General features: G+C 71.3%; 44 protein-coding genes and 1 pseudogene. 18 read left to right on the top strand and 27 right to left on the bottom strand.

Translation table 11 applies throughout. The features are described from left to right. Positions 1-191 (bottom strand): annotated as a pseudogene (locus tag AB0E94_RS32765) (cell surface protein); the annotation flags it as partial. Between AB0E94_RS32765 and AB0E94_RS32760 the strand changes: the two are divergent. Further along, complete coding sequence (locus AB0E94_RS32760; RefSeq protein WP_360334321.1) at positions 169-768, top strand: response regulator transcription factor; 600 nt, start codon at positions 169-171, stop codon at positions 766-768. The pseudogene AB0E94_RS32765 and the gene AB0E94_RS32760 overlap by 23 nt on opposite strands. A 1,262-nt stretch (positions 769-2,030) precedes the next feature. Here the strand turns inward: AB0E94_RS32760 and AB0E94_RS32755 are convergent. From AB0E94_RS32755 to AB0E94_RS32740, 4 genes are all read right to left on the bottom strand, one after another. After that, positions 2,031-2,825, bottom strand: a complete 795-nt coding sequence (locus AB0E94_RS32755) for a DUF4097 family beta strand repeat-containing protein (RefSeq protein ID WP_360334318.1) — start codon at positions 2,823-2,825, stop codon at positions 2,031-2,033. A gap of 42 nt (positions 2,826-2,867) precedes the next feature. Beyond that, positions 2,868-3,344 (bottom strand): toxin-antitoxin system HicB family antitoxin, encoded by a 477-nt coding sequence (locus tag AB0E94_RS32750; protein WP_360334315.1) that lies wholly within the window; start codon positions 3,342-3,344, stop codon positions 2,868-2,870. A 38-nt stretch (positions 3,345-3,382) separates the two neighbouring features. Beyond that, on the bottom strand, positions 3,383-4,024 hold the full coding sequence (locus AB0E94_RS32745; protein ID WP_360334449.1) for an HAD family phosphatase: 642 nt from the start codon (positions 4,022-4,024) through the stop codon (positions 3,383-3,385). A 70-nt stretch (positions 4,025-4,094) separates the two neighbouring features. After that, on the bottom strand, positions 4,095-4,799 hold the full coding sequence (locus AB0E94_RS32740; protein ID WP_360334312.1) for a neutral zinc metallopeptidase: 705 nt from the start codon (positions 4,797-4,799) through the stop codon (positions 4,095-4,097). A gap of 196 nt (positions 4,800-4,995) precedes the next feature. Between AB0E94_RS32740 and AB0E94_RS32735 the strand changes: the two genes are divergently transcribed. Beyond that, positions 4,996-5,763, top strand: a complete 768-nt coding sequence (locus AB0E94_RS32735; RefSeq protein ID WP_360334309.1) for an ABC transporter ATP-binding protein — start codon at positions 4,996-4,998, stop codon at positions 5,761-5,763. Further along, on the top strand, positions 5,763-8,297 hold the full coding sequence (locus tag AB0E94_RS32730; protein WP_360334306.1) for an ABC transporter permease: 2,535 nt from the start codon (positions 5,763-5,765) through the stop codon (positions 8,295-8,297). Before AB0E94_RS32735 ends, AB0E94_RS32730 begins: the two co-directional genes overlap by 1 nt. A gap of 491 nt (positions 8,298-8,788) precedes the next feature. Here AB0E94_RS32730 and AB0E94_RS32725 read toward each other — a convergent pair whose 3' ends face one another. The 3 genes from AB0E94_RS32725 to AB0E94_RS32715 all read right to left on the bottom strand — a co-directional run bounded on the left by AB0E94_RS32725 (position 8,789) and on the right by AB0E94_RS32715 (position 10,172). Then, entirely contained in the window at positions 8,789-9,229 is a 441-nt protein-coding gene (locus tag AB0E94_RS32725; RefSeq protein ID WP_360334303.1) for an SRPBCC domain-containing protein, read from the bottom strand. Beyond that, the gene (locus AB0E94_RS32720; protein WP_360334300.1) at positions 9,226-9,555 is read right to left on the bottom strand and encodes a metalloregulator ArsR/SmtB family transcription factor; all 330 of its coding nucleotides are present in this window, start codon (positions 9,553-9,555) and stop codon (positions 9,226-9,228) included. The genes AB0E94_RS32725 and AB0E94_RS32720 overlap by 4 nt, the downstream gene beginning before the upstream one ends. A gap of 62 nt (positions 9,556-9,617) precedes the next feature. After that, positions 9,618-10,172: a hypothetical protein gene (locus tag AB0E94_RS32715; protein ID WP_360334297.1), complete on the bottom strand. Its 555-nt coding sequence runs from the start codon at positions 10,170-10,172 to the stop codon at positions 9,618-9,620. Between the two features lie 124 nt (positions 10,173-10,296). Here AB0E94_RS32715 and AB0E94_RS32710 point away from each other — a divergent pair, with 124 nt between their 5' ends. Continuing rightward, the gene (locus tag AB0E94_RS32710; RefSeq protein ID WP_093611964.1) at positions 10,297-11,166 is read left to right on the top strand and encodes a PAC2 family protein; all 870 of its coding nucleotides are present in this window, start codon (positions 10,297-10,299) and stop codon (positions 11,164-11,166) included. Positions 11,167-11,212: 46 nt separating this feature from the next. On the opposite strand, the gene AB0E94_RS32705 is transcribed toward AB0E94_RS32710, so the two are convergent. The 3 genes from AB0E94_RS32705 to AB0E94_RS32695 form a co-directional block, all read right to left on the bottom strand. After that, positions 11,213-11,407 carry a DUF397 domain-containing protein gene (locus AB0E94_RS32705; RefSeq protein ID WP_360334294.1) on the bottom strand — a complete coding sequence of 65 codons (195 nt, stop codon included), beginning with the start codon at positions 11,405-11,407 and terminating at the stop codon, positions 11,213-11,215. A 22-nt stretch (positions 11,408-11,429) separates the two neighbouring features. Then, positions 11,430-12,353 carry a helix-turn-helix transcriptional regulator gene (locus AB0E94_RS32700; protein ID WP_360334286.1) on the bottom strand — a complete coding sequence of 308 codons (924 nt, stop codon included), beginning with the start codon at positions 12,351-12,353 and terminating at the stop codon, positions 11,430-11,432. A 114-nt stretch (positions 12,354-12,467) separates the two neighbouring features. After that, entirely contained in the window at positions 12,468-12,878 is a 411-nt protein-coding gene (locus AB0E94_RS32695; RefSeq protein WP_360334283.1) for a DUF6232 family protein, read from the bottom strand. A gap of 305 nt (positions 12,879-13,183) precedes the next feature. Between AB0E94_RS32695 and AB0E94_RS32690 the strand changes: the two genes are divergently transcribed. After that, complete coding sequence (locus tag AB0E94_RS32690) at positions 13,184-13,975, top strand: GntR family transcriptional regulator (RefSeq protein ID WP_360334280.1); 792 nt, start codon at positions 13,184-13,186, stop codon at positions 13,973-13,975. A gap of 101 nt (positions 13,976-14,076) precedes the next feature. Here AB0E94_RS32690 and AB0E94_RS32685 read toward each other — a convergent pair whose 3' ends face one another. Continuing rightward, positions 14,077-15,447: an alpha/beta hydrolase gene (locus AB0E94_RS32685; protein WP_360334277.1), complete on the bottom strand. Its 1,371-nt coding sequence runs from the start codon at positions 15,445-15,447 to the stop codon at positions 14,077-14,079. Positions 15,448-15,556: 109 nt separating this feature from the next. On the opposite strand from AB0E94_RS32685, the gene AB0E94_RS32680 reads away from it, so the two are divergent. Both AB0E94_RS32680 and AB0E94_RS32675 read left to right on the top strand, forming a co-directional pair. Beyond that, a complete protein-coding gene (locus AB0E94_RS32680) occupies positions 15,557-16,810 on the top strand; it encodes a histidine kinase (RefSeq protein ID WP_360334274.1) in 1,254 nt (417 codons plus the stop codon). 125 nt (positions 16,811-16,935) lie between these two features. After that, positions 16,936-17,610, top strand: coding sequence for a response regulator transcription factor (locus AB0E94_RS32675; protein ID WP_360334271.1), 675 nt, complete (start codon positions 16,936-16,938; stop codon positions 17,608-17,610). A 656-nt stretch (positions 17,611-18,266) separates the two neighbouring features. Here the strand turns inward: AB0E94_RS32675 and AB0E94_RS32670 are convergent. From AB0E94_RS32670 to AB0E94_RS32645, 6 genes are all read right to left on the bottom strand, one after another. Then, complete coding sequence (locus AB0E94_RS32670) at positions 18,267-18,560, bottom strand: hypothetical protein (protein ID WP_360334268.1); 294 nt, start codon at positions 18,558-18,560, stop codon at positions 18,267-18,269. Positions 18,561-18,772: 212 nt separating this feature from the next. Further along, positions 18,773-20,017 carry a cysteine--1-D-myo-inosityl 2-amino-2-deoxy-alpha-D-glucopyranoside ligase gene (gene mshC / locus AB0E94_RS32665; RefSeq protein ID WP_360334265.1) on the bottom strand — a complete coding sequence of 415 codons (1,245 nt, stop codon included), beginning with the start codon at positions 20,015-20,017 and terminating at the stop codon, positions 18,773-18,775. A 522-nt stretch (positions 20,018-20,539) separates the two neighbouring features. Further along, positions 20,540-21,334: an SCO1664 family protein gene (locus AB0E94_RS32660; protein ID WP_360334447.1), complete on the bottom strand. Its 795-nt coding sequence runs from the start codon at positions 21,332-21,334 to the stop codon at positions 20,540-20,542. 17 nt (positions 21,335-21,351) lie between these two features. Continuing rightward, on the bottom strand, positions 21,352-21,948 hold the full coding sequence (locus AB0E94_RS32655; protein ID WP_360334262.1) for a DUF3090 domain-containing protein: 597 nt from the start codon (positions 21,946-21,948) through the stop codon (positions 21,352-21,354). A 109-nt stretch (positions 21,949-22,057) separates the two neighbouring features. Then, on the bottom strand, positions 22,058-22,750 hold the full coding sequence (locus tag AB0E94_RS32650; protein ID WP_360334259.1) for a histidine phosphatase family protein: 693 nt from the start codon (positions 22,748-22,750) through the stop codon (positions 22,058-22,060). Beyond that, a complete protein-coding gene (locus AB0E94_RS32645; protein WP_360334444.1) occupies positions 22,750-23,802 on the bottom strand; it encodes an LLM class F420-dependent oxidoreductase in 1,053 nt (350 codons plus the stop codon). The genes AB0E94_RS32650 and AB0E94_RS32645 overlap by 1 nt, the downstream gene beginning before the upstream one ends. A 139-nt stretch (positions 23,803-23,941) precedes the next feature. Here AB0E94_RS32645 and AB0E94_RS32640 point away from each other — a divergent pair, with 139 nt between their 5' ends. Both AB0E94_RS32640 and AB0E94_RS32635 read left to right on the top strand, forming a co-directional pair. Beyond that, positions 23,942-24,940, top strand: coding sequence for an aldo/keto reductase (locus AB0E94_RS32640; protein ID WP_360334256.1), 999 nt, complete (start codon positions 23,942-23,944; stop codon positions 24,938-24,940). 51 nt (positions 24,941-24,991) lie between these two features. Further along, a complete protein-coding gene (locus AB0E94_RS32635) occupies positions 24,992-25,183 on the top strand; it encodes a DUF5703 family protein (RefSeq protein WP_109588786.1) in 192 nt (63 codons plus the stop codon). Positions 25,184-25,225: 42 nt separating this feature from the next. Here AB0E94_RS32635 and AB0E94_RS32630 read toward each other — a convergent pair whose 3' ends face one another. Together AB0E94_RS32630 and AB0E94_RS32625 are read right to left on the bottom strand one after the other, a co-directional pair. Beyond that, entirely contained in the window at positions 25,226-25,915 is a 690-nt protein-coding gene (locus AB0E94_RS32630; RefSeq protein WP_360334251.1) for a hypothetical protein, read from the bottom strand. A gap of 22 nt (positions 25,916-25,937) precedes the next feature. Then, positions 25,938-27,245 (bottom strand): M20/M25/M40 family metallo-hydrolase, encoded by a 1,308-nt coding sequence (locus AB0E94_RS32625; RefSeq protein WP_360334248.1) that lies wholly within the window; start codon positions 27,243-27,245, stop codon positions 25,938-25,940. 67 nt (positions 27,246-27,312) lie between these two features. On the opposite strand from AB0E94_RS32625, the gene AB0E94_RS32620 reads away from it, so the two are divergent. Beyond that, positions 27,313-27,894, top strand: a complete 582-nt coding sequence (locus tag AB0E94_RS32620) for a hemerythrin domain-containing protein (protein ID WP_360334245.1) — start codon at positions 27,313-27,315, stop codon at positions 27,892-27,894. A gap of 125 nt (positions 27,895-28,019) precedes the next feature. Continuing rightward, positions 28,020-29,000, top strand: coding sequence for a LysR family transcriptional regulator (locus tag AB0E94_RS32615; protein WP_360334242.1), 981 nt, complete (start codon positions 28,020-28,022; stop codon positions 28,998-29,000). A 40-nt stretch (positions 29,001-29,040) separates the two neighbouring features. On the opposite strand, the gene AB0E94_RS32610 is transcribed toward AB0E94_RS32615, so the two are convergent. After that, positions 29,041-31,584: an ATP-dependent Clp protease ATP-binding subunit gene (locus AB0E94_RS32610; RefSeq protein ID WP_360334239.1), complete on the bottom strand. Its 2,544-nt coding sequence runs from the start codon at positions 31,582-31,584 to the stop codon at positions 29,041-29,043. Between the two features lie 400 nt (positions 31,585-31,984). Here AB0E94_RS32610 and AB0E94_RS32605 point away from each other — a divergent pair, with 400 nt between their 5' ends. The 5 genes from AB0E94_RS32605 (at position 31,985) to AB0E94_RS32585 (ending at position 38,563) form a co-directional block, all read left to right on the top strand. Further along, a complete protein-coding gene (locus AB0E94_RS32605; protein WP_360334441.1) occupies positions 31,985-32,401 on the top strand; it encodes a hypothetical protein in 417 nt (138 codons plus the stop codon). A 1,338-nt stretch (positions 32,402-33,739) separates the two neighbouring features. Beyond that, entirely contained in the window at positions 33,740-34,000 is a 261-nt protein-coding gene (locus tag AB0E94_RS32600) for a hypothetical protein (RefSeq protein ID WP_106320458.1), read from the top strand. A gap of 4 nt (positions 34,001-34,004) precedes the next feature. Continuing rightward, positions 34,005-34,925, top strand: a complete 921-nt coding sequence (locus AB0E94_RS32595) for a hypothetical protein (protein ID WP_360334236.1) — start codon at positions 34,005-34,007, stop codon at positions 34,923-34,925. Between the two features lie 45 nt (positions 34,926-34,970). Continuing rightward, a complete protein-coding gene (locus AB0E94_RS32590; RefSeq protein ID WP_360334233.1) occupies positions 34,971-37,850 on the top strand; it encodes an FtsK/SpoIIIE domain-containing protein in 2,880 nt (959 codons plus the stop codon). Continuing rightward, positions 37,847-38,563, top strand: coding sequence for a hypothetical protein (locus tag AB0E94_RS32585; RefSeq protein WP_360334230.1), 717 nt, complete (start codon positions 37,847-37,849; stop codon positions 38,561-38,563). The genes AB0E94_RS32590 and AB0E94_RS32585 overlap by 4 nt, the downstream gene beginning before the upstream one ends. Here AB0E94_RS32585 and AB0E94_RS32580 read toward each other — a convergent pair. The 5 genes from AB0E94_RS32580 to secA2 form a co-directional block, all read right to left on the bottom strand. Further along, complete coding sequence (locus AB0E94_RS32580; RefSeq protein ID WP_360334227.1) at positions 38,532-38,717, bottom strand: hypothetical protein; 186 nt, start codon at positions 38,715-38,717, stop codon at positions 38,532-38,534. The genes AB0E94_RS32585 and AB0E94_RS32580 overlap by 32 nt on opposite strands. A gap of 213 nt (positions 38,718-38,930) precedes the next feature. Beyond that, the gene (locus tag AB0E94_RS32575) at positions 38,931-39,353 is read right to left on the bottom strand and encodes a TraR/DksA C4-type zinc finger protein (protein WP_360334224.1); all 423 of its coding nucleotides are present in this window, start codon (positions 39,351-39,353) and stop codon (positions 38,931-38,933) included. A 198-nt stretch (positions 39,354-39,551) separates the two neighbouring features. Beyond that, complete coding sequence (locus AB0E94_RS32570; RefSeq protein ID WP_360334221.1) at positions 39,552-40,184, bottom strand: uridine kinase; 633 nt, start codon at positions 40,182-40,184, stop codon at positions 39,552-39,554. 3 nt (positions 40,185-40,187) lie between these two features. After that, the gene (locus AB0E94_RS32565; protein ID WP_360334438.1) at positions 40,188-40,661 is read right to left on the bottom strand and encodes a winged helix-turn-helix domain-containing protein; all 474 of its coding nucleotides are present in this window, start codon (positions 40,659-40,661) and stop codon (positions 40,188-40,190) included. A gap of 368 nt (positions 40,662-41,029) precedes the next feature. Continuing rightward, the gene (gene secA2, locus AB0E94_RS32560; RefSeq protein ID WP_360334218.1) at positions 41,030-43,321 is read right to left on the bottom strand and encodes an accessory Sec system translocase SecA2; all 2,292 of its coding nucleotides are present in this window, start codon (positions 43,319-43,321) and stop codon (positions 41,030-41,032) included. A gap of 151 nt (positions 43,322-43,472) precedes the next feature. On the opposite strand from secA2, the gene AB0E94_RS32555 reads away from it, so the two are divergent. Continuing rightward, the gene (locus tag AB0E94_RS32555) at positions 43,473-44,225 is read left to right on the top strand and encodes an ATP-binding protein (RefSeq protein WP_360334215.1); all 753 of its coding nucleotides are present in this window, start codon (positions 43,473-43,475) and stop codon (positions 44,223-44,225) included. Between the two features lie 36 nt (positions 44,226-44,261). Further along, positions 44,262-44,990, top strand: a complete 729-nt coding sequence (locus AB0E94_RS32550) for an ATP-binding protein (RefSeq protein ID WP_360334212.1) — start codon at positions 44,262-44,264, stop codon at positions 44,988-44,990. A 29-nt stretch (positions 44,991-45,019) separates the two neighbouring features. On the opposite strand, the gene AB0E94_RS32545 is transcribed toward AB0E94_RS32550, so the two are convergent. Further along, positions 45,020-46,156 (bottom strand): SigB/SigF/SigG family RNA polymerase sigma factor, encoded by a 1,137-nt coding sequence (locus AB0E94_RS32545; protein WP_360334435.1) that lies wholly within the window; start codon positions 46,154-46,156, stop codon positions 45,020-45,022. Between the last annotated feature and the right edge of the window lie 870 nt (positions 46,157-47,026).

Raw genomic sequence — 47,026 nt, 5'->3', positions numbered from 1 at the left:
GGTTCGCTCGACAGGAACGGTTCGGCGGGCGGCTCCGGTTCGCTCGACAGGAACGGTTCGGCGGGCGGCTCCGGTTCGCTCGACAGGAACGGTTCGGCGGGCGGCTCCGGTTCGCTCGACAGGAACGGTTCGGTGGGTGGCTCCGGTTCGCTCGACAGGAACGGTTCGGTGGGTGCCCGGGAGATCGTCATCGCCGGGGAGGCCGGTGACGGCACCGAGGCTGTCGACCTGGCCCGGCGCCTGCTGCCGGACGTCCTGATCAGCGACGTGGCGCTGCCCCGGCTGGACGGTCTCGCCGTGGCCCGGGCAGTCTCCGAAGCTCGGCTCGCGGTGCGTGTCCTGCTCCTGACCGGCCACGACACCGACGAGGAGGTGCTCGCCGCGATCACCGCCGGCGCTGCCGGCTACCTCTGCAAGGACGCCCCGCAGGCGGAACTCGTCGCCGCGGTCCACGCCGTGGCCGCCGGCGGCGCCGTGATCACCCCGCCGGTCCTGGCCCGGATGCTGACCCGCCTCGCCGGAACCCTCCCCACCAGCACCGGCGACGACGCGGCCACCAGGCTGTCCCCACTGACCGGCCGTGAACGCGAAGTCCTGATCCACGTCGCCCGCGGCCGCAGCAACAGCGAGATCGCCGCAATCCTGGGTGTCAGCGACACCACCGTGAAAACCCATGTCGGCCACGTGCTCACCAAACTGCGCCTGCGCGACCGCACCCAGGCCGTGGTCCTCGCCTACGAGACGGGCCTGGTCCGCCCCGGCACCTGAACCCTCCAGATAGCCACCCACTGCCCGCCGACCCGATGAGCCCCAGACGGATGACATCTCCTCGGCCGCAACGCCTCCTCCGGCAACGCCTCCCATGGCTCGTCGCCCATGGCTTGTCAACCACGGCTCGCCGTTCGTCGTTTTGCTGCTCGTCGCTTTGTCGTCCGTCGCTTTGTCGCTCGGCGCCTTGTCGCTCGGCGCCCGTAGCTCGTCGCTTTGTCGCTCGGCGCCCGTAGCTCGGCGTTCGTCGCTCGGCACCCTTAGCTCGGCGTTCGTCGCTCGCCATTCGGCATTCGGCGCTCGTAGCTCGTAGCTCGGCGCTCGGCGCTCGGCGGATCTTGCACGAATCTCCACCCTCGCGCCGATCTTGCAGTCCTTTCCACCTCCCGACGGGAAGAAAGCTGCAAGGTCTCCCCGACGCAGTGGACCTTGCAGGACAAACCACACCCAAGCGTGAAGAACCATGCAAGATCGCTGACAAGGCGGAGAACCGTGCAAGATCTACAGGGCTGGCCGGGGACGAATCCCCGCGAGTAGGAAATTCATGCCCTCGCCCGACACCTCAGCTGCATGCTTTGACCGGGGCAACAGTCCGAAAATTGGTCGGGCAAACGTCGCACGACAGAGGGATCGACTGCGGACAGGGCGAAAGCCTCGAAGAAGCTTCATTCAGCAATGACAGGCGCACACATTCGCCGATCGAGTGCTCCCATCACCGCTGCCACGATGGCCAACGCTCACAGAACGCCGATCGTGCGCGCTCGCCCACGTCCCAGCAACGACGGACGCACACGCACCGCGATTGTGTGCTCTCAACGTCGCTACCAGCCCGCCTTCCCATCTCTCGCCGAAGATCACCACTGCCCGGCGCAAGAAGCCCTGCACCATGCCAGGCGCACCGGACGGCTGACGTCCCGGCCTTCGGACAATGCGAAGGAGACGGCCGGAACGAGTTCGGCGAGCACGACAGTCCGAGCACCATCTCCAGCGCCAGGAGATCAGGGCAGACCGCGGCGTCGGCTTGCGGTGCGTCCGCGACAAGCGCGACCGTCTGCCCGCGGGGCGATCGTCCGACCGCGGGGCGACCATCCGCGCACGGGGTGACCATCCGCCCGCGGCGCTACCGTCCGCCCGTGGGACGACCATCCGCGCACGGGGTGACCGTCCGCGCACGGCGCGACCATCCGCCCGCGGCGCGACCATCCGCCCGCGGCGCTGCTGTCCGCCCGCGGGGCGACTGGACCGCTGGGGGTTCGAGGTGGTCAGGCGGCGCGCTGGACGTGGATGTCGCCGGAGGCGGTTCGGATCTTCAGTTCGAGGGTGGCTCCGGTCGGTGCGATGTCGTCGCCCGGGGCGGCCAGGTTGTTGACGTTGCGGCCGGAGGACGTGTCGAGGTCGAGCCAGACTCCGGTGCCGGGGGCCACGCCCACGCGGACGTCACCGGAGGAGGTTCGGATCCGGGCCTGGCCGTGGTGCAGTCGGCCCACCTCGATCTCGCCGCTGGCGCTGGAGGCCTCGACGGAGGCGCCCGCCGAACCCAGACGGATGTCGCCGCTCGACGTGCCCGCTTTGACGTCACCAGTGACGTCACCAATGGTCAGATGACCCGAGCTGGTCTTGAGAGTGACCGCACCACCGGCCTGCCCGACGGTGAGGTGACCGCTGGCGGTGGTGATGCGCGCGTCACCGTCGACGCTCTCCACCTCCGAGTCGCCGGACGACAGGTCGAGGCTGACCTGCGCATACCGGCCGGTGGCACGGACCGGGGCGGCGGCGCTGCGGCCGGTCAGGGTGCTGCCTTCGGGGACTTTGATGCTGATGGCGAGGCTGTGCCCGCGCCGCCAGAGGGCGCCGCGCCGCTCCGGCACGCGCACCACGAGGGTGTCGCCGTCGAGAGCCACCTCGACCTCGGCGGCCAGGTCACGGGCGGCGCTGCTGTCACGGAGCGGTGTGACGTCGACCTGGATCGTGTCGCGGTGGCCGGCTTCGACGTCGACCCGGCCACTGAGGGCACGGAGCGAAACGGTCACGGGTTCGGTGCGCGCGTACTCGTACATCAGAGGCTCCTGAAAAGGATGAGTGGTGGAAACCGGGAGGGATCAGGCCTGGAAGAAGCCGGTCACGCGGCGGCTGCCGCCGCCGGAGGCGCCGGGCCGGCCGCCGCCGATCGCGGTGGTCACCGCCCGGACCAGCCAGGCGTTGACGGAGACGCCTTCGGCGGCCGCGGTCTGCTCGACGTGCGCCTTGAGGCTCTCCGGCATGCGCAGGGTGAGCCGCGCGAGGTCGCCGCCGGTGTCGGCGACAGCCGGCAGAGGGGTCGCGGGCACGTCGGGAGCGGCGCCGCTGACGACGAGGTCGGCCTCGCGGCCGCGGAGCCGGACCTCGACGACCGGGCCGCTGAGCCGGGTGGTGATCTCGGCGGCGGCGTCGGAGAGGGCTTCGAGCAGGGCCAGCCGGGCGGACGATTCGAGCGCGCCGCCGAGGAGTTCGGCGGCGCGGACGGTGTCCGGCCCGGCGGGCGCGGCGACGGCGGCGAGGTCGGCGCGGAGCCCGTCGAGGTACGGCGTCAGATCCATACCACCACTATGACGTCATAGTGACGTCACCGCAAGTGTCAGACTGCCGTCAACAGTGCCGCCAGGAATGCCGGATCCACTCCGGCCAGCGTCGACCGCAGATGCACCCCGTCGACCGGGGCCAGCTCCAGCTCGGCCGGCACCGCGAGCACCACCGCCCCGGCCGCGGCCGCGCTCGCCACCCCGCTGGGCGAATCCTCGATCGCCACGCACTCCGAGATCGGCACGCCGAGCAGGCCGGCCGCGGTCCGGTACGGCTCCGGATCCGGCTTGGGCCGCTCCACCTCGTCACCGCAGACGACGACGTCGAAATTCTCCGGCCCGAGCGTCTCCAGCGCGACCTCGACGAGCCGCCGCCCGGTCGACGTCACGAGCGCCGTCGGAATGCCGGCGGCCCGGACCGCGTGCAGCAGCTCCATGGCCCCGGGCCGCCACACCAGCCCGTCGGCGAACAGCCCCTGGACCCGCATGCTCAGCCACTCGACGTCGGGCGCCTCTGGTCGCCCGGGCTGCCCGAGGTCGTCACGGAACAGCTCCATGCTGCGGGCCATACTGGTCCCGACCATGGCCAGGCGGGCGGAGTCGGAGAGGACACCACCGGCGTGGACGGCGAGCTCGGTGAGGGCCACGCCCCAGATGCGCTCGCTGTCGACCAGCGTTCCATCCATGTCGAAGAGCACCGCGGCAGGATTCACGCGGCCCATTCTGGTCGACCGCCGAGCCGGAGGCTCAGTGGATGTGACGGTGCCCTCAGAGCCCGCAGGGTTGCAACGACTCCTCGTAGCCGTTGGCGAACGACTGGATGCGCTGCTCCGGCGAGCCGTGCGAGCCCGGGGCGAACCAGGGCTGGCCGGGATCGTCGCCGACCGACAGGAGCCCGTCGGCGAGTTCCTGGGTGTCGTTCTCCTCCATGGTCAGGTTCTTCTCCCGGACCTGGTCACCGATGTACGCCCCGGCCATGCAGTCGGCCTGTAGCTCCTGCTCGATGGTGAACTCCTTGCGGATGCCGAGCCGGGCCTGGACGGCGTGTGCGTACTCGTGGCCGAGCAGGTAGTACACGAACGCGTCGCCGAGCTGCTGGAACGAGGCGAACGCCCAGTTCACGTCATAGGCGATGAAGTCTCCGGCGGAACAGTAGACGGCGTTGTTGAGGGGCAGCGGCTGGCCCGCGCACGACACCTCGCCCTCCCGCTCGTACGCGATGATCTCGGCGACCGGCTGGAATCCGGCGCCGAGCCGCTGTGACCAGTAGTGCTCGGCCACGGCCTGGGCAGCCTGCATGTCGCGGGCGAACTCCTCGGGCGTGTCGGTGCCCTCGGGGCCGAGGTCGGCGCTGCCGGTGGCTTTTGGCGTGGGCGGCTGCCCGGACCGGGACAGCGGCTGCTGAACGGGCAGGCAGCCGGCGGTGAGCAGCACGGCGAGAAGGGCCAGGAGCGTTGCCGGTCGAGCGCGCATACGGTCCTCCAGGACGGGGTTACCACGTTAGACCGAATCCACCAACATCAACGTTCTCAGGGAACTCCCTGAGAAGTTCCTAAGTGCTCGCCTCAGGGATTTCTCCGCGTCGGCCTCACCCGCCGGGCGGACGCCGGCGGCCCGGTCCGCCGCAACACTGGGGCGGACGGAATTTGGGACCACAGGGGGAGACACGGTGGCAGCGACGAATGCCGGCGGGCCGGTGGCGGCGCGCGCGGACGGGATCTGGAAGGTGTACGGCTCGGGCGAGGCCCGGGTGGCGGCACTGCGGGGGGTCAGCGCCGAGTTCGGGCGGGGCCGGTTCACGGCCATCATGGGGCCGTCCGGCAGCGGCAAGTCGACACTGATGCACTGCCTCGCCGGCCTGGACACGGTGGACGAGGGCACCGTGCACATCGGCGGCACGGAGATCAGCACCCTCGGCGACAAGGCGCTGACCCGCCTGCGCCGGGACCGGATCGGGTTCATCTTCCAGCAGTTCAACCTGCTGCCGACGCTGAGCGCGGCGGAGAACATCAAGCTCCCGCTGGACATCGCCGGTCGCAAGGCCGACCCGCAGTGGTGGGACACGGTGATCGGCACGGTCGGTCTCGCCGACCGGCTCTCGCACCGGCCCAGCCAGCTCTCCGGCGGCCAGCAGCAGCGGGTGGCGTGCGCGCGGGCGCTGATGGGCCGCCCCGACGTGATCTTCGCGGACGAGCCAACCGGCAACCTGGACTCCCGGTCCGGCGCCGAGGTGCTGTCGTTCCTGCGGTCCAGCGTGCGCGAGCACGGCCAGACGATCGTGATGGTCACCCACGACCCGGTGGCGGCGAGCTACGCCGACCGGGTGGTGTTCCTGGCCGACGGCTCGATCGTCGACGAGCTGGCCGACCCGACCGCCGAGACGGTGCTCGACACCATGAAGCGGCTGGACGCCCCGTCCGACTCGGTGATGCTCTGATGTTTCGCGCGACCCTGAAGAGCCTGCTCGCCCGGAAACTGCGGCTGGTCCTGTCCGGCCTCGCGGTGATCCTCGGCGTGATGTTCGTGTCCGGCGCGCTCGTGCTCACCGACACGCTCAACCGCACCTTCGACTCGATCTTCAGCGACGTCTACGCGGCGACCGACGTCTCGGTCACCGCGAAACCCAAGGTCGAGGTCTCCGAGATGGATGGTGAAGAGGTCACCCCATCGCTTCCGGCCTCCGTCGTGGAGACGATCAAGACCCAGGCTGGGGTACGGTCGGCGACCGGCCGTGTCGATGCCGACGGGGCCCGCGTGATCGGAACCGACGGCAAGGTGCTCACCTCGTTCGGCCCGCCGCGGATCGGCTCGAACTGGACCGGCACGGACGACTTGATGGAGATCCGCTCCGGCCGTGGTCCCGAGTCAGCCGATGAGATCGCCATGAACGCGACCACCGCGAAACTGGCCGGCTACTCCGTCGGCGATCGGGTGCCCGTTCTCACCCAGCAGCCGAAACGTGAGTTCACCCTGGTCGGCATCTGGGGCTACACGGGCGGCCGGGACAGCATCAGCGGTGTGCAGGAGGTCGCCTTCACCACGCCCGTGGCGCAGGAGCTGATGCTCGGCGAGAAGGACGTGTTCACCTCGGTGACGGTCGCCGCCGCCGACGGCGTCACCCCTGACCAGCTGCGTGACCGGCTCACCCCGGTGCTCGGCGCCGAGTACGCCGTGAAGACCGGCGATCAGCTGTCCGCGGAGAGCTCGGCCAGCCTGAAGGAGGGCATGGGCTTCTTCAACCAGATCCTGCTGGGCTTCGCCGGGATCGCGCTGTTCGTCGGCATCTTCCTGATCCTCAACACGTTCTCGATAGTGGTCGCCCAGCGCACCCGTGAGCTGGCGCTGCTGCGCGCCATCGGCGCTTCCCGCCGCCAGGTGATCAACTCGGTGCTGGTGGAGGCCGTGCTGGTCGGCCTGATCGCCTCGACCCTGGGCCTGCTCGCCGGGATCGGCGCGGGCGCCGGGCTGGGCGCGCTGTTCAGCGGCATGAGCGGCGGGATGGACCTGGCCCCGATCGGGGTGCCGCTCTCCGCGGTGATCAGCTCGTTCACGGTCGGCATCCTGGTCACCGTGGTGGCCGCGGTGACGCCGGCGATCCGGGCGTCGCGGATCTCCCCGGTCGCCGCGATGCAGGACGTGGCCACCCCGGACCGGCCGCTCACCAAACTCACCGTCACCGGGACCGTGGTCACCTCGGCCGGCGCGGCGGCCCTCGGCGCCGGACTGTTCGTGGCGAACGGCAGCACCGCCCTCTACCTGATCCTCGGCGGTGTGCTCGTCACGTTCGTCGGCGTCGCCCTGCTCACCCCGCTGATCAGCCGCCCGGTGGTCGCCCTGCTGGGCCGGCTGTTCTCCTGGTCGGTGCCGGGCCGGCTGGGCCGGCTCAACTCGGGCCGCAACCCGCGCCGCACCGCGATCACCGCAGCCGCCCTGATGGTCGGCATCGCCCTAGTCACCGGTGTGACGGTGGTGATGGATTCGGCGAAGAGCAGCCTCAAGGCCGAGGCGGCGCGCATCCTCAAGGCCCAGATCATGATCAGTGGCGATCAGGGTGGGCCGCGGCCGCCGATCTACGATCCGGCCGTTGTCGACAAGGCCGCCGCGATCCCGGGCGTCCGGGCATCCGCCGGGCTCTACAACGACCTGGTGGCGATCGGTGACGACAGGTCCTACGTGGCCGCCACCGAGGACCTGTCCCGGATGGCCGAGGCCTATGGCACGACGGCCCCTCGTCTCGGCGCCGACCAGATCGCGGTGTCCACGTCCGAGGCGACCGAACGCGGCTGGCAGACCGGGTCGCGGGTGCCGATCCAGACGTCGCGCGGCGAATCCCGGACGTACACGGTCGCCCTGGTCTTCGCCGAGGACACACTGCCCGGCAGCATCATCCTGCCAGCCGAGGCGATCAAGGGCTTCGGGATCACCCAGCCGGTCCTCGGGTTCATCCGGCTCGACGACGGTGTCCCGGTGTCGGCGGTGCTGCCGCAGGTCAAGGCGCTCGTGGCGGACAGTCCCGAGGTCTCGGCCACCGACCAGCAGACCTTCGTCGACAGTCAGGCGGCGGTGTTCGACCAGATCATCACGATGATCCAGATCCTGCTGGGCCTGGCCATCCTGATCGCCGTCCTGGGCGTGGTGAACACCCTGGCCCTGTCCGTCCTGGAACGCACCCGCGAACTGGGCCTGCTCCGCGCTGTCGGCCTGGGCCGCGCCCAGACCATGCGCATGATCACCGTCGAGGCCGTGGTGATCGCGGTGTTCGGCGCCCTGCTCGGCGTCACTGTGGGCGCCGGCATGGGCAGCGCGGTGGCCCGGGCCCTGAAGGACGACGGCATCACCCAGATCGTCCTGCCCTGGGACCGGATGGCCACCTACCTGGCCCTGGCCGCCCTGGTCGGCGTAATCGCAGCGGTGGTCCCGGCGATCCGGGCCGCCCGCCTGAATGTCCTGAACGCCATCGCCCACGACTGACGCCCGCCCATCCCGCCGGAACCTCAGCCCGCCGGTCCTCCGACCGGCGGGCTGAGCCGCTCCACTGAACGCCCCGGCAGATGCGGCGAACCTCCCCCGAGCACAGTGACGACCTGCGGTCCGACCCCACACCACACATCACCACACCGCGCCTGGCCGGCCGCCGCGTGGCGACCTGCGGTCCGATCCACACCACACATCACCACACCGCGCCCGGCCGACCGCCGCGTGGCGACCTGCGGTCCGATCCACACCACGCCCGGCCCGCCGTCGCGTGACGACCTGCGGTCCGATCCACACCTCACCACACCACACCACGCCTGGCCGGGCGGTTTGGCGGTGGGCGGCGCATCAGCCCGGCGGGCGCGCTGCCGGGCGGGAGTGGGCAGCCCCGTCGCGGTGCAGCCAGGGGAGGTGTGGTTCGGCGGGGGCGGGTAGCCGTACCATATGGGGGTTTTGCCGGGTCGCCGACCGGAAGACGGACGCGGGCGTCAGGACAGGATCTTGTCGAGTTTGGTGAAGCTCGAGCCCCAGCCTTCGCGGGCGCCCTCCCACATCTCGGCCGGGAACGGGCTCTGGGTGAGGACCAGGCGCGTGCGGCCGCCCTCCTCGTCGTGGAATTCGATGGTCAGGCGCAGTTTGTCGGCGCCGAAGTCCGGAATGTGGCTGACGTCCTCTTCGCCGACGAGCAGTTCGTTCTCGACGACCTCGACGAACGTCGCGTTGACCGGGGAGGACATCGACGGGTCGGCGTCGTTGACCATGGTGAAGACCTGTTTGCCGCCGGGGCGAGCGTCGATGTCGACGGTGTCGCGGGGCACCGACCAGCCGACCGGGCCGAACCATGCGGCGAGCTGGTCGGGGTCGGTGAACGCCCGGTAAACCAGTTCGCGCGGGGCGTCGAAGATGCGGGTGATGACGAGTTCGGTCACTTGTCGTCCTCCTGGAGGCGCTTGAGGTGGGCGTCGAGCCGGGCGAAGTTGTCGTCCCAGAAGCGGCGGTATCGCTCCATCCACGCGGTCGCCTCGCGCAGCGGCGCCGCCTCGAGACGGCTGGACCGCCATTGGGCGGACCGGCTGCGCGAGATCAGGCCCGCGTTCTCCAGGACCTTCAGGTGCCGGGAGATCGCGGGAAGGCTGATGTCGAACGGCTCGGCGAGCTCGGTCACAGTGGCGTCGCCTTCGGCGAGGCGGGCCAGGATGGCGCGGCGCGTGGGATCGGCCAGCGCCGCGAAGATCACGCTGAGCCGGTCGGACACGTACTTAACCCCCTCGTTAATTAACGGATGGGTTAAGAAGCTAACCGCGCCCGCGGCGCCTGTCAAACCTTGCTGGGGACCCGGCGGTGCAGCTCGGCGAGCAGGACCTCCGGTCCGGGTGACATCAGACCCACATCGATGATGTACGCGACCTCGCCGCCCCGCCGGCGCACGCGGGGTGGGCCGCCCTTGCCGTCGAGCTCGGTCGCGTAGTCCGCGCCGATCGGGGTGATCACCAGCTCGGTGAACGGCCCGCGGCCGTGCAGGGCCACCGCGGCGATCCCGGACCAGGGCAGATGGATCGGGCGGCGGCCGGTCGCGGCGAAGTCCAGCCCGTGCACCGAGGTGTGCAGCCAGCCGAGGCGGCGCCAGACGAGGAGCATCAGCGCGGCGGCGACGACAGCCGGGACGATGAGGGTGAACTCGGCGAAGACCACGATGTCGGCGGGACGCGGGCGGTATCCGGCGGCGGCCCGCACCCCCAGGGTGATCAGGAGCATCGGCAGCCAGGCGGCGGCCAGGACCCAGAGAGCGGTCACGTAGAACATGCCGCGCGCCTGGAAGAAACTGACGGTGTCGTCGGTGGGCCCGAGCACCTGATCCACATGGTCGGCCATATGCCGATTATGCCCGGATAAATGCGACTTGGTGGGTGGTATCGACGATGAGCCTTATCGATGCCTCAGGTGGCCCGGCGCGGCCGCCGGGTAGGTTCCCGCGCCCGCACGTAGGCTGTGTTCCATGACTGAGTTCGACGGCCTTCCGCTGCTCCGCTCCCCCGTGGCCATCGCCGCCTTCGAGGGCTGGAACGATGCTGCGGACGCTTCGACCGCGGCCGTGGAACACCTCGAGCAGGTCTGGGAAGCCCGCGAGGTCACCAGCATCGACCCCGAGGACTTCTACGACTTCCAGGTCAGCCGGCCCACCATCACCATGGCCGAGGGCGAGACGCGGAAGATCGAATGGCCCACCACCCGGTTCACCGTGGCCAGCCCGCCCGGCGCCGACCGTGACGTGGTCCTGATCCGCGGCATCGAGCCGAGCATGCGGTGGCGCACCTTCTGCGAGAACGTGCTGGAGATCTGCCACAGCCTCGAGGTCAACCGGATCGTTCTGCTCGGGGCGCTGCTGGCCGATGTGCCGTACACGCGGCCGCTCCCGATCAGCGGCACCGCCAGCGACCGCGACACCGCCGAAAAGTACAAGGTCGTGCCGACCCGCTACGACGGCCCGACCGGCATCGTCGGCGTGCTCCAGGAGGCGGCCACCCGCGCCGAGCTGGACGCGCTGTCGTTCTGGGTGCACGTGCCGCACTACGCCAACAACCCGCCCTGCCCCAAGGCGACGCTGTCGCTGCTCAGCCGGATCGAGGACGTCCTCGACCTGCCGGTGCCGATGGCCGACCTGGCCGAACAGGCCGACGAGTGGGAGAAACGGGTCCGGGCCGCGGCCGAGCAGGACGCCGAGCTCGGCGAGTATGTGCGGGAGCTGGAGGAACGGGTCGGCGACGCGGGGATCCAGCCGCTGACCGGCGACGAGATCGCCAGCGAGTTCGAGAAGTACCTGCGCCGGCGCGGCGGCTCGGCGGGCCCGACGGCCGGCTCCTGGTGAGTGTGCCGCGGCGGGCGGCCTGACCGGGCCACCCGCCACGGGCCGTTCAGGAGGTCGCTGCGAGAGCCAGAACGCGATCCTGGAATCCGTTCCATTCGGCTCGGGTGAAGGTCAGTGCCGGTAGCTCCGGATTCTTGCTGTCGCGGAGCTGGATGGTGCCGTCGACGACCTGTGCCACCTCGACGCACCCCGAGGTCGCACAGTAAGAACTGCGCTGCCACGCCATTGTGGTATCTCTCATCGTGAACCTTTCTCCCACTCGATCACGGCTCCATGCCCTGATCGTTGCCGGACATACGAGCGATCTTTGCCCGTAGGTCGAAGAGCCGCGCCAGCACGAGCGCGCGGCTCGCGGCCTCATCGAGGGAGCGGTCCCAGAAGCGATCGAACACGAGCCGGTGGTAATCCACCTCGGCCGGATCCTCGACCAGTTCATCCCGCGTGTAGGACTCCCTGTACAGCACCGCGTCGTCCGGGTCGGCGCCGAGATGGAGCACGGAGAAGCCACCGAACATGCCCATCACCGCGCCGTTGTCCATCGGCAGGACACGCACGTGCACATTCGGTCGCTGAGCCGCGGCGGCCAGGTCCTCGAACTGGTCGGCGGTGATCACCATGTCGCCGATTATCCGCCAGAGCGCGGACTCGTCGAGCAGCAGCCGGTACTCCGGGGCGCTGCCGTGGTCGATCACCCGCTCACGGCGGGCCAGGCGCACGTCCCGGCGTACCCGGCGCGCCTCCTCGCTCAGCGTCACCTCATACCAGGCGAGGGTGGCCTCGGCGAACGCCGGCGTCTGCAGGTGACCGGGGATCAGGGTGGACTGATATTCCTTGATCGTGGTCGCCGCCAGCTCGAACTGCAGCAACTGCACCAGGCCGGACGGCAGGTAGTCGCGGTGCTCGGGCGCGGTCCAGTAGCGCTCGCGGCGGGCGACACGCGCCTCCTCGACCAACTCGGCGATCCGGCCCTCGTCGGTCAGCTGGTAGATGTCCACCAGGAGGGCACGCAGATCAGTGGGCGAGATCGTGACCTCGCCCAACTCGATGCGCTGCACCTTGGAGAGTGACCAGCCCAGCTTCTTGGCGACTTCGCTCTGGCTGAGACCGGTCCGTTCACGGGCCGCGCGCAACGCCAACCGCACCCGCCGTCGCGACACTGCGGGAAGGTCGTCACGCGCGACCGACATCAGGCTCCCACCAAACCCTTAAAAGCCGCCAATCGCCCTTGATTGCGACGATGCAGAGTGCGGTACTGCTAGAGTTCGCCGAAATATACCCCAGACCGTATGGTGACCCACCGGTCAGGCCTCCGCATACTCCAGCGACCGCACCAGACCCCGGCAGAACTCGGCGAACTCCCGCTCGTCCCGCGACGAGAAGACCTCCACGACCGCGCCCCGGTAGCCGGCCCGCAGCTGCCACCAGCGAGCATTGCGCGGCCGCAGGCAGACCGCCGCGCCGGCGCTGAGCGCCCCGGCGACCACGACGGTGAGAAGCATCGACGCGGGACCCACCACGGGCACCGCGATCACCGCCGCCACCAGCGCCGACACCCCGGCGATGTGCCGCCCGGCGCCGTCCGGGCCGGGGTCGAACCGGACGATGTGGACGTCGCTCATCTCGGCCACCATGAACAGCCGGCGGTGCTCCTTCGACACCTCGACGACGTGATGCGTGATGACGGCGCGTGGACCTCGGTAGAAGACCGGCAACTCCCATCCCTCCCCTCGGCTTGCAAGGCGGAGGAGGACTGCACGAAGATAACGGCTGACACGGCTCTCCTCCTCCAACGGACGAGTGGCCTGGGCGGCGGCCAGCGGCTACTGGTCGCCGCCTCTTTGTGTGACCCCACATCCCTTAACGTCGATTCAGTATGGGGCCAACCGGGGCGTGTCCGCCAGGTGCCTGACAGCCTTGTAGCTGATAGACGAATTCATTCATGGACTCTTGCGCGTGTCGAGTCGCTGACCTCGCACTTCGTGGCGCATCCTAGGAACCTAGCTGGAAGGAGCCGGTCATGAGCATCAATCCGGGCGCCGCCGAGTTCCCGCATCGGCAGATCGCGGCCCAGCTGCGGGAACGCATCAGGCGCGGCGACTGGCAGCCGGGCGAGCGGCTGCCGTCCATCCCCGCCATGGCGGAGATGTTCGGCGTGGCCAAACAGACCGTGCAGCGCACCGTCGACCAGCTGCGGGTCGAGGGCATCCTGATCACCAAACCCGGATCGGGTACGTACGTCCGCGGCACCCGCCGCCGCCTGAACCGTCTGTCGCGCGGCAGGTACGGCGCGCACCGTGGCTACCACGCCGACCTAGCCGCCCGGTACCGCCAGCAGCTCACCGGTGTCGGCCGGGAGGCCGCGCCGCCCGAGGTGGCCGACGCGTTCGGCGTGCGTGACGGCACGGAGATGCTGGTCCGGCGGCATGTGGTGCGCACCGACGACGCCACCGTCGAGGTCGGCGCCTCCTGGTTCCGGGTGACCGACGCGACCGGCACCTCACTGGAACGGCTCGAAGCGTTCGGGCGGCCCCTCTACCAGGAGGCGGAGGAGGTGCTGGACCGCCGGTACGCCTCGGCGACCGACACGATCAGCGCCCGCCAGCCGAGCCGGGAGGAGGCCGAGATCCTGCAGATCCGGCCGGACACCCCGGTGCTCCATCTGCTACATGTCGCCTTCGACGAGACCCGCAAGCCGATCGAGGTGGCACAGGCCACCTGGCCGGGGCCGATGACCACGCTGACCGAGGAGTATCGGATCCCGGGCCCGTCCCCGGAACCCGACCCGGACCCGGGGCTGGCCCTGGCCTGAGCCCCCGGCCCGGCGCCGCCAGCCCCGGCCCGCGCCGCCCTGTCCGGGGCCATCCCGCCCTGTCCGGCGCCATCCGCGCCGGCCCCTGGCCTTGGGCCCGGTCAGGCTGGGATCAGGTCGCTCAAGGTCGCTATGAAGCGGTCTGGCTCCTCTGCCATCGGCCGGTGACCCGCCTCCGGGAACGTGACCAGGCGTTTGTCCGGGGACTGCAACGCCGCATACCACGAGGCGAACGGCACAGCCAGGCCGCGCATCTCCCGGCCGCCCTGCACGAAGTACGCCGGGATGGGCAGAGCCGGCACCTCCCGGCGCAGGTCCACACCCTGTAGCCGCGGGTAGAGGGCGTCCCAGGAGTCCAGCATCGTGGTCATGAAGTGTGCCTTCTGGAGCAGCGTGTACTCCGGGACGTTCAGGTCGATCGGTGGGTCCGGCAGCCCGTAGGCCTGGGTGGCGTACAGCTGGAACGGCTCGTAGTCGTAGGTGTCCGGCCACGGTGGCGGGCCCTGCCGCTCCAGTTGCTCCACCAGGTCCGTGCGTCCGCCGGCCCGCGCCCAGGCCAGCACGTCGGTGTAGAACATCCGGTCGGACTCGCGCAGATCCACGGCCTGGCCGGTCCCGATGTAGGCGCGGTACTTCTCCGGGTGGCGATGTACGGCCACGACCGCCGGAATCGAACCGCCGGAGTGTCCGATCAGGACGATCCGGTCCCGGCCGAACCGCTGCCGAAGATGGTCGGTGACCGCGAGGATGTCAGCGACCTCACTGTCCAGGCTGAGCGCCGGGGCTCGGCCCAGCGCGCCCGCCGACGCTCCCCCGCCGCGCCGGTCCAGGGTGGCCACCACGAAGTGCTCCTCCAGGCCGGCCAGCCGGGTGCGCATGAGACCGGTGTCCGAGCCGCCCGGCGGGCCCGGCACATACAGCAGAATCGGCAGGTCAGGGGAACGGCCACGGATCATCAGGGCGAGGTCGCCGGTCCGGCTCAGCTCGGCGACACCACCGGCGATCGATTCGGTACGGGCGGGGACGGCGACCGCCACCGCGAGGCCCGCTGCCAGCACCGTGGCCAGGCCGGCCAGCACCCGTCCGATGACCCGCCGCCATCTGGTGCGGGCCGGGCGACGATGCCCGAACGCGGCGCCGGCCGCCATCGGGAGCAGTGCGAACAGGCCGTGCACGCCACGGCCGGTGACCAGCACGAGAACCCCGAGCGGGGTCGCATGTGGCAGATCCACGGACGGGCCGGACACCCTCAGCCTGGTCAGTTCGAGCGCGGTGACGTACGCCAGAGGGGCCAGCAGGATCGCCCACCGGGACCGCGCCGCCCGGCCGGCCAGAACGCCGACGCCGGCGCTGATCACCATGGACCAGAGCGCCTCGGCGGCGGTCAGCGGGCCGCGCGGGGTCCACAGTGCGGCGATCACGCCCCACGCGGCGGCGGGCAGAAGGAGTGCGGCGATCCGTTTCGGAGTCATGCCGGGAAGGATGCGCCGCCGAAAGTCGATGCCGCAGCGGCCGAAGGCATAGACCAGGAACATACTTTGGTAGCTGGGCGGAGACTTTGGTCAGCCCTAGTCTTGCGGCATGTTCTTCGCGCTCCTGGTGCCCGATCCCGGCGCTCGCCGGGCTGCGGCCCGGGACCGGCTGGCCGATGCCGTCGCCGTGGTCGTGGCGCTGGTCTACGGCTCGGTGATGATGCTGCTCGGCGACGCGACCAGGCCGGGCGCGGCGCTCGTGTGGCAGGCCGACCTGGCCGTGGGTGTCCTCTGTGCCGCCGCGCTGCTGGTCCGCCGCCGGCATCCGCTCGGTCTCACCGTGGCGCTGCTGCCGTTCGGGGCGGTCTCGGTGGCGGCGACCGGGCCGATCGTCGTGGCGCTGTTCACGCTGGCGATCCGGCGCCGCCCACCGGTCCTGCTGCTGCTCGGGGCGGTCAACGTCGGCACCGGCGCGGTCTACTTCCTGCTGCACGATCATCCGTCCGCCGGCATGTGGATGGATCTGCTGGTGCGGTCGGTGGTCACCGCGGCGGCGCTCGGCTGGGGGCTGTTCGTGCAGGCGTACCGGCGGCTGACCACTTCGCTGCGTGAGCACGCGGCACGGCTGGAGGCCGAGCAGGCGCTCCGCGAGGAACAGGCCCGGCTCACCGAGCGGGCCCGCATCGCCCGCGAGACCCACGACGTCCTGGCCCACCGGATGTCGCTGATCAGCCTGCATGCCGGCGCGCTGGAGGTGCGGGCGAGCGTGTCGCCGGAGGAGTTGTCGATCGCTGCGGGGGCGATCCGCGGCAGCGCCCACGAGGCCCTCGAAGAGTTACGGTCGGTGATCGGGGTGCCGAGCGCCCGGCCGGAGCCACCCCAGCCGGGCCTGGCCGACCTGGCCGGCCTGATCGGCAGCGCCCGTGCCGCCGGCATGACGATCGACTACACGAACGGCGTGCCGCCCGGCGGGCCACCGGCGCAGCTCGGCCGCACGGCCTTCCGGATCGTCCAGGAGGGATTGACCAACGCCCGCAAGCACGGCTCGGCGCCGGCCGCCGCGGTGGTCCTGGCCGGCGAGGCGGGCCAGGCCTTGCGGATCACGATCACCAACCCCTTCAGCGGTACGGTGCCCGCCCCCTCCCCGGACGGCGGCGCCGGTGGTGGCCGCGGCCTGCTCGGCATCGGCGAGCGGGTCGCTCTCGCCGGCGGACACGTCATCCACGGCCCGGCGTCCGGTTCGTTCCGTCTGGAGGCCGAGCTGCCCTGGCCCGCGGAGACCCCGTGGCCCCTGGAGCCACCCACCCCACACCGGCCACCACCGGAGCCGGTCGGGCCGGCGGATTCCCGGGGGCCGGTGTGAAGCCACCTTCCAACGCCGCGCCACGTGAGACCGAGCTGACCGGTGTAACGCCGCCTTCCGATACCGCGCCATGTGAGAGCCAGCCGGGCAGCGTCAACCCGCCCTCCGGCTCCGCGCCTCGGGAGGTGGGGGCGGCCGGTGGGGAGCGGCTGATCCGGGTCGCGATCGTCGACGACGATCCGCTGGTCCGGGCTGGGCTGCGGATCCTGGTGGGCGGGTCGCCGGACATCGAGGTGGTGGCGGAGGCCGGGGACGGCGCCGAGGCCGTCGTGGTGGCTGACGCGCACTGGCCGGACATCATCCTGATGGACATCCGGATGCCGCGGGTCGACGGGCTGGCCGCAACCCGGCGGATCCGCAGCCGGGGCGGGGCGCCACAGGTCATCGTGCTGACCACGTTCGACGCGGATGAGTATGTTCTTGAGGCGCTTCGTGGTGGGGCGAGCGGGTTCCTGCTGAAGGACACACCGCCGCGGGAGATCCTGGCGGCGGTCCGGTCGGTCGCGGCCGGGGCGGGCACCCTGTCCCCTGCCGTCATCCGCCGGCTGATCGATCACGTCGCCGATCCCGAAGCGGGCACACGACGCGCCCGCGCCCGTGCCCGGCTGTCAGCTCTCACCGAACGGGAGCGTGAGGTCGCCGTCCTGGTGGGCCGGGGCCGGTCCAACGCGGAGATCGGCGCCGAACTCACCATGAGCCTGCCGACGGTCAAAGGCCACGTGTCGCGGCTGCTGAGCAAACTCGACCTCAACAATCGCGTGCAGATCGCCCTGCTGGTCCACGACGCAGAACTGCTCTGACTCCCGCCGCCGGACCGCCGAAATACTGCGGATATCACCGATATGTGGGCTAAATGCAACGCAGCCCGGCTGGGATCGGAGAGACGAAACGAGCGACAATGGGCCGGCAGACGGTTCGGGGATTCCTGGCTTGATCAGTAAAGCCTGGTTCGAGGAGTGGTTCTGGCCGCGGCCTCCAGTGCGGAGGCCACCTCACCGGGGATCTCGCACGTCATCGGGACCGGCCACGGCGTGCCTGGCCAGGCCTCAATCCCCCAAGGTGCCGGACCGAGCCGTTCTCCGTCTAGATCTTGCACGGTTCTCCACCTTCGCAGCAATCTTGCACGGTTCTTCACGTCTGGGTGCGGTTTGTCGTGCAAGGTCCACTGCGGCGGGGCGACCTTGCAGCTTTCTTCCCGTTGGGGCACGTTGGGGCACGGAAAGGGCTGCAAGATCGGCGCGAGGGTGAAGATTCGTGCAAGATCCACGACCGGCGTGCGACGAGCCGGAGCGACAAGCGACGAGCCGTGGGGAGGTGTCGCGAATGAGGAGGCTATCGGGCGGAGTGAAATGGGCGGGAATGGGAAAGACTGAAGCCCGGGGCACCGGAATGGCGCCTCAGGCATCAGTCGTTCATGGTGTCAGGCCTGCCTATTGCCCGGCCTCACCCGATTTCCTCAGAGGACGTCGATCGGGCTGTCGATCAGGCCGACGTTGAGCAGGCCGTTCTGGCGGATGGACTTGTTCGAGTAGTACGAGTCCCCACCGAAGCCGTGACCGTGGCCGAAGCCGTGACCGTGGCCATAGCCGTATCCGTAGCCGGAGACGACGATCGGCTGCACGTATTCGTAGCCGCTCGTGATGACGACGTCTCCCGGGCACGGGCGACCGCCGGCCTGGGCGGGGGCGGCCATGGCGACAGCGGCGCCGGTGGCCAGGAAGATGCCGCCGAGGTACAGAGCGCGACGCATGGTGTTTCCTTTCAACGGTTGGTTGCTTGGGGAAAATTCTGAACCCAGAGAGTCCATTTCGCGGGCATTTGGCGCAATAAAACGCTAACTTTCACTATTTCGTGGTTTCGTACCAAAAGATCTTGTCGGCGGGCTAAGGTCCCGCGGGGTTTTCTGTCCTCAATGCAGAAAACCCCCGCCCGGACACGCCGGGCGGGGGCACTGTGGACGCTTTACAAACGAACTCCGAGCAGGGCGTTCACCGTTTTCACCAGCAACTCGGGCGCCTCGTTGTCGTCACCGGCGCCGGACAGGGCGGCGTCCACCCAGGCGTCCACAACCGCCAGCGCCGCCGGTGTGTCGAGGTCGGCAGCCAGCGCCTCACGCACCGCGCCGAGCAGACCCGCTCCCGACGGGCCGGACGGCGCGGCCGCCGCCTCACGCCAGCGGGCGATCCGCTGCTGACCGGCCTTGAGCACGTCATCGGTCCAGTCGCGGTCGCTGCGGTAGTGGTTGGCGAGCAGCCCCAGCCGTACCGCCATCGGGTCCACACCGTCGGCCCGCAGCCGCGACACGAACACCAGGTTGCCGCGTGACTTGGACATCTTCTCGCCGTCCAGGCCGATCATGCCGGCGTGCACGTAGTGGGCGGCGAACGGTTCCGCGCCGGTCAGCACCTCGGCGTGGGCGGCCGAGCACTCGTGATGCGGGTACAGCAGGTCACTGCCGCCGCCCTGCACGTCGATCGTGTCGCCGAGCAGGTTCAGCGCGATGGTCGCGCACTCGATGTGCCAGCCGGGCCGGCCGGGGCCGAGGTCCGCGCCCTCCCACACCGGCTCGCCGTCGCGGGCGCCGCGCCACAGCAGCGGGTCGAGCGGGTCGCGTTTGCCGGCCCGGTCCGGGTCGCCGCCGCGCTCGGCCGACAGGACCAGCATCTCCTCGCGGGACAGGTGTGACTCGTACCCGAATCGCGGAGCGGCCGTCAGGTCGAAGTAGACGTCGCCGGTGCCGTCGCCGAGCTGGTACGCCGCACCGCGCTCCACCAGGTCCTGGACGTGGGTGACGATCGACGGGATGGACTCGACCGCGCCGACGTAGTGGGCCGGCGGGATGATCCGCAGCGCCTCCATGTCCTCCCGGAACAGCGCGGTCTCGCGCATCGCGAGGACCACCCAGTCCTCACCGTCGCGCTGGGCCCGCTCCAGCAGCGGGTCGTCGATGTCGGTCACGTTCTGCACGTATCGGACGTCGAGGCCCTGGTCGCGCCACACCCGGTTGATCAGGTCGAAAGTGATCATCGTGGCGGCGTGGCCGAGGTGCGTCGCGTCATACGGCGTGATGCCGCACACATACATCGAGGCGCTGCCGGACGGGGCGCTGGGCTGCACCGACGCCCGCGCCGTGTCATAGAGCCGCAGCGGGCCACGCCCCGGCGTGTCCGGGAGGGCAGGTACGTCGTGACCGGTCCAAGCATCCATGCTCGGAGCCTAAACGGCACCCCCGACCCAGAACCGGGCGCGTGAGCTAAACCTCAAGCTTCCGGCCGGCGGAACGCGCGAGCCCCGGAGGAAACGCGGGGAAACAAGAACAAAACAAAAGAACAAGTTGTGGTACGGCCCACCGAACCGCCCACAAACGCAGTCCCCAGCACGCAAAACTGAGACCCGATCCGACGGTACGCGGAGCAAATACCCGGAGGCCCACGCGCTGAAGCAGCCGGAGGGGCCGAAGGCTCACCGATTCAGAAGCAGACCAGGCCCGGGCGATGGGAGTGAGTCTCGAGCGCGTCCGGAGCTGAGGTTCGCACCCGCCGACAGCAGTGATCTGCGTGGTGACCCTCGGCTCGATCCGAACCGCAGATGTCCACGCGGGCTCGGCGGCTCGGCGGACGACAACAAAGAAGCAGCAGCAGGAAACGCCGTGCCGCCGGGAGATCGCCTACGGGCGGACGGCGGCAGGAAACGGCGGCAACGCGCCGGGAAGCGGACGGCGGGAGGTGGCTAGATCGGGGGCCACGGGATCGCCGGCCAGTCGGTCGGTGGCCGGGGGAAGCGGGCCGCCCGCAGCAACCGTTTCACGCGCAAGCCGACATGCTGCACCTCGGAGACGGTCAGGTGCTCCTCCAACTCGGCGCCGAGGGGCCCGGCCAGCTGGGAACGCAACCGGGTCAGGACCTCGCAGGCGTCGGGCGGGAGGGGCGTGCCGGTCCAGCCCCAGAGGACCGTGCGCAACTTGTTCTCCACGTGGAAGCTCACGCCGTGGTCGACGCCGTGCACGCCGCCGGTCGCCGGGTAGAGGACGTGGCCGCCCTTGCGGTCGGCGTTGTTGATCACGGCGTCGAAGACGGCCAGGCGGGCCAGGCGGGGGTCGTCGGCGTGGGCCAGCGCGTAGGCGTCGCCGTCGTCGTCGCGGGCCGCGGCCACCGGGAACCAGCCGGGCGGCACGTCGTAGGCCGGGACGAAACCGATCAGCGCGCTCACCTGGTCGGGCTCGTCGATCCAGAGCTGGAGGGCGCCCGGCCCGAGCGGCCCGTCACGCAGGATGGTCGGGGGCACCACATCCCACCCGGTGGCCCGGGACACCAGGTAGGCCGACACCTCACGGCCGGCGAGGGTGCCGTCCGGGAAGTCCCACAGCGGGCGCTCGCCGCGCACCGGCTTGTAGACACAGCGGCGGGTCAGCCCGTCCAGCGTGATCTCGGCACGGAGGGTGGTGTTGGAGGCGTCGGCCAGGCGCCCCTCGATCTCGATGCGCCCCCGCTCGAGCAGCGCGAGAGCATCGGCCTCGGCCAGCACGTGCGTGGGCTCCGCCGTCACCGGTGGTAGCCGTTGTGCCGGGGGCAGAGGTGGCCGGCCGGGTCGAGCGGCTGGCCGCAGAGCGGGCACGGCGGCCGGCCGGCGGCCACCACACGGCGGGCCCGGTCGATGAACGCGCGGGTCGCGTCGGGGGTCAGGCGCACCCGCAGCCGGTCGAGGTCGTCGTCGGGCTCGTCATCGTCATCGTCGTCATCGTCGTCGTCATCCTCGTCGCCGAGGGACTCGCCGATCAGATCGGGCTCCGGCTCGCCGGCCTCGATCGCCTCGATCACGACGGTGCTGGTGTCGACGTCGAACGCCAGGCCCAGGGTGCCGACCCGGAACTCCTCGTCGACCGGGGTGTCGAGGGGCTCGTTGTCGTGCACGGCCAGCAGCGGCTCGTCCGGCAGCGAGACGCCGAACCGCTTGTTGGCCTCGAGCAGCAGCTCCTCGAGTTTCTCGGCGAGCAGCGACACCTGGACCTTCTCCAGCGCCACGCTGATCACCCGGCCGCCACCGCGGGCCTGGAGATAGAAAGTGCGGTCCCCCGGCTCGCCCACCGTTCCGGCGACGAACCGCTCCGGCGGCTCGAAGGCATGCACTTGGTGGGTCATGCACCCAACCCTAACCATCCAAGCGGACGAGCGCGCGGGCCAAGGTGCCGGGTTCGCCGAGGGCGCAACGGGGTACACGCTGCGGCGATACACCGATCACGGAGCGTTGTTAGACACCGCCTCCGGCGCCACCGCCGACCGCCGCGTCACTGTCCGCGGCCTTCTCCCGGCCGTCTGATTTCGGGGGTACGAGCGACGCCAGCTCACCCGTCTCGTTGACCCGCACCACGAACGGGCGGCCGGGCGTGTACCGAATGACGGTGATCGATGCCGGGTCGGCCACGATCCGCTGGAACTGGTCCAGGTGCAGGCCGAGCGCGTCGGCCACGATGGCCTTGATCACATCGCCGTGACTGCACGCCAGCCAGATCGCCTCCGGCCCGTGCTCCTCGGTCACCCGGGCGTCCCAGGACCGGACCGCGGCCACCGCGCGCGCCGACATCGCGGCCATCGCCTCCCCGTTCGGGAAGACCACGGCGCTCGGGTGCTGCTGGACGACCGGCCAGAGCGGGTCCTTGGCCAGCTCCTTGAGCGGGCGGCCCTCCCAGTCGCCGTACCCGCACTCGATCAGCCCGTCCTCGAGGACCGGCTCGGCGCCCGGCGTGGCCAGCTCGAGGGTCTGCCGGCAGCGGATCAGCGGGCTGCTCACCACCGCGGCCAGCGGCAGCTCCTTCAGCCGCTCGCCGGCCCGGGCCGCCTGGTCACGGCCGGTGTCGTCGAGCTCGACCGGCTGCCGGCCGGCCAGCCCGCCCGACGCGTTCGCGGTGGTCCGGCCGTGCCGGAGCAGCAGTACGGTGGCCACTAGCTCGCCACACCCGACTCGGCGTACGCGTCGGCGACGATCCGCAGCGTGTCCAGCCCGCTCTTCAGGTCACCGACATACGGACTGATCGACAGGGTTCCGACGCCGGCCTCCGCGTACTCCCGGATGCGCCTGACGACGTGCTCACGCGTACCGATGATGGAGGTCCTCTCGATGAAGTCACGCGGCACCGCCGCGGCCGCCTCGGCCGGCCGCCGGCTCAGATAGAGGTCCTGGACCAGTTTCGCCTCGTCGGCGTAGCCCATCCGGACGGCGATGCCGTTGTAGAAGTTCTGCTCGCGGCTGCCCATGCCGCCGACGTACAGCGCCGCGTACGGCCGGACCACGTCGGCGCACGCGTCGAGGTCGTCGCCGATCACCACCGGCACCGAGGCGACCACGTCGAACCCGGTCAGGTCCTTGCCGGCCTTGGCCCGGCCGGTGGCGATCTGCGCCAGCTGGTCGCCGGCCGCGTCCGGGGCGAGGAAGATGCCCAGCCAGCCGTCGGCGATCTCACCGGCCAGCTCCAGGTTCTTCGGGCCGACCGCGGCCAGGTAGACCGGGATGTCCGGGCGCAGCGGGCGGAAACCGAGCTTCAGGGCCTTCCCGGCGCCGCCCGGCAGTGGCAGCTGGTGGTGCTCGCCCTGGTACGACACGGGTTCGCGGGCCAGGGCCAGCTTCACCACGTCGACGTACTCCCGCGTACGGCCGAGGGGTTTGGCGAACCGCACCCCGTGCCACCCCTCGGAGACCTGGGGCCCGGAGACGCCGAGGCCCAGCCGGAATCGGCCGCCGGAGAGGGTGTCGAGCGTGGCCGCGGTCATCGCGGTCATCGCCGGCGTGCGCGCCGGGATCTGCATGACCGCGGCGCCGAGGTCGATCCGCTCGGTCTGGCCGGCGATCCAGCCGAGCATGCTGACGGTGTCCGAGCCGTACGCCTCGGCCGCCCAGAGCACGGAGTAGCCGAGCCGATCCGCCTCCCGGGCCATCGCGAGGTGGTCGGCGGGCGTGCTCCACGCCGTCTGGTATCCGAGGCTGAGTCCGAGCCGCACGACGGTGCCCTCCCGCAGATCATGAGCTGTCAAGAGCAAGGGTACTGATCCGTTCCATGACCGTTTCGGTCCGGTAACCGACCCACCCGGCTGAGGCCGTGGCATTTCGCTGAGCAGGGAGTCTGAATAAGGTTCACTCATGCATCAGCGACCGCTCGGCCGAAGCGGGCTAGCGGTTTCGCGGCTCGCGCTCGGCACCATGACCTGGGGACGGGACACCGACCCCGATGACGCGGCGGATCAGCTGAAGATCTTCCTCGAGGGCGGCGGCACGCTCATCGACACCGCCGACGTGTACGGCGACGGCGACGCCGAGGCGGTGATCGGCTCCCTGCTCGATCACCTGGTGCCGCGCGACGAGATCGTGATCGCCACCAAGGCCGGGCTCACCCCGCACCGGTACCGCCCGCGCGACGCCTCCCGGGGCAATCTGATGCGCGCGCTGGACGCGTCGCTGCGGCGGCTCGGCACCGACTACGTCGACCTGTGGCAGGTGCACGGCTACGACGCGCAGACCCCGTTCGAGGAGACGCTGGCCGCTCTCGATCAGGCGGTCGCCAGTGGCCGGGTCCGCTATGCCGGCGTGTCGAACTTCTCGGCCTGGCAGACCGCGCGGGCCGCGACCTGGCAGTCGGCGTATCCCGGCCGGGCTCCGATCGTGGCCGCCCAGATGGAGTACTCACTGCTGGAGCGCGGCATCGAGCGGGAGATACTGCCGGCTGCCGCGGCTCTCGGTTTCGGGGTGCTGGCCTGGTCGCCGCTGGGCCGCGGGGTGCTCACCGGCAAGTACCGCAACGGGCGGCCGCTGGACTCGCGGGCCGCTTCCGATCATCTGGCCTCGTTCGTGCAGGCCTATCTGGAGCCACGCAGCTCCAGCATCGTGGAGGCGCTGGTCACCGCGGCCGCCGGGCTCGGGGTGTCGCCGCTCGAGGTGGCGCTCGCCTGGATCCGGGACCGGCCCGGCATCTCGTCGGTGATCCTCGGGGCGCGCACGGCCGGCCAGTTGCAGGGGGCGCTGCGCAGCGAGCAGCTGACGTTGCCGGCCGAGATCGCGTTCGCCCTGGACGACGTGTCGGCGATCGAGGTCGGATACCCGGAACGCGAGGGTGTCGGATACCCCGACACCTACTTCGGCTGACACGTCACAGAGGGCTGGTGCCCGGTCCGGGGCGGGCGCATATTAGATCGCATGGACTACGAATATGCGCCGTTGCGGTTGCCTTCGAATGTCGATCGTCTGACCGCGGCGGCGCAGCTCGCCATAGCGGCCGAGTTCTCCGGATGGGAGCTGGCCCGCGTGCAGCTCTTCGCCGACGGGACGCGCAAGGTGATGCTCCGCCGCCGCGTCCAGGCGACCCCTCAGCCCGGCCTCAGTTACTGAGGCCTTCCGGGCTGAGGCCGGCCGGCGGCGGAGCAACCGGACTCAGTGCTTGTGGTTGTGGCCGGCGTGATCGTGATCGTGGTCGTGGTCGTCCTCGTCCGGCAGGAACGGGTGCTCGTCCAGACGGCCCACCAGCACGTCCGAGTCGACCGGGGCGAACGGGCCGGAGCCGTCGGCGTCGTCGAAGGCCTCCAGGTCCAGCGGCTCGGCGACCTCGGTCACCGTGAGCAGGCCGTCGAGCGGCTCCAGCTCGGGCACGTCCAGCGACGCCAGCGAGCCGTCGCCGGCCTGGAGCAGCTCCAGCACGGCCTCGCCGACCGACTCGACCGGTCCGGCGTCCTCGTCCTCCGGCACCGAGCTGCGCCGGGCGGTCTCGGCGACCCGCAGCAGCGCGGACACGCTGGGCACCCGGTAGTCACGGCGCTGCCGGACCGAGACGATCTGCGGGTACGGGTCGGCGCCCGCCGCGCCACCGGCCTCGGTCAGCTGGCCGAACCGGCGGTCCGCCTCGTCCGGGTCGATCGACTCGACGTCCCACGGCGTGACCTCGCCGAAAGCGTCGAGCAGCTGCTCGTCGTACGCGAAGGAAGCGTTGTTCAGGTCGACGTACGCCTGCCAGACGTCGTCGTCGTCGATGCGGCCGGCCGCCGCCTTGACGGCCGCGAGGTGCGCCCGCGCCGCCTCGATCACCCGGTCGAGGGCGACGTCGAGCTCGGCGTTCTGGTCAGTCATGGGATTGGGGGTCCTTCCGATTTCAGCTGTTTCGGAGCAAGCGGTCGAGCACACGCACGCCGAACTTTAGTCCCTCCACCGGAACTCGCTCGTCGATGCCGTGGAAGAGCGCACTGAAGTTGAGATCCGGCGGGAGACGCAGGGGGGCGAAGCCGAAGCACCGGATGCCGAGGGTGGAGAAGGCCTTGGCGTCGGTGCCGCCGGACATCAGGTACGGCACGGTACGCGCCCCCGGGTCCTCGGCCCGCAGCGCGGCCCCCATCGCGTCGACCAGATCGCCGTCGAAGGCGGTCTCCACGGCCGGCTGCTGGTGCACGTGCTCGATCTCCAGGTCCGGCCCGAGCACCTCGCGCAGCTCACGCAGGAACACGTCGGCGTGCCCGGGCAGGGTGCGGCAGTCGATGGTGGCCGACGCCTTGCCGGGGATCACGTTGTCCTTGTAGCCCGCTTCGAGCCGGGTCGGGTTGGCGGTGTTGCGCAGGGTGGCGCCGATCAGGTTGGCGATCGGGCCGAGCTTGGCGACCGCGAGCTCCGGCTCGTCCGGGTCGAGCTCGATCTCCAGGGCGTCGCTGACCTGCTCCAGGAAGGACCGCACGGTCGGGGTTAGGACCGTCGGGAAGCGGTGCCGGCCGACCCGGGCGACGGCCTCGGCCAGGGTGGTGACCGCGTTGTCGTCGTGGATGAAGGAGCCGTGGCCGGGCCGGCCGGTGGCGTGCACCCGCAGCCAGTCGAGCCCCTTCTCGGCGGTCTGCACGAGATAAAGACGAAGATCATCATTGACGGTGTACGAGTAACCGCCGACCTCGCCGATCGCCTCCGTGCAGCCCTCGAACTCCCCGGGATGGTTCTGCACCAGCCACTGGGAGCCGTACTCCATGCCGGCCTCCTCGTCGGCGGTGTACGCCAGGACGATGTCGCGCGGCGGGACGTAGCCGGTGCGCCGCCACTCGCGGACCACGGCGAGCACCATCGCGTCGAAGTCCTTCATGTCGACGGCGCCGCGGCCCCACAGGTAGCCGTCCTTGATCTCGCCGCCGAACGGGTCGACCGACCACTCGCCGGCGTCGGCCGGGACCACGTCGAGGTGGCCGTGCACGAGCAGCGCGCCGCGGGACGGGTCGGCGCCGGGGATCCGGGCGACCAGGTTGGCCCGTTTCGGCGCGGACTCGAGGAGACGGGTCTCGACGCCGACCTCGGCCAGCCGCTCGGCAACGTACTCGGCGGCGGCCCGCTCCCCCACGGTGGTCCGCGGGTCGCCGGTGTTGGTGGTGTCGATGCGGAGCAGGTCGCGGCAGATGTCCACGACCTCACTCTCGGCGGTGTTCTCCATCTGCCCTTCTTATCAGCCGGAAGTCACAGAGGTTTGATCGGAAGCGGCCGTTGGGTACCAGCGGGCCGTGTCTGAAGTGAATCTCCCCCCGCTGCCGCCGACCGGCGGCGAGATCCCTGGGCGCAGCATCGTCGATGTGGTCGCCGCCCAGCACCGTGAGCTGCTCGGCCTGACCGAGCGCCTGTCCGAGTCCCCGGAGGACCGGGACGTGGCGTCGGTCCTGGTCGCCACCCTCTCCCGGCATCTGTGCGCCGAGGAGCAGTACCTCTACCCCGCGGTCCGGGCCGCGGTGCCCGGCGGCGAGCAGATCGCCGACCGGGAGCTGGCCGAGGACCAGGCCATCCTGGAGCGCCTGCGTGACCTGGAACGCACCGGCGCCGGCCGGGACGATCTGGCCGAGGCGGTACGCCGGCACGTCGCCGCCGACGCCGAGGAACTGCTGCCGTTGCTGGAGCAGATGGTGCCCTCGGAGGATCTGGTCCGGCTCGGGAACCGCTTCGAGACGGCCGAGGAGGCGGCGCCGACCCGCCCGCACCCGTCCACACCGTCCGTGCCGCCCTGGAACAAGGTGGTGGATCCGCTGGTCGGAGTAGCTGACAAGATTCGTGACGTGATCAGCTCACGTGCCACATACGTACGCGATCTGTAACTAAAGGCAGGTTACGGCCTGTAAGTGCCGAACGTCCTGTTCGTTCATACGTTTGTCACAGGTTGCCGATCATTCCACGGCTTGCGGACTAGCGTTCGATCCCTTTCTAGTCCTAACGTCACGCTATGAACCTCGAGCTGCGGCATCTGAAGGTGGTCTGCGCCATCGCGGAGACCGGCAGCGTGACCAAGGCCGCGTCACAACTCGGCCTTGCCCAGCCTGCACTCACCGCCCAACTTCAGCGGATAGAGCGCACACTGGGTGGCCCGCTGTTCGACCGTGACCGCCGGGGCGCGCGCCCAACCGCCCTGGGAGAACTGGTGCTCTCCCGCGCCAGAGTGCTGCTGCCCGCGATGAAGGGCCTGCAGGACGAAGCGGCCCGGCTGGCCGCCGGCGGCGATCACGACACGATGAGCAGGTACCGGATCGGCGCGGTCGGCGGACCGGTCGTCGCGCATCTGGTGCACCGCCTGTCGGCTGCCCAGCCGGAGGCGCAGATCTCCACCCACGCGTCCTACTACATCTCCGAGCTGTCGAGCATGGTGATGGCCGGCAAGCTGGACTACGCACAGGTCGGCGTCTGCGGTGACGCGCTGCCGTCCGCGGAGTACGGCCTGGTCTGGCAGACCATCGGGATGGACGCCGTCTGTGTGCTGCTGCCCGACGACCACCCGCAGGCCAAGAACCTGTCGGTCGACCTGGCGGAGCTGGCCGACGAGCAGTGGGTGGCCGGCGCCGGTGACGGCTGTTTCGGCGACTGTTTCGCCGCGGCCTGCGCCCGGGCCGGTTTCGCGCCACGCCGGGTCCTGGAGTCGGACGTGCGCAACTGTGTCGACATGGTCGAGCTGGGCCTGGCCATCGGCCTGTGCCAGCCCACGTTCCGCCCACCGGCGGGACTGACCAGCCGGCCGTTGCGTGGCGCCCCGCTGCGCTGGCGGCTGGTCCTCGGCTGGCACCCGGACTCCCCGGCCGCACGCAGCGCGCCCAAGCTGATGGACCACGCGCAGGAGGCGTACCAGGAGATCCTGGCCCGCAACGAGCACTACACGCAGTGGGCGCAGAGCCTCCCCGGCGCCGGCGGCAACAGCCACCTGGCCGCGGCCTGAGACACCCGGAGGGGGCGCCCGGCGCCCCCTCCGAAAAAGCTCACCGTGCGGCGGCGCTCATCTCCACGTCGAAGACCAGCGCGCCGTCCCTGGCGTCCACCCGGACCGTCCGGCCCGGCGCCAGATCAGCGGCGAGCAGCATCGTGGACAGCCGGTTGTCCAGCTCCCGCTGGATGGTCCGGCGCAACGGCCGCGCCCCGAACTCGGGCTGGTAACCGCGTTCGGCCAGCCAGTCGACGGCGGCCGAGGTGATGTCCAGGGTGACGTCCTGGGCGTGCAGCCGCTTGCGGGTCTCCTCCAGCAGCATCTCGGTGATCCGGTGCAACTGGTCGTCCTCCAGCTGCCGGAAGATGATGATCTCGTCGATCCGGTTGATGAACTCGGGCCGCAGCTGCTCCTTGAGCCGCCGGTCGAGCCGGTCGCGCAGTTCCTCGTCGGGTGAGCGGCCGTTCTCCGCGCCGGCGAAGCCGACACTGCGGGTGCTCCCGTTGATCAGGTCCGAGCCCAGGTTGCTCGTCATGATCAGCACGGTGTTCTTGAAGCTGACCGTCCGCCCCTGGCTGTCGGTGAGCCGCCCGTCGTCGAGCACCTGCAACAGCATGTTGAAGACATCCGGGTGGGCCTTCTCGATCTCGTCGAGCAGGACCACACTGTACGGCCGCCGCCGCACCGCCTCGGTCAGCTGCCCCGCCTCGTCGTAGCCGACGTACCCGGGCGGCGCCCCGACCAGCCGGGACACCGTGTGCCGCTCCTGGAACTCGCTCATGTCGAGCCGGATCATCCGGTCCGGCTCGCCGAACAGCGCCTCGGCCAGCGACCGGGCCAGCTCGGTCTTGCCGACCCCGGTCGGGCCGAGGAACAGGAAACTGCCGACCGGCCGGTCCGGGTCGCCGAGCCCGGCGCGCGACCGGCGGACCGCCTCGGCCACCGCGTTCACCGCGTCCTCCTGGCCGATCACGTGCCCGTGCAGGTTCTGCTCCAGCCGCAGCAGGCGGTCCCGCTCGGCCTCGGTGAGCTGCGCGACCGGGATGCCTGTCGAACGGGACACCACCGCGGCGATCTCCTCCTCGGTCACCTGCGGCACCCCGTCCGCCGACGAACCGGGGCCGGCCAGCTGCGCCCGCAACGTGTTGATCTCGTCGCGCAGCGCCGACGCCTGCTCGTAGTGCTCGGCCGCGACGGCCTGGTCCCGGTCCCGGGACAGCTGCTCGAGACGCCGCTCCCGCTCCCGCCGGTTGGCGTCGGGTGTCTTGGTGCGCAGCCGGACCCGCGCGCCGGCCTGGTCGATCAGGTCGATCGCCTTGTCCGGCAGGTACCTGTCGGTGATGTAGCGATCGGACAGCACCGCCGCCGCGTCCAGCGCCTCGTCGGTGATCCGTACCTGATGATGGGCCTCGTAGTTGTCGCGGAGCCCACGCAGGATCGCCACCGTGTCCTCGACGCTCGGCTCCCCGACCAGGACCGGCTGGAAGCGCCGGGCCAGGGCCGCGTCCTTCTCGATGTGCCGGCGGTACTCGTCCAGAGTGGTCGCGCCGATCACCCGCAGCCGCCCGCGGGCCAGCGCCGGCTTGAGCATGTTGCCGGCGTCCATGCCGCCACCCTCGCCGCCGCCACCCGCGCCGACCACCGTGTGGATCTCGTCGAGGAAGACGATCAGGCCGTCCCCGGACGCCTGGATCTCCTCGATCACCTTCTTCAGGCGCTCCTCGAAGTCGCCGCGGTACCTGGTGCCGGCCACCATCCCGGCCAGGTCCAGCTGCACCACCCGCTTGTCCTGGAGGGTCAGCGGCACCTCGCCGTCCACGATGCGCTGGGCCAGGCCCTCGACCACGGCGGTCTTGCCGACACCGGCCTCGCCGATCAGCACCGGGTTGTTCTTGGTACGCCGGGACAGGATCTCGATCGCCTGCTCGATCTCGTCGGCGCGCCCGATCACCGGGTCGATCTCGCCACGCCGCGCCGACTCGGTCAGGTCGACGCCGAACTGCTCCAGGGTCGGTGTCGGCGCCGCGTTCGGCCGCCCGCCACCCTGGCCGCTCTGGTTCGGTTTCGGCAGCTCACTGTGGTGCGGGATGGTCCGCGGGTCGACGATCCGGCCGGCCAGCAGCCGCCCCGCCGCCGAATCGGTGTTCATGCCGAGCGCCATCAGGATGTGCTCCGGCCCGATGTACGAGGCGCCGACCGCACGGGAGATCTGCAGGCTGTCCAGCAGCGCGCGCTTCGCGGCCGGGGTCAGCGCGATGCTCTCCGGCAGCTCGGTGGCGGCCGCCGCGGGCCGGCCCAGCTCGGTGAGCAGCTTGTCCGGGTCGGCGCCGGCACGGCGTACCGTCTGCTTCATGGGGTCCTGCTGGAGCACCGCCCACAGCAGGTGATCGGTGTCCAGATCGGCCAGCGGCCGGTCGCCGCCGGCGACCTCCGCGGCCCGGCGGGCCGCGTCGGCGAGCACCTGCCGGGCGTCGTTGCTCATGTATCTCGCGATGTCGAAACGCTGCGCCTGGCGGCGCGGCTCGGCCGCACCGAAGAAGCGCGCGAACAGGTCGTCCCACTGGCCGGGCCCCGCCGGCCCGAACGGTCCGATGCTCATCTGTCTCTCTTCTCCTGGTACCTCGGGCCGGGGTCGCCCCACAGGGCTACCCGGCCGGATGGGCGGCAAACGCGGGCCGTCCGGCTGTCAACAGCGCGCTAGCCTCCCTGCCGATTCCCGAATCGCGGAAAAAGTTGACACGACTACACTCAACTTCATGGTCGTGCCTCCGGATCCACCCTCCCTCACGCCGCTCTTCCAGGAGCCGGAACCGCCCGAGCCGGTCCGATCGTCACCCGCCGGCTCCGCCCGCTCCCCGGCCGCCGACGCCCGGCCTGCCGTTTCCCCGGCCGCCGACGCCCGGCCCGCAGTTTCCCCGGCCGCCGACGCCCGGCCCGCAGTTTCCCCGGCCGCCGACGCCCGGCCCGCAGTTTCCCCGGCCGCCGACGCCCGGCCCGGCGTGCTTCCGGCTGTCGGCGCTTCGCCGGTCGCCGGGGTCTCCGCGCTTCCGCTGGTCATCGTCGACGGGGCGAATGTCGTCGGGTCGGTCCCGGACGGCTGGTGGCGCGACCGGGCCGGCGCGGCGGTGCGGCTCCGCGACAGCCTGGCGGCGGTCCCCGCCGTCGGCCTCCCCGACGTCCCGGCGCCGGTCGAGGTGATCCTGGTGGTCGAGGGCAGAGCACGAGACATCCCGCAGGATCCCGGGGGCGTGCGGCTCGAGCGCGCGTCCGGCTCCGGCGACGACAAAATCGTTGATCTGGTACGGCAGACCGCCCCCACCCGCCGCACCATCGTCGTGACCGCCGACCGAGGCCTCCGATCGCGCGTGACCACCTTGGGAGCCGAAGTCCGTGGCCCGTCAGCGGTCCCCCGCTGACCCGTCCACCCCGGAACTCCGACTCGGACGTAGACCTGCTCCCACCCGGTCAGGCCCACTTCGCGCGGCAGGCCGACGCGGACTGAGCCCCGCCTTCCCGCAGGGTGCGGACTGAGCCCCGCCTTCCCGCAGGGTGCGGACTGAGCCCCGCCTTCCCGCAGGGTGCGGACTGAGCCCTGCCTTCCCGCAGGGTTCAGACCGGCCCCGCCCTCTCCCACAGAACCGGCACGGCCACCGCCGCCCCAACAGGCCCCAGAGCCACCCACACCCTCCCGCGTATCTTGCACGATCCTCTCACCCGAAGTGATCTTGCAAGACTCTCCAGGCCGCGCCGAACCAGCATGACCCGCCCGGCCCTGCATGCCCACCCAGGCCGCGCCAACCCTGCATGTCCGCCCGGACCGGACCGACCCTGCATGGCCGACCCAGCATGCCCACCCCGACCGGGCTGACCGGGCACGATCCACTCCGGACGATGCCGACCTTGCACGATCCGCTCCGGACGTGCCGATCTTGCACGATTCGCCGTCGCCGTCGGCGATCTTGCACGATCCTTCATGCTGGTGGCGATCTTGCACGATCCTCCACGCCCCGGGGTGCATCACCGTGCAAGAACCACTTCGCGGCGTGGACCTTGCAAGTGTTTCCCGGTCGGGGCACGGAAAGTCCTGCAAGATCGGCCCGAGGGTGCACATTCGTGCAAGATCGGCCCCGGGTGCGGCGACAGGCGAAGGCCGGCGGGTGTCAACGGTCAAGACATTTTCGCGTTTCCGCTAGCAGGCGGGAACACGGGCAGTGACCGGCAGGAACACCGGCGCCGAGCGGTCGGGAACACGAGCCAAGGCCGGCGGGAGCACCGGCGGAGACCGGCAGGAACACGGGCGCCGAGCGGTCGGGAACACGGGCGGAGACCGGCGGGAGCACCGGCGGAGGACGGCGGAACGGCAAGCGGGAGCCGGCCGGAACGCCGGCGTCGAACCGGCGGGGACACAAGCAGCGACAGGCGGAGGCCGGCGGGGCAACAGAGCAGGGGCCGGGTGGGAACAGGGGGCAGGTTGCGGGAATGGCGGGGTGGCGTACCTCGGCGGGCTGACGCCCGGGGGAGGGCGTGTCGGCACCCGCGGTGGTGACCTCAGGTGGCCTCCGGAGGCCCTGATGATCCACTGTGGAATTTCGTCGGATAGGATCTCACCAGGGAGATCTTTGGCCGCTGCGGGGCAAACCGCGTCGTGCCGGGCCTGGCAGGCTCTGATAAAACGGGGCATGCGAGGACGGCCGTCCGGAAACCTGACGCTAGGCTGGAGCCGCAATGTAGACCCCGTCCAGGAGGCTGCCCGGGTGGCCAGTGTCGCCGAACTCAGAGCTGCCGTGGAGGCCGCGCTACAGCAGGTCACCGAGGGGCAGCAGGCGATACAGGCGGCGCGGGAGAAGATCGGTGAGGCGCAGCAGAGCCTGGCCGCCGCTCTCGACGGCAGCGCCAACGACGCGGTGGGGGCCGCGCACGCCTCGCTGTCACAGGCCGATCAGCAGCTCGAGGATTCGATGAGCGCCACCCTCGCTGCGGTCGAGCAGGCCCACACCTACACGGCGAACCTCTGACGCGATGTCGCTGCTGCAGGAACTCGGCGCCCAGCTTCGCGCCACCTCCGACGACCTGCCCACCGGGCTGGTCGCTGCGGCGATGGACAAGCTGCGCAGCGCGACCGACCTGCTCCGGTGGGTGCAGGAGGAGTCCAGCAAGGACCTCGGGGTGCTTCGTCTCGGCCACGCGACCGAGCATGCCGAGACGGCCGCCGCGGCGCTCCGGGCCACACAGGACGCCGTTGAGGCGTACCTCATGGTGCTCGGTCTGTCCGGGACGCCCGGCACCGCGCCGGGCCAGGAGTGGCGCACCGAGATGCGCCGGGAGGAGCGGCCGGAGCGCGCAGCGCGACCGGACGAGCCGCCCGCGGAGAAAGTGGAGAGCCTCGGGCCGTGGTGGCAGCAGCGGGTGGCGCAGCTGACCGGTGAGTCGCCGCCGGGTGGTTCGGACCGGCCGGAGCTCGGCGAGCAGGCCGATCCGTCGGACCTGCTGCGCCGGATCGCGGCCGGGGTGCGGGCCGGCGACCGGGCCCGGCTGGGGCGGGAGCTGCACGCGGTCAACGCCTCGACCGGGCTGGGGCTGTCCGCGGTGACGCCGCAACTGTTGCACCGGCTCGCCGGCGACCTGCTCGGGCACGAGCCGCGCCCGGAGGATGTGCCACGGCTGCGGACGGCCGCCGAGGGCCGGGTGAAAGCGCTGCTGCCGGGCACCCAGCCGGACGTCCTGGAGACGCTGCTCGACCGGATCTGCCGGGTTCCGCTGCGCCAGCAGCAGGAGAAACGCGGTGACCGGCCGGCCGGGCATCCGGCCGACAACGCGGTCACCGCGAGTGTGCTGACCGGGGTGCTGCTGGCCCGGCTGGGGCGGGACGCCGGTTCGCTGGAGCCGGACGCGCCGGAGCCGGTGCGCCCCCGGGCCGAGGCGGCGGAGGACCGCCGATGAGGCAGGGCTGGAGTTCGATGACCACTTCGACGATGCCGGCGAGTCATGGCTGAATCCACCAAGAACCGGGTCATGGAGATCCGGGCCGGGCTTTCGCACGCGCTCGGCGCCGCGCAGGTCGCCCTGGAGCGGGCCCACGAGGCCCGGGAGGCGGCCGAGGCGCGGTACCGGCGGATGGTCGCGGCGGCCACCTCGCGGCGGCGGAAGCTGGCCTCGGCGCGGGACGAGCGGATCCACGAGATCGACTCGTGGCACGACACCGAGCTGGCGGCGCTGGCCGGCGCGGCGGCGGGCGCGGCCGACCGGGCGGCGCCCGGGGCGGCCGGCGAGCCGTGGCACAGCTGGGAGCCGACCCCCCTGGACCGGGCCGCCGAGCTGCGGGTCGGGCGGCTGATGCTGCCGGAGGCGCCGCTGCCGGCGCCCGCCCGCGCCGAACGGCCCGGCGCCCAGGGGAACGGCGACGACGGCAAGAAAAGCGGACAACATGCCGCAAGGAGAGGCGAGCAAGGCGGCAGAGGCGGGCCGGGCGGGGCCGAGGACTGGGGCGGCGGGGCCTGGGCCGGTGCGCCGGGTGAGGTGACCGAGGCGTGGGCCGGGCCGGACAGCGAGCCGCCGGAGAGCGCCGCCGGGCCCGTCGTCGACGACGCGCCGCCCGAGGTTCCGGCGCTGGTGCGGCTGCTCGATCACGGGCACATCGTGGTCGAGGGCGACCGGCGGGCCGGTGACGACGTGGTGGCCGGGCTGCTGCTGCGGGCGCTCGGCACGAGTGTGCCCGGCCAGGTGCAGCTGATCGGGTACGACCCGGAGAACCTCGGTGGCGGGCTGGCCGGGTTCGCGCCGCTGGCGACGGCCGGCGTGCTCGCCTTCGTCGGGCCGGGCGGGCTGGACAAGCTGCTCGACGAGCTGGTCGGGCACGTGCGGCGGATCAACGAGACGGTGCTGGCCGGTGAGTACACCTCGGTGCGGGAGCTGCACGCGGCGACCAGACGGCGGCCGGAGCCGTGGCGGGTGGCGGTGCTGCTGGGCGCCGGTGAGCTGTCCCGGCATCAGCGGACCCAGCTGGACCGGCTGCTGCGGACCGGGGCGGCGTGCGGGGTGCACCTGGTGATCCGGGGGCAGTCGGTGGAGCCGGGGCCGGGGATCGAGTTCGTGGTGGCGGCGCCGGGTGACGGTGCCCGGATCGAGAGCGCGGGTGCTCTGCCCGTACGGCTGGATGGCGCTCCTCCGTCTCATCTGATGACCGCGACGTGCCGGCAGATCGCCGAGTCGGTGGCCGCCGGGCCGGCGCCGGTGGCGCTGGACAGCCTCCTGCCGGAGGCAGGGGCCGAGTGGCGGGAGAGTTCCGCGGCGGGGTTGACCGCGCCGCTCGGCGACAGCCCGCAGGGGCCGCGCGTTCAGGTGACGTTGAGTGACTACCCGCCGCATGCGTTGATCGCCGGGCCGTCCGGGACCGGCAAGACCAACTTCATCTACGCCTGGATGGGAGCGCTTTCCGCCCGCTACTCCCCCGACGAGCTGGCGTTCTACCTGCTCGATTTCAAGGAGGGGGTGTCGTTCGCCAGGTTCGCGCCGGGCCGGCGAGACCCGAGCTGGCTGCCGCACGTCCGGTTGGTCGGCGTCAACGTCAACACGGACCGTGAGTTCGGGCTGGCGCTGCTGCGGTTCCTGGGCGCCGAGCTGAAACGGCGGGCGGACGCCGCGAAGCAGCATGAGGTGACCAACCTGGCCGAGCTGCGCGCCGAGGATCCGGAGGGGTCGTGGCCGCGGATCGTGGCGGTGGTCGACGAGTTCCAGGTGCTGCTGGCCGGGCGGGACGCGGTGACGACGGAGGCCGTGGACCTGCTGGAGGACCTGGCCCGGCGCGGCCGGTCGCAGGGCATCCATCTGGTGCTGGCCAGTCAGGACGTGTCGGGCATCGAGGCGCTGTGGGGGCGGCCCGCGCTGGTCGCCCAGTTCAGCCTGCGGATCGCGCTGCCCAAGGCGCGGCGGGTGCTGGCCGAGACGAACCCGGCCGCCGACTCGCTGCCCCGCTATCACGCGGTGGTCAACGCCGACTCGGGCGCGCCGGAGGCGAACCGGATCGTCCGGGTGCCGGCGGCCGGCGACCGGGAGCAGTGGAGCGCGCTGCAGCACCGGCTGTGGCGGCGCCGCCCGGCCGAGCTGGGGCCGCCCCGGCTGTTCGACGGTGACGTCATCCCACGGCTGGCGGACAGCCCGGACTACCGGGACCTGCGGGTCGGTGACTCGACGACGGCGCCGGTGATGCTGCTGGGGCAGACCATCGACGTGGCGGCGCGGTCGGCGCAGACGGTGATGCGGCGGGCGCCGGGCCGGAACCTGGCGGTGCTGGGCACCCGGACCGACGAGGCGTGCGCGATCCTGGCGACGGCCGGCCGGTCGCTGGCCGCGCAGTTCACCCCGGGCGGGGCCCGGTTCTCGGTGGTCTGCCTGGACACCGACGCGCGGGCGGCGGCCGAGGCGCTGCACGCCCGGATCCCGGGGTCCGGGTTCTATCTGCCCGACGACGTGTACTGGCTGCTGGAGGACGCCGCCGCGGAGGCGACCGCGTCGTGGCCGGCGGACCGGCCGCATTTCATCCTGATCTACGCGGCGGACGCGCTGCCCGGCGGCAAGGAGGCGGCCGACCAGCTGCGGACCGTGCTGCGGCAGGGCCCGGAGCGGCGGCTGCACGTGCTGGGCTGGTGGCGCGGGGCCGGGCTGCTGCGTGACTCGCTGGGCGGGCACGCGTCGCGGACCGATCCGATCGGCGCGTGGGTGGCGCTGGACGTGCACGGCAGCGAGCTGTCGCCCTACTACCCGGGGCAGGGCGCGCCGAACTGGTATCCGCGCCCGTGGCGGGCCCTTCATTTCGACCGCTCGGTGCATCGTGGCGCCGAGGTGATCATCCCCTACGGAACCTCATGAGCGAACTGCAACCGGCCGACTTCGAGCGCGCCGACTACCGTACCGTCCTGCGCCGGCTGACCAGCCTGGACGCGAAGGCGACCGGGCTGCGGGAGGAGGCGCGCCGCTGGTACTCCGACCGGCTGGCCGCCGCCGACGTGGCGGTCCAGGAGGCGGCCGGGCGGCTGGAGGCGGCCGAACGGTCGGTCCGGTCGGCCCAGCGTGGCCTGGAGGAGGTGGACGCGCGGGCGGCCGGCCTGTGGTCGGACTTCGTGCACCGGGTCGGTCCGGTGGCCGAGCGGTTCGGGCGCACCCTGCCGCCGGCCAGCATCCCCCGGCAGCGCGGTGACGACGGGCCGGACCGGGACGCCGAGGACTACCTCAAGGAGGTGGAGAACCGGGTGCGCTACACACCGCCGGCCCGGCCGATCACCCTCGGCACGAAGATCCTCTTCGGGGTGCTGGGGTTCGCCGGCGGGCTGCTCGGCGTGATCGGCAATCTGATGGTCCGGCAGACCGGCGCGGCCGCGGGCGGGGACTGGCAGCAGGCGGCGCCGGTGGTGGCGCTGCTGGTGATGCTGCTCTTCCCGGTGCTGGCGGTGGTGACGGCGAAACTCATCGCCGACCGGCGGGACGCCCCGCTGGACACCTCGGCGGTCGTGACGGTCCTGGCGACCGGCCTGGTCACGGCCGGTCTGCTGTTCACCTCGGTCCTGGTCGCCCAGAACCGCTGAGGTCCCTCATCCGGCGGGCCTCGTCGGCCAGGGCGGCCGGGACACCAGGTCCGTCGTCGCCGCCGCCGTGGGCCTCGTCGTACTCGTAGTCGCCGCCGGCCGCCGCTTCGGCGCGCTCGACCTCATCGCGGGCGTCGTCTGCTGTGTCGGTCATGGAACCGGTTTTACCCTGCCTCGGCCCGGAAATACCGGGGATCACGGATTCACCACCCGGCTGCATTCCCCGTCGGCCGGCGGGATTCCGCCCAGCCACCCGGCGGACGGATTCCCGTCGACCGGCGGATGGATAAACAATTGTTCAGTAATGAATATGTGGCGCGCGTCGCGAGGTCGCGCGCCACATAAGCGATAACCGGCCCGGCGGGCGTCAGCTGGCCCGGCGCTCGCGCACCTGCTTGCAGTTCACACACGTGGTGGCCGAGGGGAACACCTCGAGCCGCTCCACCGGGATCGGGTTGGAGCAACCCTCACAGTTCCCGTACGTCCCGTCGTCGAGGCGCTGGAGCGCGTGCTCCGCCTGCGTGCGCCGGTCCAGCAGGGTCCTCAGCAGCGAGCTCGCGGCGTCGCGCTCCGCCGTCTTCGACCCACTGTCGGCCTGGTCGTCGCCGGCGGCGTCGCCGATCTCGACCAGCCGCAGCCTGGTGTTCTGGGCGACGGCCTCTTCGTACTCGCGGTCGAGATCCTCGAACCGGCCCTGCAGGATCACCCGGATCTGCTCGAACTCCTCGGCCGAGCGCCCCTTGGCCGTGCTCGCGCCCTTACCCGCAACAACCGCTCCGTTGACGAGCATGCAGTCCCCCTGCCCTTCACTCTGCCCCGACCGGTGGCCATCCCCGGGTCACCCTCGTCCCGGCCGGCTCGGCATGTGGAGCCGGACGATACCCACCGCCGGAGATCCCAAACGGGACCCCCGCGAAAAAGTAACCGGAGCATAACTGTCGGTGTTCGAATCCGCCACGGACTCGGCACGCGGGTCTTGTGCCGAGCGTCACGAGCCGGTCACGACGAGCGCCGGGTGACGTGGGTCGTCGAGACGAACGACCACGTCAGCGAAGGTTTCCGGGGCGACCTCGCCGGTGTAGCGCCGGTAGGCGGGCAGGGTCCAGGCGAGATCATCAGGGGTACGGCGAGCCAGCGCCCCCGGAGACAGCTCAAGGTGGACGGAGAAGTCGAACGGCAGCCCGGACCCGAGCAGCAGCGGGCCGCTGACCAGCACGATCGTGCCCGGCGCGAGCTCACGGTAGGGCGCCCGGGCGGCCCGGTCGATGCGGGCGTCCCACAGGCGCTCCAGGATCCGCCCGGAGCCGTCCGGACCCGCCGGGGACAGAACCTCCCGGATCAGCCCGGCCTCGTCGAACCAGCCGGTGTAGAAAGAGTCCGGATTGGTACGCCCGAACTCGAGCCGCAGCGACGCCGGGCGCAGGAAATCGCTGGTGTCGACACGTACCGCCGGGCGGCCGCGCACCCGCAGCGGGTCGACCAGGGCGTCCGCGAGACGGCCCGGATCAGCCGCGTCGGCGCCGTCCACGGCCACCCGCAGCCGGCTGTCGGATTCCCGACTCGCCAGCCGGTCGGCGAGGCCCTCGACGAGCAGGGGAAAGGAGACCGGTCGTACCCGCATGGATCAATCGTGCGGCAGGATGCTGATCCGTGCGTCGTCGGCCAGCCGGTAGCCCACTCCGTAGACGGTGGTGATCAGCGGCAGGTGCCCGCCGAGCTTGAGCCGCAGCCGGCGCACGTGCACGTCGACGGTGCGCTCACCGGCCCGTTCGTAACCCCAGACCGCGGCGAGCAGCTGCGCGCGGGTGAAGACCCGGCGCGGGCGCTCGGCGAGGTACTGGAGGAGGTCGAACTCCAGCCGCGTCAGCGGCAGCGCCTCGCCCTCCAGCAGCGCCTGCCGGGACGAGGTCAGCAGACGGACCTCCGGACCCTCCAGAGGCGCCTCGGCGGGCTCCTCGACCGTCTCCGGCCCGGGCGCCGGGGCCTGCTCGACGGTGACCGTCCCCCGGCTCAGCTCGACCAGCTCACGGACGGCGGCGAGCAGCCGGTGCGCCTGTGGGGACACCACGTCCCCGGTGAGCGGAATGGCGAGCGTCACGGTCAGCGCGGGCTCGGCGGCGCGGCGACCGGAACTCCGGCCCGGTCCGGCAGAACGACGATCGGCACGCGGCGACAATGCGCTGACCGGCATTGATTCATCCCCCAGAATTTGCTGACGCAAGCGAATACGATTTTTCACTCAGCGTAAAGGCCCGAACGATATTTCCGGTACGCCGGTGAGCGGGTCAAGTCGCCAACCACACTGTGGGAAAGACGTTCCATAATTCGTACGCCCGCTAATTCATTCCGGGAACGCTTTCTGTCAGCCTCATTAAACATTGCCGAACGTCATGGGCATGAGAAGACAACCGGGGGCGCCGCCGTCAAGGCGACACCCCCGGTGTGAAACGATTTTCAGATGTGAGTTCAGCCGCCCGAGGTGAGGCGGCGGCCGACCGCGGCGATCAGCCGGTCCAGCTCGGAACCGAACGGGTTGTCGTGCACCAGGTAGGTCCAGGTGGCGCTCGGCCGGACGATCTCGGCCCGCTCCGGCTGCCAGCCGTCCTCCAGATCGACCTCCTCGAAAGCCTCGATCGTCTTCGCCTCGACCTGGGTGAGCATCTCCTGGAACGCCGGCACGGCCGACCGGTGGAACTCGTCCAGCGGGTCCAGCTTGCCCAGCGCGCGCAGGTGCACACCCTCACGGACCTCCGACAGGTACGCCAGGTGGTCCGCCCAGAGCTTGTCGAGGTGGAAGAGGGCGATCGCCCGGGCCGCGTCGGACAGCACGTCCTCGTCGGTGTCCTTGGCCTTGTCGGCCGCCTTCTCCAGCAGCATGATCGCGGCGACCTCGGAGGTCAGCAGACGCTCGCGCCGCTCGGCCAGCAGCAGGCGCTGCTGCTCGATGACCACGCTGTAGCGCCAGGTGTTCTTGTGGATCTCGTGGTTGACGCCCTCGGCGACCCGCTGGGCGTGCTCCACCGCATACTCCACCTGGGCGTCGTGCACGACACCGTCGATGTCCATCCGCGGGGAGGCCGGGATGATGTCGCCGGCGTGCCGCTGGACCAGCTCGTCCTCGAGGCTGACGAAGAACACCGAGCGGCCCGGGTCGCCCTGCCGGCCGGCCCGGCCACGGAGCTGGTCGTCGACGCGGCGGCTGTCGTGCCGGCCGGAGCCGATCACGTAGAGGCCGCCCAGCTCGACGACGGCGTCGCGGTCCTTCTCGTCGCTGCCGCCGAGGCGGATGTCGACACCACGGCCGGCCATCTGGGTGGAGACGGTGACCGCGCCCAGCGCGCCGGCCTCGGCGATGATCGAGGCCTCCTCGGCGTCGTTCTTCGCGTTCAGCACATTGGACGGGACGCCCGCGTCGGCGAGCTGGGCGGCCAGGCGCTCGGACGCCTTCACGTCCAGCGTGCCGATCAGCACCGGGCGGCCCGACTCGTGGGCGATCTTGATCTCCTCGACCAGGGCCTCGTCGCGCATGTCGTGCGCCGAGTAGATCCGGTCGACGTCGTCCTCACGGATGTTCGGCGTGTTCGACGGGATGACCGCGACCTCGAGCTTGAAGTACTCGCGCAGCTGCTCGCCGACGTGCACGGCGGTCGCCGTCATGCCGCAGACCGTCTGGTAGAGGGCGATGAACGCCTGCACGGTGATGGTGTCCAGCACCTCGCCCTCGGCGGTGGCGGACAGGCCCTCCTTGGCCTCCACGGCCGCCTGGAGACCGTCCGGCCAGCGGCGGCGCTGGGCGACCCGGCCGCGCATCTCGTCGATCAGCTCGACCCCGCCGTTACGGACGATGTAGTCGACGTCGCGGCGCAGCAGGGCGTGCGCGTGCAGCGCCACGTTGACCGCGGACAGCGTCTCGACCTGGTCGTCGGCGTACAGGTCGATGTCGCCGAGCTGCTCCTCGACGTTCTTCAGGCCGTCCTCGGTGAAGGCCACCGAACGGCCGTCCTCGGCCACCTCGTAGTCCTTGCCCTTGCGCAGGGTCCGCACCAGGGCGGCGGCCTCGTGCACCGGGTCGCTCTCCACCGCGGTGCTGCCGGCCAGCACCATCGGCACCCGGGCCTCGTCGATCAGGATCGAGTCGGCCTCGTCGACGACACAGGTGGCGAGCTCGCGCTGAACCCGGTCGGCGACGTCGGTGACCAGCTGGTCGCGCAGGTAGTCGAAGCCGGCCTCGCTCACCGAGACGTAGGTGACGTCCGCCGCGTACGCCTCCCGGCGCTCCTCCGGCGTCATCAGCTCGGTCACCGACGCGACGGTCAGGCCGAGGAGCGTGTAGATCGGCTCCATCCACTCGGCGTCGCGGCGGGCCAGGTAGTCGTTGACGGTGAGGACGTGCACCGGGCCGTTGCCGAGGCGGGTGTGCCCATATGCCGCGATGGTCGCGGTGAGCGTCTTGCCCTCACCGGTGGCCATCTCGGCGACCCGCTTGTCGAGCAGGGCCATGGCGCCGAGGAGCTGCACGTCGTACGGCCGCTGGCTGATCGCCCGCCGGGCCGCCTCGCGGCCGATGGCGCAGATCTCGACGTGATCGCTCGCCTCGCGCGCGGCCTCGGTCAGCTCCGCGTCGTCCTTCTCCTGCAGAGCCTCCTCGCGCGCCTCGATCGCGGCAAGCCGCTTCGACAACGGGCCGAGGTCCACCGTCGTGCCCGGACGCTGGAGAAACTTGCGGAACCGGCTCTTCAGCCGCTGAGACACACCCATGGCGCGCAACGGTACTTCATTTTGCCCGAACTCAGGCGCCGGACTCCCGGCGGATCGCTGGAAGGATGGGCGCCGGCGATCGGCGTGCCGACGTTTGCCCCGGCCAGGCGCCGGGCACCTGATGGATCTGACGTCCGCCGGAGGGAGGCGCATGCCCAGCCAGCTCGTCTGCCGGCCGGAGCGGGATCTTCCGGTGGCGGTGCTACGGGTCAGCGGCACCCTGGACCGGGACACCGGCGGGGCGCTCGGCGCCGCGGTGCGCCGCAGCCTGGCCGGGCAGCCGGTGAAGGTGCTGCTCGACCTGACCCGGTTACGCGTCGGCGATCCGGGGGCTCTGGCCGGGCTGGGCGCGGTGGTCTGCCAGGCCGAGGAGTTCCCGTCGGTGCCGATCGTGGTGTGCGGCGCCGACCCGCCGACCCGGGACGCCCTGGCCGGTGTCCGGGACTGCGCCGGCCTGGAGTACGCCGACGACTGCGACAAGGCGCTCGCCGAGGCGTCCGCCGAGCCCGGCGGCCCCACCCTGCGGGTCCGGTTGCGGCCGGTCCCAGAGGCCTGCCGCCAGGTGCGGACCCTGATCACCCAGGCCGGCACGGCGTGGCAGAGCGCCGACCTGACCGCCACCGCCACGCTGGTCGCCACCGAGCTGGTCGCGAACGTCGTCCGGCACGCGCACACCACCATGGAGTTCACCCTCGGGCTGCGCGGCGGCCGGCTCACCATGGCGGTCCGCGACGGCAGCCGCCTGATGCCCCGGGCCCTCGATCCGGCCGTCACCGCCGCCGGCGGCCGCGGGCTGCGCCTGGTCCGCGAGCTGACCGACGCGTGGGGTGTCGTCCCGGTCCCGGACGGCAAGGTGGTGTGGACACAGCTGACCACCCCTCTCGGTGCCGCGGCCCCCGGTTGAGGTGCGGTAGCGTTCCGGTCGTCGGAAGGGCGGGGCATGGCGATCCGGTGTGACGTGCGCGGCGACGGCGCCGGCGTGATCGCCACGCTGTCCGGCGAGCTCCAGCTGACCGACCGCGCCGACCTGCGGGAAAGTCTGCTCAAATGCCTCGCCGAACAACCCGGGGCGCTGCTCGTCGATCTGTCCGCGCTGACGGTCCGGCAGCCCCTCGCGCTGTCCATCTTCAAGGTGGTGCTGCGGCAGGCCGCCCGCTGGCCGGGCACCCCGATCATGTTCTGCGCGCCCGGCCCGGACACCCGCGAGCTGCTCACCGCCGCCGCCGGCCACCGGCTGCCGCTCTACCCCAGCGTCGCTGCGGCGCTCGCCCACCTGCACGACCAGCGCGTCACCGTGCCGTCGATCAGCGAGGAGCTCCTGCCGGTCAGCGGCTCCACCAGGCACGCCCGCGACATCGCCACCGAGACGTGCCTGCGCTGGGACCTGCCCGCGCTGGTCGCCCCGGCCAGCCTCATCGTCACCGAGCTCGTCGCCAACGCCGTCGACCACGCGGACACGATGATGACTCTGCGTCTGTCCTTGCGGCAGCGGTACCTCTACATCGCGGTCCGGGACGGCTCGTCACAACCACCCGCGCCGGCGCCCGAAATGCCGCCACCGCACGCCAGCGGGCGCGGGCTGCTGCTGGTCAACGAGCTCGCGTACAGCTGGGGGTATCTGCCGTCGACCGGCGGCAAGGTGGTCTGGGCGGCGCTGCGCCGCCACTGACCGGCGCCACGGTCCGTCACCGTCCGCGATCAGGCCCGGCGCAACACACCGGCCAGGCCCGACACTGCCAGGATCCTCGTGACGTACGGCTGAGCGCCCGTCACGCCGAAGTCGACCCGTGCCGCCGAAGCCGCCTGGACCGCGTCCAGCAGCACCGACACGCCCGCGGCGTCGACCAGTGGGACCGCCGTCAGGTCGACGAGCACCGACCGTACCCCCGCGCTGTTGATCGCCTGCCGCAGGCCGGCCCGCAGCCGCTGCGCGGTGTCCCGGTCGACTTCGCCGCGCACCCGCACCGCCAGGGCGCCGCCCGCCCGGGCCACCACCACCTGCATGCCCGGCCGGCCGCCCCGCGACCCGCCCGCCCAGTGCGGCGGGCTGTCGCTCAGCATCGCCTCACGCAGCCAGGTCAGCGCCCGGCTCAGCAGCCGCGACACATGCATCTGCGAGATGCCCAGCTCGTCGGCGATCTCCGCCTGGGTACGGTTGCCGTAGAACCGCATCGCCAGCATCCGGCGCTCCCGGGCCGGCATGCGCAACAGCAGATCGGTGACGGTCAGCTTGTCGGTCACCGACTCCAGCTCGGCGTCCAGCCCGCCCAGCAGGTCACCGAACTCCGTCGCGCCGTCCCCGGCGACCGGCGCGTTCAGCGACGCCGGCGAATGACCGGCGGCCGACTCCACCGCCTCCAGCACCGCCGCCTCCGGCACACCCAGACGGTCGGCCAGCTCACCCGTCGTCGGGGCCCGGGACAGGACGCCGGTCAGCAGCATCGAGGCGTGACCGACCTCCAGGCTCAGATCCTGAACCCGGCGCGGCACGTGCACGCCCCAGGTGCGGTCCCGGAAGTGGCGCTTCAGCTCGCCCGAGATGGTGATCACCGCGTAGGCCGTGAAAGAGCCGCGCCGCGGATCGTACCGATCAATGGATTTGACCAGGCCCAGCCGGGCGACCTGCTCCAGATCCTCCAGATGCTCGCCCCGGCCGCGATAGCGGCGGGCGAGCCGCCCGGCGAACGGCAGGCAGTACCGGATCAACCGCTCCCGCGACTCGCCGGCCTCGGCCGGGGTCGCGCCGTCCAGACGTTCCGCGTAGGCGAGCGCGGCCGCGTCGAGATCCTCCAGCATGCCGTCGGCCGGTTCCCCGACCTGACCCCGCGAGGGCATGTCACCCCTTCCGGAAGCGGTCCGGGACAGCACCGGGTGTTCCGGCATACGCCCCACCATCGGAAGCTACTGCCCGTTCCACTCTCCCCCCAAACCCGGCCGCGGCGCGGCAACCGGCCTGCGGCGTGCGTCACGGCAGGCCCGCACCGGGGACGGTCCGGCCTGACCGAGTCTCTCCCGGCGTCCGCCGCCCACCTCCGGAACGCCGTGACGTCAGCCCAACGAGGTGTGCCCGATCTCCGGCGGGCGGGAACCTCAGGGCCGATCTTGCACGAACCTGCACCCCCGGCGGCCCCGCACGAACCTGCACCCGGGGCCGATCTTGCACGCTTCTGCACCTCGGGGCCGATCTTGCAGATAACTCCACGCCCTGGAGTCTTCTGCGCAGACACCTCACCTTGAAAGGAAGGACAGCCCTCGGACGGGTGACGTCTCCTCAGCTAGCGCCTCCTCGGCTAGCGCCTCCTCCACCCGTGCCTCCTCCACCCGTGCCTCGCCGCCCGTGCCTCCTCCACCCGTGCCTCGCCGCCCGTGCCTCCTCCACCCGTGCCTCGCCGCCCGTGCCTCGCCGCCCGTGCCTCCTCCACCCGCGCCTCGCCGCCCGTGCCTCCTCCACCCGCGCCTCGCCGCCCGTGCCTCGCCGCCCGCGCCTCGCCGCCCGCGGATCTTGCACGACTTTTCACCCTCGCGCCGATCTTGCAGCTCTTTCCGCGTCCCAGCAGGAAGAAGGCTGCAAGGTCTCCCCGGCGCAGTAGACCTTGCACGACAAACCACCCCCAGACGTGAAGAACCTTGCAAGATCTGTGAAGGTTTTTGTCAAGCGGTGGCTTCGAGGATGCGCCAGATTTGGCGGGTTATGTAGCGTTTTAG

The sequence above is a fragment of the Actinoplanes sp. NPDC026670 genome, from assembly GCF_040638175.1.
In the GTDB taxonomy this organism is placed as follows: Bacteria; Actinomycetota; Actinomycetes; order Mycobacteriales; family Micromonosporaceae; genus Actinoplanes.
The sequence above is the reverse complement of the archived record's forward strand: the minus strand, read 5'-3'. Positions and strand labels throughout refer to the sequence as shown.

Excerpts from the sequence above, each read along its gene's own strand:
- AB0E94_RS32755 (WP_360334318.1), bottom strand. The coding sequence starts at position 2,825 with ATGTACGAGTACGCGCGCACCGAACCCGTGACCGTTTCGCTCCGTGCC.
- AB0E94_RS32750 (WP_360334315.1), bottom strand. The coding sequence starts at position 3,344 with ATGGATCTGACGCCGTACCTCGACGGGCTCCGCGCCGACCTCGCCGCC.
- AB0E94_RS32740 (WP_360334312.1), bottom strand. The coding sequence starts at position 4,799 with ATGCGCGCTCGACCGGCAACGCTCCTGGCCCTTCTCGCCGTGCTGCTC.
- AB0E94_RS32730 (WP_360334306.1), top strand. The coding sequence starts at position 5,763 with ATGTTTCGCGCGACCCTGAAGAGCCTGCTCGCCCGGAAACTGCGGCTG.
- AB0E94_RS32715 (WP_360334297.1), bottom strand. The coding sequence starts at position 10,172 with ATGGCCGACCATGTGGATCAGGTGCTCGGGCCCACCGACGACACCGTC.
- AB0E94_RS32710 (WP_093611964.1), top strand. The coding sequence starts at position 10,297 with ATGACTGAGTTCGACGGCCTTCCGCTGCTCCGCTCCCCCGTGGCCATC.
- AB0E94_RS32705 (WP_360334294.1), bottom strand. The coding sequence starts at position 11,407 with ATGAGAGATACCACAATGGCGTGGCAGCGCAGTTCTTACTGTGCGACC.
- AB0E94_RS32700 (WP_360334286.1), bottom strand. The coding sequence starts at position 12,353 with ATGTCGGTCGCGCGTGACGACCTTCCCGCAGTGTCGCGACGGCGGGTG.
- AB0E94_RS32690 (WP_360334280.1), top strand. The coding sequence starts at position 13,184 with ATGAGCATCAATCCGGGCGCCGCCGAGTTCCCGCATCGGCAGATCGCG.
- AB0E94_RS32685 (WP_360334277.1), bottom strand. The coding sequence starts at position 15,447 with ATGACTCCGAAACGGATCGCCGCACTCCTTCTGCCCGCCGCCGCGTGG.
- AB0E94_RS32680 (WP_360334274.1), top strand. The coding sequence starts at position 15,557 with ATGTTCTTCGCGCTCCTGGTGCCCGATCCCGGCGCTCGCCGGGCTGCG.
- AB0E94_RS32670 (WP_360334268.1), bottom strand. The coding sequence starts at position 18,560 with ATGCGTCGCGCTCTGTACCTCGGCGGCATCTTCCTGGCCACCGGCGCC.
- mshC (WP_360334265.1), bottom strand. The coding sequence starts at position 20,017 with ATGGATGCTTGGACCGGTCACGACGTACCTGCCCTCCCGGACACGCCG.
- AB0E94_RS32655 (WP_360334262.1), bottom strand. The coding sequence starts at position 21,948 with ATGACCCACCAAGTGCATGCCTTCGAGCCGCCGGAGCGGTTCGTCGCC.
- AB0E94_RS32640 (WP_360334256.1), top strand. The coding sequence starts at position 23,942 with ATGCATCAGCGACCGCTCGGCCGAAGCGGGCTAGCGGTTTCGCGGCTC.
- AB0E94_RS32635 (WP_109588786.1), top strand. The coding sequence starts at position 24,992 with ATGGACTACGAATATGCGCCGTTGCGGTTGCCTTCGAATGTCGATCGT.
- AB0E94_RS32630 (WP_360334251.1), bottom strand. The coding sequence starts at position 25,915 with ATGACTGACCAGAACGCCGAGCTCGACGTCGCCCTCGACCGGGTGATC.
- AB0E94_RS32625 (WP_360334248.1), bottom strand. The coding sequence starts at position 27,245 with ATGGAGAACACCGCCGAGAGTGAGGTCGTGGACATCTGCCGCGACCTG.
- AB0E94_RS32615 (WP_360334242.1), top strand. The coding sequence starts at position 28,020 with ATGAACCTCGAGCTGCGGCATCTGAAGGTGGTCTGCGCCATCGCGGAG.
- AB0E94_RS32610 (WP_360334239.1), bottom strand. The coding sequence starts at position 31,584 with ATGAGCATCGGACCGTTCGGGCCGGCGGGGCCCGGCCAGTGGGACGAC.
- AB0E94_RS32595 (WP_360334236.1), top strand. The coding sequence starts at position 34,005 with ATGTCGCTGCTGCAGGAACTCGGCGCCCAGCTTCGCGCCACCTCCGAC.
- AB0E94_RS32590 (WP_360334233.1), top strand. The coding sequence starts at position 34,971 with ATGGCTGAATCCACCAAGAACCGGGTCATGGAGATCCGGGCCGGGCTT.
- AB0E94_RS32585 (WP_360334230.1), top strand. The coding sequence starts at position 37,847 with ATGAGCGAACTGCAACCGGCCGACTTCGAGCGCGCCGACTACCGTACC.
- AB0E94_RS32580 (WP_360334227.1), bottom strand. The coding sequence starts at position 38,717 with ATGACCGACACAGCAGACGACGCCCGCGATGAGGTCGAGCGCGCCGAA.
- AB0E94_RS32575 (WP_360334224.1), bottom strand. The coding sequence starts at position 39,353 with ATGCTCGTCAACGGAGCGGTTGTTGCGGGTAAGGGCGCGAGCACGGCC.
- AB0E94_RS32570 (WP_360334221.1), bottom strand. The coding sequence starts at position 40,184 with ATGCGGGTACGACCGGTCTCCTTTCCCCTGCTCGTCGAGGGCCTCGCC.
- secA2 (WP_360334218.1), bottom strand. The coding sequence starts at position 43,321 with ATGGGTGTGTCTCAGCGGCTGAAGAGCCGGTTCCGCAAGTTTCTCCAG.
- AB0E94_RS32555 (WP_360334215.1), top strand. The coding sequence starts at position 43,473 with ATGCCCAGCCAGCTCGTCTGCCGGCCGGAGCGGGATCTTCCGGTGGCG.
- AB0E94_RS32550 (WP_360334212.1), top strand. The coding sequence starts at position 44,262 with ATGGCGATCCGGTGTGACGTGCGCGGCGACGGCGCCGGCGTGATCGCC.
- AB0E94_RS32545 (WP_360334435.1), bottom strand. The coding sequence starts at position 46,156 with ATGCCCTCGCGGGGTCAGGTCGGGGAACCGGCCGACGGCATGCTGGAG.